The 56,865-nt window shown below is 64.7% G+C and carries 49 protein-coding genes and 1 pseudogene (1 of these 50 cut by a window edge); 18 read left to right on the top strand and 32 right to left on the bottom strand.

The window, feature by feature from the left end; genetic code table 11:
* Window positions 1-15 precede the first annotated feature (15 nt).
* The 9 genes from LDO54_RS14225 to LDO54_RS14185 all read right to left on the bottom strand — a co-directional run bounded on the left by LDO54_RS14225 (window position 16) and on the right by LDO54_RS14185 (window position 10,250).
* Window positions 16-1,044 carry a porin gene (locus tag LDO54_RS14225; RefSeq protein WP_224011310.1) on the bottom strand — a complete coding sequence of 343 codons (1,029 nt, stop codon included), beginning with the start codon at window positions 1,042-1,044 and terminating at the stop codon, window positions 16-18.
* A 197-nt stretch (window positions 1,045-1,241) separates the two neighbouring features.
* Window positions 1,242-2,399, bottom strand: a complete 1,158-nt coding sequence (locus tag LDO54_RS14220; RefSeq protein WP_224011308.1) for a lactonase family protein — start codon at window positions 2,397-2,399, stop codon at window positions 1,242-1,244.
* A gap of 289 nt (window positions 2,400-2,688) precedes the next feature.
* Entirely contained in the window at window positions 2,689-3,609 is a 921-nt protein-coding gene (locus LDO54_RS14215; protein WP_224011306.1) for a helix-turn-helix domain-containing protein, read from the bottom strand.
* A gap of 221 nt (window positions 3,610-3,830) precedes the next feature.
* Window positions 3,831-4,856 carry a porin gene (locus LDO54_RS14210; protein ID WP_224011304.1) on the bottom strand — a complete coding sequence of 342 codons (1,026 nt, stop codon included), beginning with the start codon at window positions 4,854-4,856 and terminating at the stop codon, window positions 3,831-3,833.
* 188 nt (window positions 4,857-5,044) lie between these two features.
* Window positions 5,045-5,902, bottom strand: a complete 858-nt coding sequence (locus tag LDO54_RS14205) for an HpcH/HpaI aldolase family protein (protein WP_224011302.1) — start codon at window positions 5,900-5,902, stop codon at window positions 5,045-5,047.
* Window positions 5,903-5,932: 30 nt separating this feature from the next.
* On the bottom strand, window positions 5,933-6,919 hold the full coding sequence (locus LDO54_RS14200; protein ID WP_224011300.1) for a protocatechuate 3,4-dioxygenase: 987 nt from the start codon (window positions 6,917-6,919) through the stop codon (window positions 5,933-5,935).
* A gap of 98 nt (window positions 6,920-7,017) precedes the next feature.
* Window positions 7,018-8,298, bottom strand: a complete 1,281-nt coding sequence (locus LDO54_RS14195) for an MFS transporter (RefSeq protein WP_224011298.1) — start codon at window positions 8,296-8,298, stop codon at window positions 7,018-7,020.
* 42 nt (window positions 8,299-8,340) lie between these two features.
* The gene (locus LDO54_RS14190) at window positions 8,341-9,219 is read right to left on the bottom strand and encodes an amidohydrolase family protein (RefSeq protein ID WP_224011297.1); all 879 of its coding nucleotides are present in this window, start codon (window positions 9,217-9,219) and stop codon (window positions 8,341-8,343) included.
* A 56-nt stretch (window positions 9,220-9,275) separates the two neighbouring features.
* The gene (locus tag LDO54_RS14185; RefSeq protein ID WP_224011294.1) at window positions 9,276-10,250 is read right to left on the bottom strand and encodes a PhnD/SsuA/transferrin family substrate-binding protein; all 975 of its coding nucleotides are present in this window, start codon (window positions 10,248-10,250) and stop codon (window positions 9,276-9,278) included.
* 229 nt (window positions 10,251-10,479) lie between these two features.
* Here LDO54_RS14185 and LDO54_RS14180 point away from each other — a divergent pair, with 229 nt between their 5' ends.
* Window positions 10,480-11,403 (top strand): LysR family transcriptional regulator, encoded by a 924-nt coding sequence (locus tag LDO54_RS14180; RefSeq protein WP_224011292.1) that lies wholly within the window; start codon window positions 10,480-10,482, stop codon window positions 11,401-11,403.
* A 26-nt stretch (window positions 11,404-11,429) separates the two neighbouring features.
* Here LDO54_RS14180 and LDO54_RS14175 read toward each other — a convergent pair whose 3' ends face one another.
* Window positions 11,430-12,848, bottom strand: a complete 1,419-nt coding sequence (locus LDO54_RS14175; RefSeq protein ID WP_224011290.1) for an aldehyde dehydrogenase family protein — start codon at window positions 12,846-12,848, stop codon at window positions 11,430-11,432.
* A gap of 99 nt (window positions 12,849-12,947) precedes the next feature.
* On the opposite strand from LDO54_RS14175, the gene LDO54_RS14170 reads away from it, so the two are divergent.
* Window positions 12,948-13,916: a LysR family transcriptional regulator gene (locus LDO54_RS14170; protein WP_224011288.1), complete on the top strand. Its 969-nt coding sequence runs from the start codon at window positions 12,948-12,950 to the stop codon at window positions 13,914-13,916.
* On the opposite strand, the gene LDO54_RS14165 is transcribed toward LDO54_RS14170, so the two are convergent.
* Window positions 13,913-15,220, bottom strand: a complete 1,308-nt coding sequence (locus tag LDO54_RS14165) for an MFS transporter (RefSeq protein ID WP_224011280.1) — start codon at window positions 15,218-15,220, stop codon at window positions 13,913-13,915. The genes LDO54_RS14170 and LDO54_RS14165 overlap by 4 nt on opposite strands.
* Window positions 15,217-16,407 (bottom strand): M20 aminoacylase family protein, encoded by a 1,191-nt coding sequence (locus tag LDO54_RS14160; RefSeq protein WP_224011278.1) that lies wholly within the window; start codon window positions 16,405-16,407, stop codon window positions 15,217-15,219. Before LDO54_RS14160 ends, LDO54_RS14165 begins: the two co-directional genes overlap by 4 nt.
* A gap of 263 nt (window positions 16,408-16,670) precedes the next feature.
* On the opposite strand from LDO54_RS14160, the gene LDO54_RS14155 reads away from it, so the two are divergent.
* On the top strand, window positions 16,671-17,627 hold the full coding sequence (locus LDO54_RS14155) for a LysR family transcriptional regulator (RefSeq protein WP_224011276.1): 957 nt from the start codon (window positions 16,671-16,673) through the stop codon (window positions 17,625-17,627).
* A 270-nt stretch (window positions 17,628-17,897) separates the two neighbouring features.
* Here the strand turns inward: LDO54_RS14155 and LDO54_RS14150 are convergent, their stop codons facing one another.
* The 3 genes from LDO54_RS14150 to LDO54_RS14140 all read right to left on the bottom strand — a co-directional run bounded on the left by LDO54_RS14150 (window position 17,898) and on the right by LDO54_RS14140 (window position 20,735).
* Window positions 17,898-18,509 carry a glycine zipper 2TM domain-containing protein gene (locus LDO54_RS14150; RefSeq protein WP_224011345.1) on the bottom strand — a complete coding sequence of 204 codons (612 nt, stop codon included), beginning with the start codon at window positions 18,507-18,509 and terminating at the stop codon, window positions 17,898-17,900.
* A 143-nt stretch (window positions 18,510-18,652) separates the two neighbouring features.
* Window positions 18,653-19,651, bottom strand: a complete 999-nt coding sequence (locus tag LDO54_RS14145; protein WP_224011274.1) for a fatty acid desaturase — start codon at window positions 19,649-19,651, stop codon at window positions 18,653-18,655.
* 31 nt (window positions 19,652-19,682) lie between these two features.
* Window positions 19,683-20,735 (bottom strand): sugar ABC transporter substrate-binding protein, encoded by a 1,053-nt coding sequence (locus LDO54_RS14140; protein ID WP_224011272.1) that lies wholly within the window; start codon window positions 20,733-20,735, stop codon window positions 19,683-19,685.
* A 240-nt stretch (window positions 20,736-20,975) separates the two neighbouring features.
* Between LDO54_RS14140 and LDO54_RS14135 the strand changes: the two genes are divergently transcribed.
* Window positions 20,976-22,007, top strand: a complete 1,032-nt coding sequence (locus LDO54_RS14135) for a LacI family DNA-binding transcriptional regulator (protein WP_224011270.1) — start codon at window positions 20,976-20,978, stop codon at window positions 22,005-22,007.
* A 54-nt stretch (window positions 22,008-22,061) separates the two neighbouring features.
* On the opposite strand, the gene fusA is transcribed toward LDO54_RS14135, so the two are convergent.
* From fusA to LDO54_RS14120, 3 genes are all read right to left on the bottom strand, one after another.
* Complete coding sequence (fusA, locus tag LDO54_RS14130) at window positions 22,062-24,113, bottom strand: elongation factor G (RefSeq protein WP_224011268.1); 2,052 nt, start codon at window positions 24,111-24,113, stop codon at window positions 22,062-22,064.
* A gap of 215 nt (window positions 24,114-24,328) precedes the next feature.
* Window positions 24,329-25,096, bottom strand: coding sequence for a slipin family protein (locus LDO54_RS14125; protein ID WP_224011266.1), 768 nt, complete (start codon window positions 25,094-25,096; stop codon window positions 24,329-24,331).
* On the bottom strand, window positions 25,093-26,667 hold the full coding sequence (locus LDO54_RS14120) for an NfeD family protein (RefSeq protein WP_224011264.1): 1,575 nt from the start codon (window positions 26,665-26,667) through the stop codon (window positions 25,093-25,095). The genes LDO54_RS14125 and LDO54_RS14120 overlap by 4 nt, the downstream gene beginning before the upstream one ends.
* Window positions 26,668-27,001: 334 nt before the next feature.
* On the opposite strand from LDO54_RS14120, the gene LDO54_RS14115 reads away from it, so the two are divergent.
* Complete coding sequence (locus LDO54_RS14115; RefSeq protein ID WP_224011262.1) at window positions 27,002-27,520, top strand: SRPBCC domain-containing protein; 519 nt, start codon at window positions 27,002-27,004, stop codon at window positions 27,518-27,520.
* Window positions 27,521-27,657: 137 nt separating this feature from the next.
* Window positions 27,658-28,779 carry an NADH:flavin oxidoreductase/NADH oxidase gene (locus LDO54_RS14110; protein WP_224011260.1) on the top strand — a complete coding sequence of 374 codons (1,122 nt, stop codon included), beginning with the start codon at window positions 27,658-27,660 and terminating at the stop codon, window positions 28,777-28,779.
* 40 nt (window positions 28,780-28,819) lie between these two features.
* Here LDO54_RS14110 and LDO54_RS14105 read toward each other — a convergent pair whose 3' ends face one another.
* Both LDO54_RS14105 and LDO54_RS14100 read right to left on the bottom strand, forming a co-directional pair.
* A complete protein-coding gene (locus LDO54_RS14105) occupies window positions 28,820-29,824 on the bottom strand; it encodes a zinc-binding dehydrogenase (RefSeq protein ID WP_224011259.1) in 1,005 nt (334 codons plus the stop codon).
* Window positions 29,821-30,357, bottom strand: a complete 537-nt coding sequence (locus LDO54_RS14100) for a lactoylglutathione lyase family protein (RefSeq protein ID WP_224011257.1) — start codon at window positions 30,355-30,357, stop codon at window positions 29,821-29,823. The genes LDO54_RS14105 and LDO54_RS14100 overlap by 4 nt, the downstream gene beginning before the upstream one ends.
* Window positions 30,358-30,462: 105 nt before the next feature.
* Between LDO54_RS14100 and LDO54_RS14095 the strand changes: the two genes are divergently transcribed.
* Window positions 30,463-31,344: a LysR family transcriptional regulator gene (locus LDO54_RS14095; RefSeq protein WP_224011255.1), complete on the top strand. Its 882-nt coding sequence runs from the start codon at window positions 30,463-30,465 to the stop codon at window positions 31,342-31,344.
* Between the two features lie 24 nt (window positions 31,345-31,368).
* On the opposite strand, the gene LDO54_RS14090 is transcribed toward LDO54_RS14095, so the two are convergent.
* The gene (locus LDO54_RS14090) at window positions 31,369-32,601 is read right to left on the bottom strand and encodes an acyl-CoA dehydrogenase family protein (protein WP_224011253.1); all 1,233 of its coding nucleotides are present in this window, start codon (window positions 32,599-32,601) and stop codon (window positions 31,369-31,371) included.
* Between the two features lie 254 nt (window positions 32,602-32,855).
* On the opposite strand from LDO54_RS14090, the gene LDO54_RS14085 reads away from it, so the two are divergent.
* Together LDO54_RS14085 and LDO54_RS14080 are read left to right on the top strand one after the other, a co-directional pair.
* On the top strand, window positions 32,856-34,094 hold the full coding sequence (locus tag LDO54_RS14085; RefSeq protein ID WP_224011251.1) for an acyl-CoA dehydrogenase family protein: 1,239 nt from the start codon (window positions 32,856-32,858) through the stop codon (window positions 34,092-34,094).
* 136 nt (window positions 34,095-34,230) lie between these two features.
* Entirely contained in the window at window positions 34,231-35,148 is a 918-nt protein-coding gene (locus LDO54_RS14080; protein ID WP_415774492.1) for a TauD/TfdA dioxygenase family protein, read from the top strand.
* A gap of 27 nt (window positions 35,149-35,175) precedes the next feature.
* On the opposite strand, the gene LDO54_RS14075 is transcribed toward LDO54_RS14080, so the two are convergent.
* On the bottom strand, window positions 35,176-35,988 hold the full coding sequence (locus LDO54_RS14075; protein ID WP_224011249.1) for an AraC family transcriptional regulator: 813 nt from the start codon (window positions 35,986-35,988) through the stop codon (window positions 35,176-35,178).
* A 155-nt stretch (window positions 35,989-36,143) separates the two neighbouring features.
* Between LDO54_RS14075 and LDO54_RS14070 the strand changes: the two genes are divergently transcribed.
* Window positions 36,144-37,103 carry a quinone oxidoreductase family protein gene (locus LDO54_RS14070; protein WP_224011247.1) on the top strand — a complete coding sequence of 320 codons (960 nt, stop codon included), beginning with the start codon at window positions 36,144-36,146 and terminating at the stop codon, window positions 37,101-37,103.
* A gap of 9 nt (window positions 37,104-37,112) precedes the next feature.
* Here the strand turns inward: LDO54_RS14070 and LDO54_RS14065 are convergent, their stop codons facing one another.
* Together LDO54_RS14065 and LDO54_RS14060 are read right to left on the bottom strand one after the other, a co-directional pair.
* A complete protein-coding gene (locus tag LDO54_RS14065) occupies window positions 37,113-38,132 on the bottom strand; it encodes a sulfate ABC transporter substrate-binding protein (protein ID WP_224011245.1) in 1,020 nt (339 codons plus the stop codon).
* A 183-nt stretch (window positions 38,133-38,315) separates the two neighbouring features.
* Window positions 38,316-39,155: a phosphate/phosphite/phosphonate ABC transporter substrate-binding protein gene (locus LDO54_RS14060; RefSeq protein ID WP_224011243.1), complete on the bottom strand. Its 840-nt coding sequence runs from the start codon at window positions 39,153-39,155 to the stop codon at window positions 38,316-38,318.
* Window positions 39,156-39,292: 137 nt separating this feature from the next.
* Here LDO54_RS14060 and LDO54_RS14055 point away from each other — a divergent pair, with 137 nt between their 5' ends.
* The 4 genes from LDO54_RS14055 to LDO54_RS14040 all read left to right on the top strand — a co-directional run bounded on the left by LDO54_RS14055 (window position 39,293) and on the right by LDO54_RS14040 (window position 42,147).
* The gene (locus LDO54_RS14055) at window positions 39,293-40,105 is read left to right on the top strand and encodes an ABC transporter substrate-binding protein (protein WP_224011242.1); all 813 of its coding nucleotides are present in this window, start codon (window positions 39,293-39,295) and stop codon (window positions 40,103-40,105) included.
* Complete coding sequence (locus LDO54_RS14050) at window positions 40,105-40,881, top strand: amino acid ABC transporter permease (protein ID WP_224011240.1); 777 nt, start codon at window positions 40,105-40,107, stop codon at window positions 40,879-40,881. Before LDO54_RS14055 ends, LDO54_RS14050 begins: the two co-directional genes overlap by 1 nt.
* Window positions 40,881-41,597, top strand: coding sequence for an amino acid ABC transporter permease (locus tag LDO54_RS14045; protein ID WP_436975583.1), 717 nt, complete (start codon window positions 40,881-40,883; stop codon window positions 41,595-41,597). The genes LDO54_RS14050 and LDO54_RS14045 overlap by 1 nt, the downstream gene beginning before the upstream one ends.
* Before the next feature lie 97 nt (window positions 41,598-41,694).
* On the top strand, window positions 41,695-42,147 hold the full coding sequence (locus tag LDO54_RS14040; RefSeq protein ID WP_224011236.1) for a phosphate-starvation-inducible protein PsiE: 453 nt from the start codon (window positions 41,695-41,697) through the stop codon (window positions 42,145-42,147).
* Between the two features lie 129 nt (window positions 42,148-42,276).
* Here LDO54_RS14040 and LDO54_RS14035 read toward each other — a convergent pair whose 3' ends face one another.
* The 4 genes from LDO54_RS14035 to LDO54_RS14020 are packed head-to-tail and all read right to left on the bottom strand — an operon-like array spanning window position 42,277 to window position 48,701.
* On the bottom strand, window positions 42,277-43,920 hold the full coding sequence (locus LDO54_RS14035) for a gamma-glutamyltransferase family protein (RefSeq protein ID WP_224011234.1): 1,644 nt from the start codon (window positions 43,918-43,920) through the stop codon (window positions 42,277-42,279).
* Window positions 43,921-43,922: 2 nt separating this feature from the next.
* A complete protein-coding gene (locus LDO54_RS14030; protein ID WP_224011232.1) occupies window positions 43,923-46,550 on the bottom strand; it encodes a branched-chain amino acid ABC transporter ATP-binding protein/permease in 2,628 nt (875 codons plus the stop codon).
* Entirely contained in the window at window positions 46,547-47,425 is an 879-nt protein-coding gene (locus LDO54_RS14025; RefSeq protein WP_224011231.1) for a branched-chain amino acid ABC transporter permease, read from the bottom strand. The genes LDO54_RS14030 and LDO54_RS14025 overlap by 4 nt, the downstream gene beginning before the upstream one ends.
* Before the next feature lie 25 nt (window positions 47,426-47,450).
* Entirely contained in the window at window positions 47,451-48,701 is a 1,251-nt protein-coding gene (locus LDO54_RS14020; protein WP_224011230.1) for an ABC transporter substrate-binding protein, read from the bottom strand.
* 323 nt (window positions 48,702-49,024) lie between these two features.
* Here LDO54_RS14020 and LDO54_RS14015 point away from each other — a divergent pair, with 323 nt between their 5' ends.
* The 3 genes from LDO54_RS14015 to LDO54_RS14005 all read left to right on the top strand — a co-directional run bounded on the left by LDO54_RS14015 (window position 49,025) and on the right by LDO54_RS14005 (window position 51,662).
* Window positions 49,025-50,029, top strand: a complete 1,005-nt coding sequence (locus tag LDO54_RS14015; RefSeq protein WP_224011343.1) for a polysaccharide deacetylase family protein — start codon at window positions 49,025-49,027, stop codon at window positions 50,027-50,029.
* Window positions 50,030-50,242: 213 nt separating this feature from the next.
* Window positions 50,243-50,956 (top strand): GntR family transcriptional regulator, encoded by a 714-nt coding sequence (locus tag LDO54_RS14010; RefSeq protein ID WP_224011342.1) that lies wholly within the window; start codon window positions 50,243-50,245, stop codon window positions 50,954-50,956.
* 70 nt (window positions 50,957-51,026) lie between these two features.
* Window positions 51,027-51,662 carry a flavin reductase family protein gene (locus LDO54_RS14005; protein WP_224011229.1) on the top strand — a complete coding sequence of 212 codons (636 nt, stop codon included), beginning with the start codon at window positions 51,027-51,029 and terminating at the stop codon, window positions 51,660-51,662.
* A 223-nt stretch (window positions 51,663-51,885) separates the two neighbouring features.
* On the opposite strand, the gene LDO54_RS14000 is transcribed toward LDO54_RS14005, so the two are convergent.
* From LDO54_RS14000 to LDO54_RS13990, 3 genes and pseudogenes are all read right to left on the bottom strand, one after another.
* Complete coding sequence (locus LDO54_RS14000) at window positions 51,886-54,726, bottom strand: autotransporter outer membrane beta-barrel domain-containing protein (protein WP_224011228.1); 2,841 nt, start codon at window positions 54,724-54,726, stop codon at window positions 51,886-51,888.
* A gap of 678 nt (window positions 54,727-55,404) precedes the next feature.
* A pseudogene (locus LDO54_RS13995) lies at window positions 55,405-55,647 on the bottom strand (D-cysteine desulfhydrase family protein); the annotation flags it as partial.
* Window positions 55,532-55,855, bottom strand: coding sequence for an ATP-grasp domain-containing protein (locus LDO54_RS13990; RefSeq protein WP_253074400.1), 324 nt, complete (start codon window positions 55,853-55,855; stop codon window positions 55,532-55,534). The gene LDO54_RS13990 and the pseudogene LDO54_RS13995, both read right to left, overlap by 116 nt.
* Window positions 55,856-55,916: 61 nt before the next feature.
* On the opposite strand from LDO54_RS13990, the gene LDO54_RS13985 reads away from it, so the two are divergent.
* The gene (locus tag LDO54_RS13985; RefSeq protein ID WP_224011226.1) at window positions 55,917-56,204 is read left to right on the top strand and encodes a LysR substrate-binding domain-containing protein; all 288 of its coding nucleotides are present in this window, start codon (window positions 55,917-55,919) and stop codon (window positions 56,202-56,204) included.
* Here LDO54_RS13985 and LDO54_RS13980 read toward each other — a convergent pair.
* Window positions 56,152-56,865 carry the 3' portion of an EamA family transporter gene (locus LDO54_RS13980; protein WP_224011225.1) on the bottom strand. 228 nt of this gene lie beyond the right edge of the window, so the window shows 714 of its 942 coding nt (coding positions 229-942); the start codon falls outside the window, past its right edge; it ends in the stop codon at window positions 56,152-56,154. The genes LDO54_RS13985 and LDO54_RS13980 overlap by 53 nt on opposite strands.

Here is a 56,865-nt window from a genome sequence, read left to right as displayed (position 1 = left end):
ATACGCGTCGCACATTTAGAACTTGTGCGTCAACCCAATGATGATGCCTTTGGCGGTTGCGCCAGGCGTGACGTCGATGCCCGAATACTCGGTGCCGTTGAGCGTATAAGCCGCTTCACCTCGATTGTCGATCAGACCCGCAGCCATATAGATCAGCGACGACTTCGAGAGGAAGTACTCGTAAGACAGGCCGAACTGCTGCGCATTGTTGCCATTGCCGGTCCGGTCATGCAAATAGCCGTACATCAGGGCAATTTCGTTGGCGGGATTGAACAGGTACGAGGCGGAGACAGAATACGTCGCTTCGTTCTGGCTGTGATCGGATTGCGTTTCCGTGTGATAGACGAAATAGAAACGCGCCGCGTCCACCTTGAGCGAAGTCGCCGCGGTAAAGACTTTCTGAACCGAGGTGCCGGCCGCGTTGTCCTGCTGATCGTAACCGGCCGCGATATGCCAAGGCCCGTTGATGTATTTGACCACGGCGTTATACGACTGAATGCCGTTCGAAGGCTTGGTGGTCGAATCGCGCAATGACACCAGTACTTGCGCGGTTAAGCCATGCCACTCCGGCGTGAAGTAGGAAATGGCATTGCTGGCGCGTACGGAGACGTCATCGAAATCATTGAGCGGCGAGGCAATGGATTTCGCGGCCAGTGGATCGAGTTCGCCGTCGAGATAAAGATATTGCGGTTTCTTTTGCCGTCCAAAACGGAATTCGCCGAAGCCGCCCGACATGCCGACCCATGCGAGACGGTTAAAGGCGTCGGCTGAATTCTGCGCTTCGCCATTCACGGCCGAAAAACCTTGCTCAAGCTGAAAATTGACATGAACGCCGCCGCCAATATCTTCATGTCCATAAAGGCCGTAGACGGTCGCGAACAGGCCGCCTGACGAGGCGCGAATCACGTGATTCGCGCCGCCGCCGCTTTGATACTCGATGCCGTTGTCGACAATGCCGTAGAGGGTGATGGAGGATTGGGCCTGCGCGGTGGAAAAAGCGCAAGACGAGACGACAGCAGACGCTGCGAGAAGGGTCCTTTTCATTTGTCTCCAGATTTTCTCTGTTTATTGATTCGACTATCGCAAATGGGAAATTGAAATCGCGATGTCGAATTTCTTGACTGCTATCTGGATAGTAGAAAAATAAAATGGACCAGTCCCTGTACTATATGATCATTCTCCGGCATTTTTCGGCGCGATTAATGCGCCGAGGAAAGGCAAAGTAAGTTTAAAGCGCGCGGTTATTTCACGAATGCAATGCTGGTGGGCGCGGGAATGGAAATTGATTGCTCGCTATCCGCAATCGTGCCGTCCTTCGGGTCGATACGAAACAGGCTCACGTTGCCGCTGCGCTGATTCGCGACGAACAGCCACTTGCCCGACGGATCAATGGCGAATCCCCACGGCTTGTCGCCGCCCGAGGGCGTGCGTTGCAATTCGGTGAGCTGCCCGCTGGCGCCGTCCACGCTATAGACAACGAGCGCATTTTCGCCGCGGTCTTCGACATAGATGAAGCGGCCGTCGCGGCTCATGGCCATTTCCGCGCCGCTCTTGACGCCCTCGAATCCCGGGCGGCTGATGGGCAGCGTTTGCACGGGTGTGAGTTGCGCGGCGGCGGCGTCCCAGCGCAACACCTGCAATTCCGCGCTCAATTCGGTCAGCACATAGGCGTACTGTCCCGTCGTTCCGAAAACGACGCGGCGCGGACCGCTGCCCGCCGGCATGACGAACGCGCGCGGCGCGCCTTCATCGAGTTGCGTCAGTGCGTGCGTGGCGCGATCGAAGCCGTAAATAAACACGCGGTCGGCGCCGAGATCGGGCACGAGCGCGTAGCGTCCCGAAGGGTCGATGGTGACGCCGTGCGCGTGCGCATCGGTCTGACGCGGGCTCGGGCCGGAGCCTTTTTCCGCAATCGTCGATTCGAGCGCGCCTACGCTGCCGTCGCGATTGACGGCGAGGCTCGATACGGAGCCGCTGTTGTAGTTCGCGCCGAGCAAGGTCGATGAGGGCGCATCGAAGTGCAGGAAGGTCGTGCCGCGGCCGCCGGTGAGCACGTCGTTGATGCGTTCGAGCGAGCCGGTGTCGCGATTCACGGCGTAAGCCGTCACGCTGCCTTCCTTGTCGCGGTCGTCGTTCACGGCATAGAGCACCGGCAGGTGCGGATGCGAGGCGACCCAGGTGGACTTCAATCCTTGTGCGACGGTGCCGACGTCGACGAACTTGCCGGTGGCCGCGTCGAAGCGCAGCGCATTAATCTGCTGATGCAGCGTGCCCACGTAGACGTATTCCGTATGGGAATCGGCCGCCGCAGTGGCGGCACAGGCGGAGAACACGCACGCGGTGAGGCCGACCAGGGCCGCGCGCTTTGCCAGGTTTGCTTGCGTTACGAATGGCGCCATATTCGAATGACCTGATTGAAAAGTGAGGGAATCGTTGAAACGCGAAAAGCGTATTCGCTGCACAAGTTTGGGTCCCTGCACAAATTCGGGATTCGCCAGCACTTTTCAATCGAACCAGGGAAGATACGGGGAAGGGCGATGGAAAATCGCGCGAGCACTGCCGGCAATGATTGCGTGCGTGCGCGCGCTGGCGATCGGTAATGGCAGGAAACGGCAGGAAACGGCGTCGATGCGCGATTGATACGCTTTCGACGCATTTTCAACGTGCTTTCGATGCGATGTCGATGTGCTATCGGCGTGCTTCGCTGCGGAACTGGCTGGGCGCCTGGCCCACTTCCCGGCGAAAGAAACGCGTGAAATAGGCGGCGTCGGCGAAACCTAGCATGAACGCAATCTGTTCCACCGACATATCACCGAAAATCAGCTCGCGCTTGGCCTCGGTGATAATGCGCGCGTGAATCATCTTCGTCGGGCTTTTTTCAGCGGCGGACGCGCAGGCGGCGCGCAATTGCACGAGCGATACCGCGAGCATCGACGCATATTGCTGGAGCGGCAGATTATCGCGGTAATGTTCGTCGATCAGTTTGCGAAAACGCTCCACCAGACGCACGTCGTTGCGCGCCACGGCGTCGTTGCCGGGTTGGTCGAGCTGGGCCTCGCGAACCAGCGTCAGCAGCAGCATCGTCAGCAACGCTTCGGTGCCGGTGACCTGCCCGACAGCATCGGATTCCACCTCTTGTTTCAGGCGCTGAATGAGGGCGTAGACCTCGTTGGCCGCCTCGGCGTGATAGGCAAACGGCACCATGCGCGGCGTGGACCACAGCGCGACGAACTCGCGCAGCCGCGCATTGACCTGAGTGAGATACGACACTTCCACCGTGACGACCCAGCGATCCACGTCGATCTCGTAGTCGAGCCCGTGTATGCATTCGGTCGGCACCAGCAGGGCGCACGGCCCTTCGAACGGCACGCTGCGTCCTTCGAGATTCATCACGCCGCGGCCGTTGCGCACGAAAATGAGTTGTCCATAGGCGGGATGCGCGTGCGGCGCGGTGCGCCAGCGGCCGCGTTCTGTCACGTGGCCGACATGCACGAACCAGTTTTCCTCCTCGGCAGGCTCGACGTACAGGCGAACCTTCGGGACCGTGCTCAAACGGTTTTCGCCGGCCGCTCTGTGCGTGGGCTTGCTGATCGTTGCGCCGTGGGCCATGAAGTCTCCTGGACGGCCGTGCGTGCGGCCGCCATTGCGATGGTTATTTCGCCGTAACGCTGTACCTTCTGGCCGGGTCCGCGTGCGACTTGCTCGATTTACCCCTTTAAAAAGGGACCGTGAAACTCGTCCTATTCTGTCATAGGCCGTCTTTCGTGGCGACCTGCGATATACCCCGATACCGGCGCGCGGAACTTTCCGGCGCCGGTTCGAGATGTGCGTCAGAACGTATGGACCATGCCGACAATGACGCCGCGCGTATTCGACCCCGGCGCCACCGTGACGCCCGCGTAGGACGTGCCGTTGAGCGTGAAGGCCGCCTTGTTGCGGTTTTCGATAAAGCCCGCCGATGCGTAGAGCGTCGTGCGCTTCGACAAATAGTGCTCGTAGGTCATGCCGATCTGCTGCGCATTGTTGCCGTTCCCGGTGCGGTCGTGCTCGTAGCCGTACATCAGCGCAAGCTGGTCGGCCGGACCGAAACTCCACGATCCCGAGGCCTCATACACGTCGCGCTTGATGCTGTTATCGGTCTGATGCTCGGTGTGATAGGCGAGATAGAAGCGCGCCGGTCCCGCGCCCACCGATGCGCCCGCGTTGAACACCTTCAGCGTGGAAGTGCCCGCGGCGTTGTCGGCTTCCTCATAGCCTGCCGCCACCCGGAACGGCCCGTTTTCGTAACGCACGGCGGCGTTGTAGAACTGCAGGCCGTTGCTCGGCTTGGTGGTGGAATCGCGCATCGCGACCATGAATTGCGCGGTCAGCCCATAGACCGTCGGCGTGAAGTAGGAGATCGCGTTGTTGACGCGGATGGTCAGCGAGTTGAAGTTGAGCATCGGCGAACCCATGCTCATGACGGCAACCGGGTCGAGTTCGCGATTCAGGAAAATATATTGCGGCGTGTTTTGCAGGCCGAAACGCACTTCGCCGAACGAACCCGACAGACCGACCCACGCCTGGCGATTGAAGGCGGCGGCCGAATTGGCGGCCGCGCCGGTCATGGCGGAAAAGCCTTGTTCGAGCTGGAAATTGACGTGTACACCGCCGCCGATATCCTCGGTGCCTTTGAAGCCATAGCGGCTCGCGAACAGACCGCCCGACGTGGCGCGCACGACCTTGCCCGCGCCGCCGTTCTGATATTCGATGCCATTGTCGATCACGCCATAAAGCGTGACGGACGATTGCGCCTGGGCAGTCTGGATGAGGCAGGCCGACGCCACGCCGGATGCCACGACTAGCATTCGCTTCATTGTTGTCTCCACGTTGATTTTATTTATTGCACGCTACCGGGCTGGATGGCCGGTGCTGAAACTGTTCGATCGACCTCGACTTGTTCGATTCGGATGACTAACCAACACGAAAAGAGAACCGCATTGAAAATGCGGTTCGCAGCGTCTGATTAGTGCGGAAGGCGGCTCAATAGCCGATCAAAAGCGGCTCAATACCCGGCCATTTCGCGCGCGGCACCGACGACGCCATAGGTGCGCGACGGCGCCGACATCAGGAAGCGATAACCTTCCTGAATGAGCCGTTGATGATTTTTCGCGGTGACGTGGGGATGGCCGACCACGACATTGTGCTTCTTGCAGGTCTCGACGATCTGCCGCATCGCGTCGAGCACTTCGGGATGTTCGTATTGACGCGGGAAACCGAGTTCCTGGCTCAGATCGCCTTCGCCGATCAGAATCAGCCCGATGCCGGGCACATTCGCCAGAATGTCGTCGAGGTTTTCGATGGCCTGCGTGCTTTCACACATCAGGCCCACGAGAATTTCGCCGTGCGGTGCGAGCGGCCAGACATCGGCCACCTCGTAATACTCCGGCATCGACAAACCCCAATAACGCGCCGCGTTGGCGGGGCCGTCGCCGCGCACGCCTTTCGGCTCATACAGCGGCGCGTGTTTGGGACGCGCATAGCGGCACGAAGCGACAGCGTTATAGGCCTGCTCGACCGTCGCGACGTGCGGCCAGATCACACCATAAGCGCCGCGATCCAGCACCTGTTTGGCGAAGCTCTGGTTCATCTCCGCGCCATTCGCCGGAATACGCGCGATGGGCGTCACGCGCGGCGCGACCGAGCCGCTTTCGGCAATCTGCTTGCGGCTGAGCATGTATTGCAGCGCATCGCCGAATGCGGCCACGTCGTACGGGTTGTGCTCCATTTCGAACACGACGCCGTCATAAGGCGCATCGCTCATTTCGATCGCGCTCTGCTTGTCGAGCTTCGAGAAAGCGGCGTACGCCGCCTTGCCCGATTCAAATGCGCGGATCATGCCGTTAATGCGGGTGTTGCTCATCGCTCTGCCTCTCTGCTTGCGAATGCTGCGTTATTCGTCCGCTTTCCAGTACATGAAGCCCATGCCTTCGCCGGTGCCCGCAGGCGTGCGCCAGCAGGGCACGTAATCGACCAGCGTCATTTCCGCGCCGGTTTCTTCGACCGCCTTCATCACGCTCACGTAGAGCTTGATTTCCGACGTGCCGGATTGATACGAGCGGTCGTCCACGGCGGCGAGGCCGTCGTAGTCGTACGTCGCCAGCATCTTCATGATGCGATGATCGAATTCTTCGTCGTTGACGAAATGCGAGAGGCCGCCCGAGGCGAAAATGCCCACGCGCACGTCGGCGGGCCAGGCCGTGATCGCATCGCGCAGCACGCGGCCGAATTCGATGCAGCGCGACATCGAAGGCTGCGTCGGCGGATAGAAGCAGTTCATGATGATCGGCACGTGCGGCGGCGGATTGTCGTCCATGATCTGGTGATAGACGAAGCTATACGCGTGCGGCGCGACCGGATATTCGGGCAGCGGCTTCATCCAGACGTTGTCGGGCCACGCGAACAGATCGGTGAGATCGAAGCCTTCCGTCTGGAAGTGGTTGATCAGGTACGCGGCCAGTTCGGGATGGCACGCGTGCGTGACATGGCGGTCGGGCGCGTAGACGGGGCGTTGCGGCGGGCCGTTGTGGACTTCCGCACCGCTATAGATCGCGATGGAAGGGGAGAAGTCGGTGAAAATTTCCTTCTGGTCCTTGCCGAGAATGATCGCCACATCGATCTTGGCTTCGCGGTAAGCGGCCGCCATCTTGTCGAGCGCGACGCGGCAACGCGCGGCGCGCGCCGTGCGCTCCTCCAGCGTGAGGAACGGCGCGAATGCCGCTTCGCGGTGCGCTTCCAGTTCGGGATAGGTCCACGTGCGGTTGCGGAACCACAGCTCAGGATTATTGCGGTCGCGCTCGCCGTTCTTGAGCCAGTCTTCCGGTGCCTGGCCGAGCATGCCGCTATGCGGTACTGCCATCCCGAATACGATTTTCGCCATATCAGTTGTTTCCAGTGTTCAAACGGTCGCCACGGTCAGGGCCGCGGCCACGAAAGTAGAGGCGGCGAGTGCCGCCGGATTGATTCGGAGTCCGTGCTTTATGCTTCGCGCAGTTCGCACTGCGGTTCGTTCGCCTTCGGCGCCCAGTCGGGACGATAGAGAATCGCCGTGGCGGCCGCGCCTACCAGCAGGAAGACGAAGATCACCATCATCGGCAGGTCGTAGCTCTTGCCGACATGCAGCAGCCAGCCCGACAGGCTCGCCGCCACACCGCCCGCGAGGCTCGTAGCGACCTGCTGCACGCCGGTCACGAGGCCCACGGTCTGCTTCGGAATCAGGGTGAGGCGCGAGAGCACGAGATTGTTTGCGGTCGTCAAGCCGAGCAGCGAAAGCGAGAGCACGTTCCAGAACAGCGCCACGCCGAGCGAGTGAGCAAACACACCGAGCAGCACCGTGCAGCCGCCCACGAAGCCCGCGATGATGAACGCCTTGCGCACCACGATCGCATTGGCGCCGCGCGCGATGATGCGGTCGGCGGCCCAGCCCGCGATGGCGGCGACGATGGCGATGCCCGCGAAGCTGAAGAACGTGAAAATGCCCGAGCGGCCAATCGACAAACCGCGTTGCTCGACGAGATACGCGGGCATCCACGTCATGCAGAAGAACGTGAAATAGCCGTAGCAGAAGTTGGTGATCATGCCGCCCCAGACCACGGGACTCGACAGAATGCTCGCGAGGCTCACGGTGCGGGCGCTGCGATCGGCCTTGCGCAGCGTGTCGCGCGTGGGCAGGTCGTTGCGCACCATCAGCAGCCAGGGCACGAGCCACAGCAGACCCACGAGACCCGTGGCGAGGAACATGGCCTTCCACGAGTAGTTGACGATGAACCACGCGGCGACCGGCGCGCCGATGGCGGGGCCGAATTTATTGCCCATCGCGAGAATGCCGACGGCGAGACCGCTCTGGCTTTCGTGGAAGTTATTGCGGATCCAGCGATAGCTCGCGGGAATCACAATCGCTTCCGCAATACCCACGAGCAGGCGCATGACAACGAGACCGGCCAGCGTGGTGACGGCGCCCATCAGCGCGGTCGCGAGGCACCAGAGCGCGAAGCAGATCGCGTAGGGCCATTTCACGCCGTAGCGGTCCGCGACCCAGCCCATCGGCACCTGAAAGAGCCCATACGACCAGAAGAATGCGGAATTGATCCAGCCACGGTCGACATTGCTGAGTGCGAAGTGGCGGATAAACGTGCTGTCCGCGAGCACGCTGGAAATGCTGGTGCGATCGACAAAGGACGTCAATACGCCGATCGCGAGCAGGGCGAGTACGGCCCAATTGCTCACGATGCCCGATCGTTCGGTTTTGCTCGTCTCCATGTGCTTTCTTCTTGCCTCGGTTATTTCTTCGTTGATTCCCGGTTAATGCCCGGTTGTTACATGGTTGATGCTATTCAGCGCCGGATACAGTTTGAGCGCCGTCTTGCCGAAAATCCACGCGCGGTCCGCGGCGTTCAGACATTGCAGCCCGGTTTGCGCGGTGGCGAGAATGTCCTGCAAGGTGCCGCTCGAAGTCGGAAAATTCGATCCCCACGCCATGCGTTGCGCGCCAAAGGCCTCGACCACGCGTGGGAAAAACGTTTCGGCGCTGGCGGGCGCTTTCTTGACGTCGCCGAAAATGCGCGGCGTGAGCTTCAGAAAGATGTTTTCGTATTCCGCGAGTTCGAACAGGCTTTGCGATTTCGCGTAGGGCTGGCCGTCGGTGACATCGGGGCGCGCCAGATGATCGAGCACGATCGGCACGCCCGGAAAGCGTTGTGCCAGCGCGCGGATCTGCGGAATGCCGACGGGCCCGGTCTGAATGCACATCGGCAGGCCGAGTTCGGCGCACATTTCCCATGCGGGAAAGGCGCGCGGATCGTCGAGTTCGCTCGGGTCGAATTCCTTGGTGCTGCCTCCGGTGAAAAGGCGCAGGCCTTCGAGACCCTGATCGATCCATTCCTGAATGCGTTGCGGCGCGTCCGGTTGCAGCACGTCGACGGAACCCACGGCGACAAGCCGTCCCGGATAACGCGCGCAACTCTCCGCCACATAGCGGTTGTCGAAACCGTAGGTGGTGGACGAATGCACCACGGCCGCCTTGCCGACGCCCGCCGCGTCCATCGCGGCGATCAGCGTTTCGACGGTCGTCGGGCGTTCCTTCGACCAGTCCGAGCGCTTGCCGAACAGCGGCGCGGGCGGATAACGACCTTCGTCATCGGAAATGATGTGCGGGTGAATATCAACGATTGAGCCGGGCATGAGCGTCCTGGAGTGTGTACGCGTTGTCGTGTCTGTCTGGCGGTCGGGCGAAGCGCTTAGCGTGCCTGCGGATCGACGAAGAGTTCGTTCAGCGCGAGCCGGCGCGGCGTAAGCCTCTGCTTGAACGCGGTGGCTTCGAGCGCTTCGATGGTCTTGCGGTTCGCTTCGATGCCGTAGGGCAGCGGGTCGGCGCCGACAATGCTACGGAGTTCCAGGTATTTTCTGTCGCCGGCGCTGCTTGCCTCGCCCGCGTTCAGACGCGCGAGCCATTCACGTTTGGCTTGCGTGAAGGCGTCGTCGAGCGAGCGCGCGATCCACGGATGCTCGGCGAGAATCGCGTCTTTCACGACGATGGTGCCGTGCATCGGATAGATGCCGGTACGCGCGTAATACTCCTTTTCGATCGCGGCCGCGTTCGGCAGCAGATCGGGATAATCGGCTTCGACTTCTTTCCAGCCGCCTGTGGGCGCGCCGGTTCGGCCGATGCCCGCCGCGCCCGCGAAGCCCGCCGCGAGTTCGCCGCTCGCCATCATGTCCGCGAGCGAACTGCCCTTGGGCGCGTGCTCGACGTTCGACGGCAGCTTCAATTGCGTCACGTGTTCTTCGTCGTCGACCACCCAGGTGACTTTCGACGCATCGAGACCGAATTCGTCGATCAGCACCTGACGCGTCCACACGCCGGTGGTCACCGAATAGGCGCGCACGCCGACCTTGCGGCCTTCGAGGTCTCTCGGATGCCGGATGCCGGCTTCGGGACGCACAAGCAGGCCGCCGTGATGAAAGCGCCGCGTGACGAAGATCGGCAGGCCGACGAACGGCGCGCCATGCGCGCGGGCGATGATATAGGTCGTGGGCGCGAGTTCGCAGACGTCGAATTCGACATCGCGCACCATGCGCCGGAATGCGCCAATCTGGGGCTGGACCGTGACGAATTCGGCGTCCACGCCTTCGATGGGAATGGCGCGATTGCGGATTGCCGCCGTATGCGGGTGTTCGCCAATTGCAATTTTGAGCCGCACCTTATTTGCCAACACTCGTCTCCTGGAATGGGACCGCTGCGCTTCGATGGAGAGAGAATATTTGAGCCGCCCGCGCGCGTCCCTATACAAAAGGGAGATTCGATGGCACTTTTTTCATACGGCGCGCGTTATGTGGCGCGCTTGCGGGCCCGGTCAGGTTCGCCATTATGTGTCCGTATTGCACATCTCACGTACCATCTCGGGTTGGCAGTCACCCTAACCCTTTGCGCGGCGCGCGATCATGGACAATCTCGGAGATATTCGCCTTTTCGTCGAAGCGGCGGGGCAAGGCAGCCTTTCGGCGGCGGGCCGCAAGCTGGGGCTGTCGCCCGCGGCGGCGAGCGCGCGGCTGGTGAAGCTGGAGGGCGCGCTGCATACGCAGTTGTTCGAGCGCTCGACGCGCAAGCTGCGCCTCACCGACGAAGGCCGCCTGTATCTCGCGCATTGCCAGCACGCGCTGCAAACGCTCGACGACGCGCGCGCGGCGCTGCAGGCCGGACGCGCTTCGGTGAGCGGCACGCTGCGCGTGTCGGCGACCTCGGATTTCGGGCGCACGGTGCTGCGCCGCTGGCTCGACGCGTTCAACGAGCAGCATCCGAACGTGACGCTCACGCTCGTGCTGTCCGATTCGCTTTCGCATCTGTTGCAGGACGATATCGATCTCGCGATCCGCTTCGGCGTGCCCACCGACAGTTCGATGGTCGCCAAGCGGCTCGCCGACAACCGGCGCGTGCTATGCGCCTCGCCCGCGTATCTGGAGGCGCGCCGCCCGCCTTCGCACCCGGACGAACTCGGCGAACTCGACTTCATCCTGCTCGCGTCGGCGGCGGGCGTGGCCAATAACTGGCGTTTCGCGCGCGGCGCCGAGACGGCGCTGTTCAGCGCGCCGCTCGACTGCTCGCGCCAGACCAACGACGGCTCGCTCGCGCGCGAATGGGCGGTGGAAGGGCGCGGCGTGGTGATGAAATCGATCTGGGATATCGGCGCCGATCTGGAGGCGGGGCGGCTGCGCGTGCTGCTGCCGGAGTGGCGCTGCCCCGACGTGCCGGTGCACGCGCTGTTTCAGCGCACGCCGTATATGGCGCCGCGCGTGCGCGCCTTGCTCGACTTTCTCGAAGCGCGGTTCGCGGAGGCGTCCGGGACGCTCGCGCCGTATTTGCGCTAGCGCCCGGCACGCCCACTAACTGGGACTCAAGCCGCGATCACGGCCTTCGCTTCGAGAAACGCCTCCAGTCCGGCCACGCCATATTCGCGCCCGATGCCCGACTGCTTGAAGCCGCCGAACGGCGCGGCCGGTTCGTGCGCGAGCGTGTTGACGAGCACGCGCCCCGCCTCGATGCGCGCAGCCACCGCGTTCGCGCGCGCCGTATCGGCGGAACAGACATAGGCTTGCAGACCGTACGGCGTGTCGTTGGCGATCTCGATCGCGTGATCGGTATCGCGGTACGCGATGATCGCGAGCACCGGCCCGAAGATTTCCTCGCGCGCGATCGTCATCGCATTCGTTACGCCGCTGAACACGGTCGGGCGCACGAACCAGCCCGTGGGCGCGCCGTCCGGCCGCCCCTCGCCGCCCGCGAGCAGGCGCGCGCCTTCGTCGATCCCCACGCGGATGTAGCGCTGCACGCGCTCCCATTGCTTGCGGCTGACCATCGGGCCGATGCTCGTGCGCGGGTCGCGCGGATCGCCCGATTGAATCCCGGCGACGGCCTCGACGATCTTCGCCTCGAATTCGGCGAGACGCGCTTGCGGCACCAGAATGCGCGTGCCCGCGATGCAGGCCTGGCCGCTGTTCATGAAGCCCGCTTGCAGCGCGAGCGGCACGGCGAGGTCGAAATCGGCGTCGTCGAGCACGATCGTCGGCGACTTGCCGCCGAGTTCGAGCGTCACGCGCTTGAGCGTCTCCGCACCGGTACGCAGGATCGATTTCCCGACGGCCGTCGACCCCGTGAACGAGAGCTTGGCGACGTCGGGATGCGCGCTGATCGCCGCGCCCACGGTGTCGCCACGGCCCGTGACGATGTTGAACACGCCCGGCGGCAGCCCGGCTTCGTGCAGCGCCTCGGTCACGATGCGCGTCTGTATCGCGCTCATCTCGCTGGGCTTGATCACGGCTGTGCAACCGGCCGCGAGCGCAGCGGCGAGCTTGCCGCAGATGAAGCCCGCGTTGCTGTTCCAGGGCGTGATGAGCCCGGCCACGCCGAGCGGCTGCATCGTCACCTGGGCGGTGCCCGCGCGGCGCGTGAACGTGTACTGTTCGAGCACGTCGGCGGCATCGCGCAGCACGTTCGAGGCGTGCTGCGCCATCCAGCGCCCGCGCGAAACCGGCGCGCCGTATTCCTCGACGATGGCGTCGAACAGCGCGTCCTCGCGCGCGGCCACGGCCGCGTGCAGGCGGCGCAGCATGGCGACGCGCTCGTGTTGCGGCGTGCGCGAGAAGGCCGGAAAGGCGCGCTTCGCGGCGGCGACGGCGGCGCGCGCGTCCTCGGCATCGGCGAGACGCACATGGCCGATCACCTGTTCGGTGGCCGGATTGAAGAGTTCAAACCGTTCGCTGCCGTGCGGCGTGACGAAGGCGCCGTCGATATAGATGGTGTCGATGACCTGCATGGTGGCTCCCGAAAACGTGGCGACCTGCACACGATAGTGCGGCGCGATTGATTCGACTAGCCGTACAATCGAGGACGAGTCATTGAGCGATTTGGGATAATGAAGACATCGGGACTGGGCGAACTCGAAGCCGTGCTCGCGGTGGCGCGCCACCGCAGCTTTCGCGCGGCGGCCAACGAGCTGGACGTATCCACGTCGGCGCTGAGCCACGCGGTGGCGGCGCTGGAGGCGCGTATCGGCGTGCGGCTGTTCAACCGCACCACGCGCAGCGTGGGACTGTCCGAAGCGGGCGCGCTGTTCGTGGACAGCGTCACGCCCGCGCTCTCGACCATCCGCGAGGCCATCGAGCAGGCGGGCAGCTTTCGCGACACGCCGTCGGGCACGCTGCGCATCAATACGTCACTGGGCGCGGCGAAGCAGGTGATGCCCGTGTTGGTCGAATTCCTGCGGCGCTATCCCGAGATGAAGCTCGACGTGGTGACCGAAGGGCGGCTCGTCGATATCGTCGTGGACGGTTTCGACGCGGGCATCCGCCTGGCCGAAACCGTGCCGCAAGACATGGTGGCGGTGCCGTTCGGCGACCAGCAGCGTTTTACTGTGGTTGGGAATCCGGAGTATTTTGCGCGCCACGGAAAACCGCGTGTGCCGATGGATCTGCGATCGCACCGCTGCGTTCGCGCGCGCATGCCGAGCGGCACGATTTATCAGTGGGAATTCGAGCGGCGCGGCGAGAGTGTGCGGATCGACAGCGAAGGCGCCATCACGCTCGACGACGCCGACCTGATCCTGCGCGCCGCGCGCGCCGGGCTGGGGCTCGCGTATCTGACCGAATGGAACGTGGCCGAGGATCTGGCCAAGGGCACGCTGGTGCGCGTGCTGGAGGGCTGGTTGCCGCCGCTCGACGGATTGTGTCTGTACTATCCGGGCAGGCGGCATGCGCCGGCGGGTTTGCGCGCGCTCGTGGAGACGATCCGCGAATACGCGCAAGTGGAGCGCGAGGCGGCGAAGGCCGACACGCGCAAGGGCAGCGGGGCGACGCCGCGCGCCGCCCGCAAACCTCGCGCTTAATCGAGCGCCTTGTTGCCGGTTTCTTCGAACATCGATACGGCGATCAGCGAAATCACCACGCAGCCGATCATGTACCACGCGGGCGCCATCTTGCTGCCCGTTTCGCGGATCAGCCAGCCCGCCACGAGCTGCGCCGTGCCACCGAACGCCGAGACCGCAATCGCGTACGCACTCGACATATAACCCGCGCGCAGATGCTTGGGGAAATTCTCCGGCATCAGCGCATAGGCGGGCGCGCTGCCCATCGTGTAGCAGAGCATCAGCACGATCAGCGCGGCGAGCACGACGGGCAGCGTGGGATAGTGCGTCATGATCCAGAACGCCGGATAGAGCAGCACGATCAGCGCCACGCGGCCGATGATCGTGAGCGGCTTGCGGCGGCCCATGCGGTCGGACCACGCGCCGTAGATCGGGCACATCACGAGCGAGATCGTGCTCGACGCCACGCCCGCGAGCATCGACATCTTGCTCGGTAGTCCCAGGTACTGGATGCAGTAGGTCGGCATGTAATACATCATCACGTACGTCGACACCGACATGCCCATGATCGAGAAGATCGTGAGGAACCAGTTGCGCACGTAGAGGCCGCGCTTCGGATCGTCGCGATCGGCCACGGCTTTCGGTGCGGGCGGCTCCTCGCGGATATGGCGGCGCAGATAGATGCCCACGGGCGCGATCAGCGTGCCGCAGAGGAACGGAATGCGCCAGCCCCAGCTATGCATCGTGTCGGCGGAGAGCAGAAAGCCGAGGCTCGCCGCGAGGCCCGAGCCGAGCAGCGCCGCCGCGCCCTGGCTCGCGAGCTGCCAGCTGGCGCGAAAACCGCGGCTGGCGGTGCCGCCCATTTCGAGCAGCGTCGCCGTGGCCGCGCCGAATTCGCCGCCTTGCGCGAAGCCCTGCAACAGACGCGCGGCCACGATCAGCACCGGCGCGGCGAGACCGATCTGCGCGTACGTGGGCGCGAGGCCGATCGACGCGGAGCCGATCGCCATCAGCAGGATCGTGAGCGTGAGTGCGGGTTTGCGGCCCGCGCGGTCGGCGTAGCGGCCGAGCACGATGCCGCCGAGCGGACGCATCACGAAACCCACGGCGAACACCGCGAACGCGAGCAGCGACGAAGTGATCGGATCGTCGGCGGGAAAGAACTGATGGCCGATCGTGAGCGCGAAATAGCTATAGACCGTGAAGTCGAAGAATTCGAGCAGATTGCCGATCACCGCCGCGAGCACGATCTTGCGCTGCTGGCCGGGCGTCATCGGCGGCGCATCGGCCTCGTGCGCGGAAAGGGTGGACGTGCTGACGCTCATGCGGGGGCCTTGGCGAGAAAACGTTCGACGAGACGCGTCCAGAACGCGGCGCCGATCGTGAGGTTGTCATCGTTGAAGTCGTAGCGCGGGTTGTGCAGCATCGGCTGGCCTTCGCCGTTGCCGAGGCGCACGAAACAGCCGGGCCGTTGTTGCAGGTAGTAGGCGAAATCCTCGCTGCCAGCGATGGGCGGAAACGGCGCGATCACGCGCTCGGGGCCGACCAGTTCTTCGGCGACTTCGCGCGCGAACGCGGTTTCGGCTTCGCTGTTCACGAGCACCGGATAGCCGCGGATAAAGTCGATTTCCGCGGTCGCGCCATACGATTCCGCTTGCGCATTCACCACCGCGCGAATGCGCGCTTCGAGCGTTTCGCGCACGGTCGGCGAGAACGAACGCACGCTCATTTCGAGCACGGCGCTTTCGGGAATCACGTTGGCCGCGTGGCCCGAATGGAACGAGCCGACCGTGATCACCGCCGCTTCATTCGGATCGACATTGCGCGCGACCACCGATTGCAGCGCCATCACGATGCTGCTGCCGACCACCACGGGATCGACGGCCAGATGCGGACGCGCCGCGTGGCCGCCGCGGCCGTTCACGCGCACCTTCACCGTATCGCAGGCGGCCATCAGCGCGCCCGAGCGAAAGCCGAACGTGCCCACCGCGACGCCCGGATGATTGTGCAGGCCGAAGATCGCATCGCAGGGGAAGCGCTCGAACAGGCCGTCGGCGAGCATGCGCACGGCGCCGCTGTCCGAACCGGCTTCCTCGGCGGGCTGGAAGATCAGATGCACGGTGCCGTCGAAATTGCGCGTCTTCGCGAGTTGCTGCGCCGCGCCGAGCAGGACCGTGGTGTGGCCGTCGTGACCGCACGCGTGCATCTTGCCGTCGTGGATGCTGGCGTAGTCGAGACCGGTCTGCTCGTGGATCGGCAGCGCGTCCATGTCGGCGCGCACGCCCACCGTGCGCGTGCTCGTGCCCACCTTGAGCGCGGCCACCACGCCGTGGCCGCCCACGTTGCGCGTCACCTCGTAGCCCCACGATTGCAGCTTGTCGGCGACGAAGCGCGCCGTATCGGCTTCTTCGTACGACAGCTCGGGATGCTGGTGAATGTGATGACGAATTTCGTCGAGTTGCGCGCGGGCATCGGCCAGGTCTTCGATCTGGCAATAACGGCTGTCGCTCATGACGTGGGGCTCCTCCTTGTTGTGCGGAATGCGGAATACGTAGTGCGGATCGCGTATTGCAAATTGCAGATTTCAAATTGCAATGTTCAAGCCCGAGTATTGCATCGACGAAAAACTCGACCGATGACTGAAACGCGTCGAAAATGTTGCCTTGAAGTCAACGATTCGCGCGGTGTTCCCGGGGCAGTGCAGGCTCATGGGGTGCGAATTGTTGTCGAAATATTCGCGAAAGATTCAAGAAAGATTAGCGAAAGGAATAAAAAATGAATCCAACGGAAGGCGGAGCGGAGCCGCTGGCAGAACGCTGGATCGACGAAATCGGCGAGCGCACGCTGCGTTATCTGGCCGAAATCGCCGCGAGCGGCGGCGTGCGCATGGCCGCCGAAACGCTCGGTGTGAATCCCTCGGTGATCAGCCGTCAGGTGGCGGCGCTGGAGCGGCGGCTGCGGTTTCCGCTGATCGAGCGGCGCGGACGCAACGTGGTCGTGACCGAGATCGGCCAGGTGCTGATCGATCATTACCGCGACAGTCAGCGGCGTCAGCGCGATCTCGCCGCGCGCCTGGAGGAATACCGGCAATTGCGGCGCGGACGCGTGGCGCTTGGTGTGGGCGAGGGCTTCATCGGCAATCTGATCGCGCGCGCGTTGCAGCGATTTTCGATGACGTACCCGGACATTCTCGTCGAGATCCGTTCGGGGCCGACGCCCGTGGTGCTCTCGCTGGTGCGCGACGACGTGGTCGATATCGGCTTGTGCACGCGCACCGCGGACGATCCCGCGCTGCGCATTCATACCTTCGCGTCGAAACCGTTGTGCGCCGTGGTCGCGCCCACGCACCGTTTCGCGCGCATGGCGAAGGTGCCGCCCGAAGCGCTGGCGCAGGAGCGCCTGATTTTCATGCGCGAGGCGTTTGGCGTGCAGCAGATCGTGCAGTCGCTATTCGAGGACGTGCGCCTGAACGTGATTCCCGCCTATCGCGTGGATCTGTTCAACACGGCGCAGACGCTCGCGGCGGGCGGGCTGGGCGTGGCGTTCATGTCGTCGATTACGGCGCGGCGCGGCATCGAGCTTGGCGAACTGGTGGCGGTGCCGATCGATCATCCGATCGCGGCGGGTTTCGGCAGCCAGATGATGACGCGCGTGGGGCGGCGGCTGTCGCCTGCTGCGGATCACCTGTGGAAGCAGTTGGCGCGGAGTTTCGTGCAGACGACGGGAAAGTAGGGCAATCGCGTTTTTACTCTGAAATGCTACTAACGGTCAGCCCCGCAACCCACCCAAAAACCGGAATATCGCCCGCCGCACGGTAATCGACTCACGCACCCGACATGGTCGAGCAGGCGAGCGGCGCGCACGATATCACGGTCGTTCGATATTCAACGTCGTGCGTTGAGTGTGTCGCCCGAATTAATTCGGCATCCAGATTAATGAAATGAAAAAAGACGACGCGATTCACGCGCCGCCTTTTATCGGCCCATTCACATCCCGCCGCGATCAATACCGCGAAAGCTGGCTGCCGTTGATCTGCACGCGGTCGCCCGGACGCAGATCGCCGGGCGTCGGCACATTGAACGCGCGCATCGAACCGTCGCTTACCTGCACGTCGATCTGATACGAGGTGTTTTGCGCGCCCATCTGCTGGCCGATCTGATTGCCCGCGACCGCGCCGCCGAGCGCGCCGATCACGGTCGCCGCGTCGCGGCCGTGACCGCGTCCGAACTGATTGCCGATCACGCCGCCGAGTACCGCGCCCACCACCGTGCCCGCCACGCCCGACACCGGCGACGCGCTGCTGACCGGACGCACATTCGTGATCGTGCCGTACTGTGCGCCATATTGCGCGGCGGACGGGGTGTTGTATTGATTGCCATATTGCCCGCCGTTCTGCGTGTCGTAGACAGGCGCGGGCGGCGGCGGCGGTGCATAGACGGGCTGCTGCACGGTCGCCGGTTGCGCATAGGCCGGTTGCGCGTAGGCGGGCTGGGCATATTGCCCCGAATAACCGGAGCCGTAGCCCGGCCCATAACCCGGCGCCACGCAGGCAGTCAGGGAGAGCGTCGTGACGGCGGCAATCGTCGCAAGAAAGGCGGACTTCGTGGTGAGCATCGGCATGGTGTGATTCCCGCATCGGCGTCGCGCGAGGCGGCCGATGTCAATGTGGAGAGCGAATGCGCGGGAGTATAAGGAATGCGCGTTCGCTCGTCCGATGCCACCGGGTAACAACGTGTAAAGTCTGTTAGCACCAATCCTCACGCCACCGCATCGCCCCGCTTGCCGCTCGGCAGATCGCGCACCACCACATACTCGGGATCGCGCTGCTGCTTCGCGAAGATCGTGAGTATTTCGCGCCAGGCGGGCCACAGTCCCGCATACGGCGTCGGCATCTGCGCGGCCACCGCTTCGTGAAAACGCGGAAGCGCATGAAACGGCACGGTCGGGAACATGTGATGTTCGATGTGGTAATTCATGTTCCAGTAGAGAAAGCGCACGAGCGGATTGAGCCTGACCGTGCGGCTCGATACGCGGTGATCGAGCACGTTCTCCTTGAGTCCCGTGTGCTGCGTGAGCGCGCACAGTTCGTGCAGCCACGTGCCATACGCGCGCGCGACAAACAGAAACAGAATCGGCAGCCAGCTATGCGCCGCGATCGCCCAGACGAACACCGCCACATAACAGCCCAGCAACACACGCGAATTCGCGCACATCTTCCTGTATTCGGATTCCGGCACGACCTCTTTTGCGCCTTGCGTGACGATGCCGAAGCTATGCAGCGCGATCGCGCCGAGAAACTGAATGCCGTGCGAAATGCGCACAAAATCCGTGACCAGTTTCAGATAGCTGAGCGGGCGCTTGAACGCGAGTTCGGGGTCCTTGTAGGGCGCGGCGGTCAAATGCGTATAGGTGTGATGCTTCGCGTGCAGCCAGCGGCTATACACCTGCTCGCGCCAGGACATGAAGCAGATCACCCAGTACACCGCTTCGTTGAGCGAGCGCGTCTTGAAGGCGGTGCCGTGCCCGAGTTCGTGCGCGGCGGCCTCGCTGAACGCGAACACGGTGCCGTAGAGCAGGAAGGCGGGCACGGCCCAGACCGTGCCGAGCGAGTACCACGCGAGCACGCCGGTGCCGATCACGAGCGCGAAGAAGCCGCCCGCCTGCACGATTCCGCGCGCATCGGAGCGCGTGGAGAGTTCCTTGAGCGCCTTGCGGTCGATGTCCACGCGATACCAGGACTGCATGTCGATATTCATGAATGGGCTCCCTTGATCGAGCGTGCGCGCATCAGCGGTACGAACCGGCGTATTGCTGGACCACGGCGAGGTTGTCGCGCGTGACGAAGCTCGGGCCGGAACTCACGGTCGAGCCGGTATACACAGGCTTCAGTCCGTATTTGTCGAGCCGCGCGGCGACCTTCTTGTCGCTTTTGAGCGCCGCGACGATACGCGTGGGATCGCTGGTCTTGTCGCGCACGGCGATGGCCATGGCGGCGACCGAAAGATAACCCTGCAAATACGGCTGCTGATCGATCGCGAAGGCCACCTGGCCCGACTGGATCGCCTTGAGAATGTCGGGCGAGAGATCGAAGGTCGCCACATAGATCTTGCCGCTCCTGCCCGCGTCCTTCACGCCGCGCAGCACGCCCATCGCCTGATCGGGGCCGAGCGCGAGAATGGCTTGCGTGTCGGGATGCGCGCGCAGCCACGCGGCCACCTTGCTCGCGATGAGCGTGGGGTCTTCGCCGCTATCGAGCGTCGACTTCTTGTAATCGACGCCGAGCGCATCCGCGAATCCTTTGCAGCGATCCCAGAGCGCCTGAATATCGGCGCCGTGATTCACGCACAGAAAATTGCGGATGCCCGCGGCCTTCGCGCGTTCGCCGGCCGCCTTGCCCGCTTCGTATTCGGGCTGCCCCACGTGCAGCATCGCGCCCACTTTCATGCCGTCCTGCGGGCCGCCATTAATCGTGATGAGCGGAATATGCTTGGCTTTCACGCCCGCGAGACCTTTATTGATCATCTCGACATTCGGCACCGTGGTAATCACGCCCGCGTAATTGCGCGCGGACGCCTGTTCGAGAATGCGCACCATGTCGCCGGTATCGCCGCCGGGCGGATTGCGATAATCGACCGGCACATTGAAATCCTCGCTCGCGTCGCGCATGCCGTTTTTCACGGTGTTCCACCACGCGTTCGAATCCGAGCCGTGGCTCACCATCACGAAGCGTTCCTCGGCGGCGGCGCTGCGCGCGCCGAATGCGCCGAACGCGCTCACCAGCGCCACGGCCGTGAGCGCGGCGAACGCGCGCCGGGCCAGACGGAATCCGGTCGTCTCCATGTTGACTGTCTCCTGAATGAGTTGTCGTGGTCCGCTTGCGTACGTCCATGCCTGTACGCGCGGCGGCGGTCTTCGCGGCGCTTGTTCCGGTGCATCGGCGCGCCTTCTATTCGCGAATGACGAATAAAATGTAGTTGAAGCAATCTCAGCGCTCAAACGGAATCTTGAGGACTTTTCCTCAATTCACGGCGCATGCGATTGCGATTCGCGCATTTCACTTTCCGCAGTTGCGAGGCGTGCATGAACGTCAGACGAAAGCCGACGATGGACGATGTGGCGAAAGCCGCGGGCGTGAGCTACGCGACCGTCGAGCGTGTCTTGAACGGACGGGGCGGCGTGTCGCGCGAGAAGGAAGCGGGCGTGCTCGACGCCGCGCGCAAGCTCAAGCTCGACCGCGCGCTGCATGAAGTGTCGGTGCGTTGGCTGCGCATCGCCATCCTCACGCAGAAGCCCGATTCGCCGTATTACGCGGCGCTTCGGCAAGGATTCGAACTCGCGCAGAAGTCGTTCGAGACTTATCGCGTGCTGTGTAGCGTGACGTTCTTCGACGACCTCGAACCGCGCTCGCTCGCAAACGTCATCGCACGCGCCTCGCAAAAGGCTGACGCGATGATCGTCGTGGCCTACGAGCATCCGCTCGTGGTGGATGCGGTATCGGCGGTCGCGAAGAAGATTCCGGTGGTGACGGTCGCGAGCGATCTGCCCGACAGCGGCCGGCTCGCTTATGTGGGCATCGACAATCGTGTGGCAGGGCGCATCGCGGGCGAGTTGATGGGGCGCTTCGTCGGTCGCGATGGCGGGCAGGTGATGGTGATCGCGGGACTGCGCACCTATCTCGGCCACGAGCAGCGCGAGGGCGCGTTTCGCGCCGTGCTGCGGCGGCGCTTTCCCGCGTGCGAGGTGGTGGCGACGGTCGAGAGCCGCGAGGACGAACGCTCGACGGAACGGCTCACGCGCGAGGCGTTCCGCAAATATCCCGAGTTGAGCGGCATCTACAATATTTCGGTCGGCGACGACGGCATCGCGCGCGCGTTGAAGGCGCTCAGGCGCGAACAGCAGACGGTATTGATCGGCCACGAACTCACGCCGGTGAGCCGCGCCTTGTTGATCGAAGGCGTGATGGATGCTGTGCTCGATCAGAGCCCGTTCGTGGAAGCGGTGCGCGCGGTCGAGGCGATTCTCGGCCATTACAATCGCGGCGCGCCATCGGGCCTGCCCTTGCAGACGCCCATTTCCATTTATCTTCAGGAGAATCTGCCCGCCGAATTTTAAGCGCGCCGTTGCCTTATTTCATTCCGCGCTTTATGTCTCGCTTGATGCCTCGCGTTATTCCTCATTACCGCCACGGCTCTTGTGTTGCGCCGCGAGTTTGTCCTGTTGCGCGGGCGGCACCGGATCGTAATGGCTCAATTGAATGCTGTAATTGCCGTTGCCGCCGGTGAGCGAATTCAGGCGCGATTGATATTCGTTGAGTTCGGCGAGCGGCACCTTGCCCGCAATCACCATCGCATTGCCGCCCACGGTGCGCGTGCCGTGCAGTTGCCCGCGCCGCGAAGAAAGATCGCCGATGATGTCGCCCATCGACGCCTCGGGCGTCATCACCTCGATATCGACGATCGGTTCGAGCACGATGGGCTGCGCCTTCAAAACGGCATCGATAAACGCCTTGCGTCCCGCCGTCACGAACGCCACTTCCTTCGAATCGACCGGATGGCTCTTGCCGTCGAATACCGTCACGCGCACGTCCTGCATCGGAAAGCCCGCGAGCGGTCCATTGTCGATTACCTGCTGAATGCCTTTTTCCACGGCGGGAATGTATTGCGTGGGAATCGCGCCGCCTTTCACGGCATCGACGAACTCGAAACCCGCGCCGCGCGGCAGCGGCTCCACGCGCAGCATCACTTCGCCGAACTGGCCCGCGCCGCCCGTTTGTTTCTTGTGACGGCAATGGCCTTCCGCCTTGCCGCCGATGGTCTCGCGCCACGCGATGGTGGGCGGCCGCGTAATGACTTCGAGTTTGTGCTGCTCGGTGAGCCGTTCGAGCATATAGCGCAGATGCAGTTCGCCGAGCCCGCGCACGACGGTTTCGTTGGTGCCCGTGGGATGGCTGATCGAGAGGCACGGATCTTCGGCGGCGAGCTTTTGCAGCACTTCCCAGAGGCGCTGTTCGTTGCCGCGCCGCGCCGGTTCGATGGCGAGGCCGTAAATCGGATTGGGGAATTCGAGCGGCACGAGATGCACGTTGCCGTCTTCGGGCGCGTCGTGCAGCACGGTGTCGAAGTCGATGCCGTCGGCTTTCGCCACCGCGCAGATATCGCCGGGTCCGGCGCGCGGCACGTCGGTATGGTCCTTGCCTTGCAAGCGCCACAAATGCGCGACCTTGAACGGCTGGCGGCCATCGCCGATATAAAGCTGGCTGTCGCGCGCGACCGTGCCCTGATGAATGCGGAACACGGCCATCTTGCCGATATACGGATCCATCACGATCTTGAACACATGCGCGAGCACGTGCTTGTCGGCATCGGGCTCGGGCTGGACGGTTTCCGTCTTGCCGTTCGACGTCTCGCGATAGTAAAGCGGCGGATTGCCTTCGGTCACATTGGGCAGCAGGCGCACGAAGACGTCGAGCAATTGCTCGATGCCCGCGCCCGTGGCCGCCGAGGTGAAACACACCGGCACCAGATGGCCTTCGCGCAGCGCGCGTTCGAATGGCGCGTGCAACTGCGCGGGCGTGATGGCCTCGCCCTGTTCGAGATACAGCTCCATCAGTTCGGGATCGAGTTCGATCACCTGATCGACGAGCGCGTTGTGCGCCGCGTCCACGGCATAAAAATCGGCCTCGCCGGCCGGATTGAAAAAGCAGTCCACCACTTCGCTGCCGCCTTTTGCGGGCAGATTGATCGGCAGACAGTTTTTGCCGAAGCGCTCCTGAATCTCCGCGAGCAGACCGGGTAAATCGACTTTCTCACCGTCGATGCCATTCACGACGATCATGCGGCAGAGCTTGCGCCGCTGCGCGTAATCCATCATGCGGGCCGTGGTCATTTCAATGCCGTTGCGCGCATTGATGACGATGGCCGCTGTTTCGACGGCTGGCAGCGCGCCGATCGAAAGCCCCGCGAAGTCGGGATAGCCCGGCGTATCGACGAGATAGACGCGCGTGTCCTGATGATGAAAATGCGCGACCGTGGAATTGAGCGAGTGATGATATTTGCGCTCGAGCGCGTCGTAATCGCAGAGCGCGGTGCCGCGACTCACGCTGCCTGGTGTGTGCACGGCGCCGCCGCGATGCAGGAGCGCTTCGGCAAGCGAGGTCTTGCCGCATCCGGCGTGGCCGACCAGTGCGATCGTGCGGATGGCTTCGGGACTGTAATCCATGATCGCCATCGTCCTGTAAAGGCGTGTTGGGGCATTATTGGCGAAATTTCTCGCGCATGCCAGCGTTAGCGAACGCGCCGCGCGCGTGAATTCATTTCGTTGCGGTGCAGTATTTCAGCCCCTGTTTTCAGGGGCTTTCTGCGTGAAATGCTTGCGCACGCGCGCGCGGATAAAACCTGTGCGATGCAATAAAGCGCGCTCCGCTGCGTTCAACATTAACGCGGCGGACCCATGCGGTCGATCACCGCATTCAGAATATCGACCGGCAACGGAAACACGATGGTCGAATTCTTGTCGGCGGCAATCGTCGTGAGCGTCTGCAAATAGCGCAATTGCATGGCCTGCGGTTGTTGCGCGAGCCGTTGCGCGGCCAGCAAGAGTTTCTCCGAAGCCTGCAATTCGCCTTCGGCGTGAATGACTTTCGCGCGGCGTTCGCGTTCGGCTTCGGCCTGGCGCGCAATCGCGCGGATCATCGTTTCGTTGAGATCGACATGCTTGATTTCGACGGTCGATACCTTGATGCCCCACGCGTCGGTTTGCGCGTCGAGCGTCTTCTGGATATCGGCGTTCAATTGCTCGCGTTCGGCCAGCAGCGCGTCGAGATCGTGTTTGCCGAGGACCGCGCGCAAGGTCGTCTGCGCGAGCTGACTCGTGGCTTCGAAAAAGCGCGCGACCTGAATCACGGCTTTTTCCGGGTCCACGACGCGGAAATACACCACGGCGTTCACTTTCACCGACACGTTGTCGCGCGTGATCACGTCCTGCGCGGGCACGTCGAACACGACCGTGCGCAGATCGATGCGCACGACTTGCTGCACCACGGGAATGATCAGCACGAGGCCCGGTCCCTTGACCTTCCAGAAGCGGCCGAGCATGAACACCACGCCGCGTTCGTACTCGCGAAAGATGCGGATCGACGAAATGACGAGCAGCACCACCAGCACGGCCAGCAGGCTCGAAAACCCAAACGTGTAACCGATCATGTCGATTCTCCTTGTATCGGCGTTTGCGATGGCGCGCCCGCGTCGCGCAGCGGTTCGACGCTCAATGTGAGGCCGCTGCGCGCGGTCACGCGCACGGGCGTGCCGGCCGCCAGCGACATGGCGCACGTCACGCGCCAGCGCTCGCCGCGCACGCGCGCCCAGCCGCTCGCCGCCGCGGGCGGGGCGCCTGGCGCTGCGCCTGGGCCGTCGGCGTGCAGGCCGTCGTCGAGGACTTCGCCGCGGCTGCCGACCATCGCTTCCGCGCCTGTCACCACGGGCCGCCGCCGCGCGCGCAGTGCGACGCCCGACATCAGCGCCACCAGCGCCGCGCCGCCGAGCGCGAGGCCCGCGATCAGCGGCAGGGGCACGCCGTAGCCGGGCACGTCCGTGTCGATCAGCATCAGCGCGCCGATGGCGAACGCCACAATGCCGCCGAAGCCCAACACGCCGAAGGTCGGCAAGAACGCTTCGGCGACGAGACACGCGAGCCCGAACAGCACGAGGCCGAGCCCCGCGTAATTCACGGGCAGCATCTGCATGGCGAACAGCCCGACCAGCAGGCAGATCGCGCCCGCCACGCCCGGCAGCACGAAGCCGGGATTCGCGAACTCGAAGAACAGGCCGTAGACGCCGATGGTCAGCAGAATCAGCGCGACGTTCGGGTCGGCGATGATCGAGAGGAAGCGATTGCGCCAGTCGGGCGCATAGCTCACGAGCGGCGCGTGCGCGCTCGCGATTCGCACCATGCCGCCCGCCGTTGCGACGACGCGGCCGTCGGCGACGCGCGCGAGATCGGCGGCGCTCGGCGCGATCAGGTCGATCACGTGCTGCGCGAGCGCTTCACTCGCCGAGAGGCTCACGGCTTCGCGCACGGCGCGTTCGCCCCATTCGGCGTTGCGTCCGCGCAGTTGGGCGAGGCCGCGAATATAGGCGGCGGCGTCCTGGGTCGCCTTGCGGGTTTCGGTCGAGGCCGTGTCGGTGGGCAAGGCGCCCGAGGCCGCGCTGGCCGCGCCGGGCAAGGCGGGCGCGCCCGTCGGACCCGGCGCGCCGCCGACGCCGATCTGCACCGGCGACGCCGCGCCGAGATTCGTGCCCGGCGCCATCGCCGCGATATGGCTCGCATAGACGATATAGGTGCCCGCGCTCGCCGCGCGCGCGCCGCCGGGCGCGACGTAAGCGGCGACCGGCACGGGCGAGGCGAGGATCGCCTTGATGATCTGGCGCATCGAGGTGTCGAGGCCGCCGGGCGTGTCGAGCTGGAGAATCGCGAGCGGGGCGCGCTGCTGTGCGGCGCGTTCGAGCGTGCGCACGATGAAATCGGCGCTGGCGGGACCGATCGCGCCGTTCACCGTGATCACGACGACAGCGGGTTGCGTGCGCGCGGGCGTTTGCGCGAAGACGGCGGCGCACAGCGTCGCCAACGCTAACAGCAGCGCAAAAAACGAGGGTACGAGCCGAAATTCGGGCAATGCGCGGCGCACGCTCCGCCATGCAAGCGGACGACGTGGTTGAGACGCACGTGATCGCCGCGCGCAAGGCGCGGCGATCTGCGCTGGGCGATGAACGCGCATCGGCTCGGCCGCGCGGCGCGGATCGCACGCCGCCGGCTCGCAGGAAAGGGCTAGGCCCGATGATTCAAGTTTAGGCTTTTGGCGCAAAGCGTGGGGGCGGATCGAATTGTTTCGACATCCTGATTGAATTTCGCGCCCGCCGTTTCATCCGATGAATTCCCTCTGCTCAGCCTGCCGCGTCGGCAAAGCGTGCTCTAAATATCATATTCACTGATGACTGAAATACGAATTCATAATTGGAGTTATTTCATCGTAACGCCGATCATGACATCCATGCAGCGCGAACGGAAGAACGTCCGCGCGTTTTCATCCCGCATCGAATGGAGCACACACCATGGCCGAACGTATGAACGCCATCATCTGGCCCGAAGGTTATCTGCCGGGCACCACGGAAAACTTCGCCTCGAATGAAATGATCGTCGCCGGCATTTCGGCAGCCGACGTCTGGCCGCTGCTCGCCATCGCGCCGCGCTGGCCCGAGTATTACGCGAACTCGTCGGATATCCGTTTCTATGACGGCAAAGGTCCGCAACTCGAAACCGGCGTGCGCTTCTTCTTCCGCACGTTTGGCTTTCCGGTCGAAGGCGAGGTAACGGAATATGTGCCGCCCGCGAACGGCGAACCAGGCCGCGTCGCGTGGCACGGCTGGGCGGGCGAGGGCGATACGCGTCTCGATGTGCATCACGCGTGGCTCGTCGAAGATTTGTCGGGCGGCCGCGTGCGCATCCTCACGCAGGAAACGCAGAAGGGCAAGCCCGCCGCCGAACTCGCGAACACGCGTCCCAATCCGATGATCAACGGTCATCAGGAATGGCTCGACGGTCTCGTGAGCGCCGCGCGCAAAGCGAAATAACGCTGGACGACGCAGCATGAACGCGTCCGCGCCGCCGCGCGAAATTTTCGCCTACTGTTGAACGCAATCCCGTTGAACGCGATGCCGCGCCGCGCACACCCATGGCGCGGCGCGGTTTTCCTTTCTGGAGGCGCGGTATGTCTGCACTGTTCAGCCCGTTCAAACTGAAGGACGTGACCCTTCGCAACCGCATTGCGGTGCCGCCGATGTGCCAGTACAGCGCGGTCGACGGCGTCACCAACGACTGGCACTGGGCGCACTATCCGGCGCTCGCGCGCGGCGGCGCGGGACTCGTGATCGTCGAGGCCACGGCGGTGTCGCCCGAAGGGCGCATCACGCCGGCCTGCACCGGCCTGTGGAACGACGCGCAAGCCGAAGGCATGGCGCGCATCGCCGCATCGATCAAGGCGGCGGGCGCGGTGCCCGGCATCCAGATCGCGCACGCGGGCCGCAAGGCGAGCGCGAATCGTCCGTGGGAAGGCGACGATCACATTCCCGCCGACGACCCGCGCGCGTGGCAGCCCATCGCGCCCTCGGCGATTGCGTTCGGCGCGAATCTGCCGCGCGTGCCGCGCGCCATGACGCTCGACGATATCGCGCGCGTGAAGCAGGCGTTCGTCGATGCTGCGCGCCGCGCGCGGGCCGCCGGTTTCGAATGGCTCGAACTGCATTTCGCGCACGGTTATCTCGCGCAGAGTTTCTTTTCGATTCACTCGAACACGCGCACCGATGCGTATGGCGGCAATCTCGAAGGACGCGGCCGCTTTCTCGTCGAAACGCTCGCGGCCGTGCGCGAAGTCTGGCCCGGGAACCTGCCGCTGACCGCGCGCTTCGGCGTGATCGAATACGACGGACGCGACGAGGAAACGCTCGCCGAATCGATCGAACTCACGCGCGCGCTGCGCAACGAAGGGCTCGATCTGCTCAACGTGAGCGTGGGTTTTTCGATTCCGGGCGCGAAGATTCCGTGGGGTCCGGCGTTTCTCGCGCCGATCTCCGCGCGCGTGCGCAGGGAGGCGGGCGTGCCGGTGGCGTCGTCGTGGGGCGTGGATATTCCGCGCGTGGCGGAACGCGTGATCGCCGAGGAACAGATGGATCTCGCGATGATCGGCCGTGCGCATCTCGCCGATCCGCACTATCCGTACCGCGCGGCGCAGCACCTGAAGGTCGAGCGGCCTTCGTGGGTGCTGCCCGCGCAATACGCGTACTGGCTCGAACGCTATCAGCCAGATCCGCAGGCGCGCGATTGCGGCGATTGAGCGGCGTCGCGCGGATCAGCACGCGTTTGCGTTGATCGACTCATTCGACCGCAACGAGCGCCTTGCCGGAAAACGCGCGATGGCGCAGCGCGTCGAGATGCTCCGCGAGCGCGTCGAATGGCGCGATGTGCTGCGTTTCGGCTTGCAGCGTGCCGCCCGCGATGGCCGCGAGCATCGACTCGCCCGCTTGCGTGAGACGTTGCCAGGCGGTGTCGTCGCCGTAGACGTGCAGCGCGCCGAGCGCGACTTCGTGCACGGAGAGCGTGCGCCCGAACGGCGGGCACGGCGCGGTGTCGAGCCGCCCCTGAATGCAGACGAGATGGCCGTTCGCTTCGAGCACGGGTGAGAGGCGCGCGGCGTGCGGCGCGTCGATGCTGTCGATCGCGGCGTAGAAGCGACCTGCGTTGTCACCGGCCCACGTGCTCGAATCGTCGAGCGGTCCCGGCACGCAGGCATGCGCGCCCATTCCCGCCAGTCGTTCAGCGTGACGCGGATGGCACATCGCCGTCACCTCGAAGCCGCGCTTCGCGGCCAACTGCACGAGATACTGGCCGACCGCGCCGCCCGCACCCGCGATCAGCACGCGTGCGCCCACGCGCAGCGGCAGCTTTTCGATCGCCAGCCACGCGGTGAGCGCCGGACACGGAAAGCTCGCGGCCGTGGCGAAGTCGAGCGCATCGGGCACGCGCAGCAGCGCGCGCGCCGCGAGCGGCGTGTAGTGCGCGAAGCTGCCCGGCGCATGCAGGCTCTGGTGATACGCCACGCGACGCCCGAGCCATTCGGGCGCGACGCCTTCGCCGAGCGCGACCACCGTGCCCGCGCCATCGACGCCCGGCACCTTGCCGCGCTGCCAGTTCACGAGATCGCCGCCGAGCACTTTCCAGTCGACCGGATTCAGCCCGATCACCGCATTGCGCACGAGCACGTCGCCCGGCGCGAGCGGTTCACGCGGCACGCTGCCCAGCGCGAGGCCGAGCGCGTCCGGCGATCCGCGCCACGTCCAGGCGGGCCAGGTCGCGGGCATGGACGTTTTCACGTGGCTCATGCCTTGTTGCCTTGCGTATTGCCTTGCGTATTGCCTTGATACGCGCCCGCCGAATACGTCAGCTCATAGCTATGGCTGTAGATTTCGAGGATGTTGCCGAACGGGTCTTCCATATAGACCATGCGATACGGCTTCTCGCCCGGGAAATACTCGCGCACCGGCATGCGTTGCTTGCCGCCCGCCGCGACGATCTTCGCGGCCAGGCCTTCCACGTCCGGGTCCTGCACGCAGAAGTGGAACACGCCGGTCTTCCAGTATTCGAAATTGTTCTCGGGCTTCTGCGCGTTGCGGAATTCGAAGATTTCCACGCCGATGCGGTCGCCGGTCGAGAGATGCGCGATGCGGAACGAACCCCAGCCCGCGCCGAACACATCCGTGCACATCACGCCGATGGCGCTCTCATCCTCTTCGATGGTGGTGGGCGGCATGATCAAATACCAGCCCATGACCTCGGTGTAGAACTTCACGGCGGCGTCGAGATCGGTCACCGAAAGACCGATGTGGGAAAAACTGCGCGGATAAACGATGCTCATGCTGATTCCTCGAAAAACGCCCGGCTGGCGGGCACCCTTCGAATCTTAGGCAGCGTGGCTATAATCACAACGACGCTATTCTTATCGTTTCGATAAATCTTCCTTATGCTGAATCCGCAATGGCTGCGCACCTTCGAGATGCTGGCCGAGGTCGGCAACTTCACGCGCGCCGCCGAGCGGCTGGGCATCACGCAGGCCGCCGTGAGCCAGCATTTGCGGCACCTCGAAGACCGGCTCGGGCTGCTGGTGTTCCGCCGTCCGCGCGGCATCGAGGTCACGCCCGCCGGGCGCGCGCTGCTCGACTATTGCGCGGAACTCGAAGTGTCCGACCGCAAGCTGCGCGAGCGCCTCGCGGCCACCGACGCCGACGCGGGCGAGATCGCACTGATCAGTCCGGGCAGCATTGGCCTGGCGCTGTATCCGCTGCTGCTCGACTTGCAGGCGGCGCATCCGGGGCTGTCGATCCGTCACCGTTTCGCGCCCGATTCCGAGGTGCTGGCGGCCGTGCTCGCCAATCAGTACGAATTGGGCCTGCTCACGCTCAAGCCCGACGACGAGCGCCTGAAAGCCACGCGCTTCGCCGAGGAACCACTCGAAATGGTGATTCCCGCCGGAGAGACGGTTCAGACGTGGGAGGACCTGGAGCGCATCGGTTTCGTCGATCACCCCGACGGCCTCGCGATGGCCAATCGCCTGCTGAGCCGCCGCTTTCCCGGCAATGCGGGCGCGCGAAGTCTGCCGCGGCGCGGCTTCAGCAACCAGATCGGCCTGATCCTCGAACCGGTTGCGCGCGGCTTCGGCTTCACGGTGCTGCCGCGCTATGCGCGGCGCGCGTTCGCGCGGCAGGACGCGATCGAAGTCGTGGAATGCGATGTGGCCGTGGTCGATACGCTCTGGCTGATTCATCGCGCCGAATGGCCGCTGCCGCGCCGCGCGCAGCGCGTCGTCGAATTTCTCTGCGCGCAGATGGACGGCGCGGGCGCTTGAGCCGCGCGCCGCTTTCCGGGCCGCCTATTTCACCGCCGCATTGAGCGCCGCGCGTCCCGCATTCGTGCGCAGCAGGCTGTTCGACGGCGCGTGAATGCGCGCGCACAGCACGTTGCGATGATGGCGCTCCAGCGGATTGCGCCGCGTGATGCCGTGATTGCCCGCGAGTTCGAGCGCGGTCTGCACGGACTCGATCGCGTTGTCGACCACGTTGTGCTTCACGAGCGCCGAGAGCGTGGCGGGCGCGTTGTCCGCGTCGATGGCGTCGGCGTGCGAGCGCAGCAGCCAGTCGCTGGTGGCGAGCCGCATTTCGATGCGGCCCACGCTTTCCTGTACCGTCGCGAGGCTCGCGAGCGGCGCGCCGCCGAGCGCGCCGGGCGTGCGCGTGTTGATGAAGCCGAGCAGCCAGTCACGCGCGGCGCGCGCCGCCGCGTCGTAAATCGTGGCGACGAGGCTGAAATACCACGCCGTCGCATGCGGATCGCGCTGCACGCCGAGGCTCGCGGGTTTCAGGCCCACGGCGTCGTCGAGCGGGATCGCCACGTCCTTGAACAGCACGTCGTGGCTCACGGTCGCGCGCATGCCGACCGGGTCCCAGTTTTCGTCGATCCGCACGCCGGGCGCGTCGCGCGGCACCAGAAAATGGCCGAGGCGCGGCTCGGTCTCGTCGGTGCGCGCGAGCACGCTGATCCAGCCGAGCAGCGGCGCGCCCGTCACATAGCGCTTGTGGCCCGTGATGCGCCAGTGCGCGCCGTCGCGCCGCGCGACCGTATCGGGCAGGCCGCCGTGCGAGGGCGAACCGAGCGCGGGCTCGACCTGCGCCGCGTTGATGAGCGCGCGGCCTTCGAGCGAGGCGCGCGTGAGCCGCTGCGCGAGCGCGGTCGGCCAGTCGCGCGCGCCGCCTCGTGCGGCCGTGCGCGCGTCGTGCACGATCATCGCGTGATGGCTGTAATGCATCGCGAGTATCAGCGCGACCGAAGGATCGCCGTAAGCAATTTCGCCGACGATGGCGCGCGTGACCGCGAGGCCCGCGCCGTATCCGCCGTCGGCGCGCGCGATGTTCGCGCGCAGCAGGCCCGCTTCGCGCAGCGCCTGGAATTGCTCCAGGGGCGCCGCGCCGCTGCGGTCGTAGTCGTCGGCGAGATTGGCGAACACGCGGCCTAGCAGCGCCGCGCGCTCGATCAGCGTGGCGTGGGCGGCGCGGCTGGCGTCGTCGTCGGTGGAATCGAGCGCGGCGGGCGGAGTGGGGGCGTTCATATGCTTAGCCATCCTTGATGATGCTGGGGCGAACGATTATCGGCAGCGGCGGCGCGCACGGTCAAAGAACGATTCGTGCGAACGGTGCGGCGCGCGTGCTGATTTGCTTTTCTGCTTTTGCCGCTGTCGCCGCAGCACGCAAATCGACGCACAAAGCAGCGATGCGCATAACAAAAGTCGAATTACGTGGTTAGGCGCGCGCGCCGCGCTTCTTATACTGATTCGTCCGATACCGCGTATCACAAGGATGGCCGATGTCCGCACTTCAATCGCTTTCGCCGGAGTTTTCCGAACCTCATGGCGCGCCCACGCTCGATGAAGCGCTGGCCGCGTTGCCTGAACTCGCCACCGCCATCGGCGCCGACGCCGCCGCACGCGAGGCGCGCCGCGAATTGCCGTTCGCGGGTTTCGAGCAGTTCCGGCGTTCGGCGCTCGGACGGCTGCGCCTGCCCGTCGAATGGGGCGGCCTTGGCGGCACGCTGATCGACGAATTCGACGTGATCGCCACGCTCGCGGCGGCGGACAGCCATCTCGCGCACGCTTTGCGTTTGCATTACGACCAGACGGAAGTGCTGCTGCTGTCGCGGCGCACGCCGTTCAACGACGTGCAGATTCGCCGCGTGATCGACGGCGCGATTTTCGGCGGCGCATCGACAGAAGCCACGACGTCGCGGCCCGGCGAAATCCAGACCGCGCTGCGCCGCGAAGGCGAGCATTACCGGCTCGACGGCCGCAAATATTATTCGACGGGCACGGCCTTCGCCGACTACGCGCGCCTGAACGTGCAGGACGACGAGGGGCGCGGCGTGATCGCCATCGTGCCCGTGAAGCGCGAGGGCTTCAGCGTGCTCGACGACTGGGACGGCATGGGCCAGCGTATGACCGCGAGCGGCAGCCTCGTATTCGACGACCTGCTCGTCTATGCCGACGAAGTGACCGGGCGCGATCTCACCACGCTGGTCGGGCGTCATACGGGCGCGCTGCGCCAGCTGCATCTGGTGGCGGTGGCGGCGGGCATCGTGCGCAATATCGTGAGCGATGCGCGCCGCTACGTGCTCGATCATGGCCGCCCGGCGCTGCACAGCCCCGCGCCCAGCGCGCGCGAGGACGCGTTCATTCAGCAGATCGTCGGCACCTTGTCGGCGCATAGTCATGCGATCGACGCGCTCGTGCGCGAGAACGCGCGCGTGCTGGAGCGCTCGTCGCAGGCGCTGCTTCGTGGCGATGCCGACGCCGAATCGCTCGTGCTCGAAGGCGCGCTCGCGACCGCGCGCACGCAGCTCGTGGTGAGCAAGCTCGCGCTCGAAGCGGGCGAGCGGATGTTCGAAGCGGGCGGCGCGTCGGCGACCTCGCGCGCGCATAATCTCGACCGCCACTGGCGCAATCTGCGCACGATCTTCAGCCACAATCCGCTGCTGCACAAAGCGCGCGTGGTCGGTGACTACGTGCTCAACGACGTCACCACGCATCTGACCGAAGGCCGCGTGTTTTAAGTCCGCACGCGTCTTCATGTATCTGCACGAGCGACGCCTTAATGACTCGAACGGATATGCGTATGGAAATTGCTTGGTTGTCGCGCGGCGCGTACGGACGTAGATTGTTCTTCTCGATTCCAGAAAGGCATTTCGCGTGACTACGACCGCCGCTTCGCTTTCCGCCCAACCGCCCATCGTGCGCACGGCGCACGCCGCGCCGCAACGCTTCGAGATTCGCGCCTTCGATGCACCGCTCGGCGCGGAAGTGGTCGGCCTCGATCTGGCCGCGCCGCTCGCCGACGACGATTTCGCGCGCATTCATCGCGCGCATCTCGATCATCATGTGCTGGTGTTTCGCGATCAGCGCATCACGCCCGAGCAGCATGTGAACTTCAGCCGCCGCTTCGGGCCGTTGCAGCAGCACGTGCTGCATCAGTTCGCGCTGCCGGGGCATCCCGATGTGCTGATCGTGTCGAATGTCGTCGAGAATGGCAAGCCGATCGGACTCGGCGACGCCGGCCATTTCTGGCATTCCGATCTCTCGTACAAGGAGAAGCCGAGCCTCGGCTCGCTGCTGCACGCGCAGGAATTGCCGTCCGAAGGCGGCGACACGCTGTTCGCGAACATGCATCTCGCGTGGGACAGTTTGCCCGCGCAGTTGCGCAAGGCCGTCGAAGGCTTGCGCGCCGAACATACCTATCTCGCGCGTTATGCGGAGTTGCAGGCGCGCAGCCCGTGGCGGCCGAATCTTTCGGCGGAACAGATCGCGCAGGTGAAACCGGTCGTGCATCCGGTCGTGCGCACGCACCCGGAAACGGGGCGCAAGGCGCTGTTCGTGAGCGAGCATTTCACCACGCGTATCGTCGATCTGCCCGACGACGAAAGCCGCGCGCTGCTCGACGAACTGTTCGCGCACAGCGTGCGTGCGGAGCATGTGTATCGCCATGTGTGGCGCGAACACGATCTCGTGTTCTGGGACAACCGCTCGCTCATGCATCTCGCGGCGGGCACGCCCGATCATCTGCGCCGCAAGCTGTATCGCACGACGATTGAAGGCGATGCGCCGTTTTAAGGGCGCTGTCGTGAGCAGACCCTAGCCTTACGTGCCTTCGCGCGTTTCCAGATAGCGCCCCGGCGTCACGCCCGTGGCGCGCTGGAACATCTCGATGAAGGCGCTCACGTTGCCGTAACCGAGTTCGAGCGCGGTGGCCGTCACGCTGCGGCCTTCCGCAATGCATTCGAGCGCGCGCAGCAGACGCGCCTGGCGACGCCATTGCGCGAAGGTCCAGCCGGTTTCCGCCAGGAAGCGGCGGCTCAGCGTGCGCGGCGCGAGCGCGCCCCAGGCGGCCCATTCTTCGAGGCTGCGTTCGTTGCCGGGTTCGGCGGCGAGCGCGTCGGCAATGCGCGCGAGCCGCGCATCCACGGGGCGCGGCAGGCCGAGCGGTTCGGCGGGCGCGGCGGCGATTTCATCGAGAATCATCTCGGCGATCCGCGTGCGCGCGGTGTCGAACGGCGCGTCGTCCCAGGTCGCGGCGCGGCGCACGGCTTCGCGCAGCAAGGGCGTGACGCGGATCGCGCGCGGTGCGTCGGGCAGCGCGGCGCACCGCGCTTGCGCCACGAACACGCTCCAGCCCGAAAACGGCCCGTGCGAACGCACCGAATGCAGATGATGCGGCGGAATCCAGATCGCATGCACGGCCGGCACGACCCATTGCGCCCCATCTATTCCCACGGAAACGAGCCCGCTCAGCGCGCCCATCAACTGGCCGCGCGCGTGGTGATGTGCCGCGCGCGTGCGCGCCGTGCGCTGCGTGAGTTCGCCCGCGGCGAGAAACGGGCCGTGCGTCGCCAGCACGCGGTCGGGCCGGACGATGGGCTGCTGGCTGGATGGCGGGTCGGCGGGTTGACGCACGCTGTGGTTCCTCTGGGTGGCCGGAATTCCGTATCGAATGGCTGTTATACCGGAGACGCGCCGGTTTTGCACGTCTAGACTGCCTGCATGGCCGATGACGCGTGCGACGTGTCTCGCGCCGAGCGTTCTTCTCCGGTCATTTGAAAGGAATCCTGATGAAAGCTGCCATCATTCACGGCATGGGCGAGACGCCTGTTTATGCCGATTTCGACGCGCCCGCCGCGCTGGCGGGCCATCGTCTCGTCGACGTGCGCGCCAGCGCGTTGAGCCGCGTTGCCTATGCGAAGGCTTCCGGCAAGCATTATTCGTCCACGCATCGCTTTCCGTTCGTGGCGGGACTCGACGGCGCGGGCCGTCTCGAAGACGGACAGCGCGTGTACTTCTGCCTGCCGCGCGCGCCCTACGGCGCGTTGGCGCAACAGTGTCTCGTAGCGGAATCGCTGTGCACGCCGATCCCCGACACGCTCGACGACGTGAGCGCCGCCGCGCTCGCGATTCCCGGCATGTCGTCGTGGGCCGCGCTGGTCGAGCGCGCGGGTTTCGTCGCGGGCGAGACCGTGCTCGTGAACGGCGCGACCGGCGTGTCCGGGCGGCTCGCGGTGCGTATCGCGAAGCATCTGGGCGCGGGCAAGATCATCGTGACGGGCCGCAATCGCGCCGTGCTCGACGCGCTGCGCGAAGCGGGCGCCGATGTCGCGATCGAATTGAATGCCGAAGCGGATGCACTCGCCGCGAAGTTCGCGCCGCATCTCGAAGCGGGCGTGGACGTGGTGCTCGATTATCTCTGGGGCGCGAGCGCGCAGGCGCTGCTGACGACCGCCGCGCGCGCGTTGCCGGATGACCGCGCGCTGCGCTTCGTGCAGATCGGTTCGGCGAGCGGCGGCGAAATTGCGCTGCCTGGCGCGGCGTTGCGCGCGGCGCCGATCACGCTGCTGGGAAGCGGCATCGGCAGTGTGGCGATGCCGCGTTTGCTCGAAAGCATGCGCGCCGTGTTCGGCGCGGCGCAAGCGGCGGGGCTGGCGGTCGAGACGCAGGCCGTGCCGCTCGCGCAGATTGCGCAACATTGGCGCGAGCCATCGAGCGGCCCGCGCACGGTCTTTACGATCGAGGCCTGAAAAACAGGCTTATTTACGATCCGCGAACAGCTGGTCGAAGGTGCCGCCATCGGCGAAATGCGTGGCCTGCGCCTTCTGCCAGCTACCGAACACCTGCTCGACCGTGAAGGTCTTGATCGGCTTGAACTCGTCGGCGTGCTTGGCGAGCACGGCCTTGTCGCGCGGACGCAGATGATGCTGCGCGATAATTTCCTGTGCGGCGGGCGAGTACAGATACTCCAGATACGCCGTCGCTTCCTTGCGCGTGCCGCGCTTGTCCACGACCTTGTCGACCACCGTCACGGGCGGTTCGGCCAGCAGGCTCACCGACGGATAGACCGCCTCGAAATCCTTCGCGCCCACGCCCGTATCGATCAGCGCCACTTCGTTTTCGAACGTCACGAGCACGTCGCCAATGCCGCGTTGCGTGAACGTGGTGGTCGCGCCGCGACCGCCCGCATCGAGCACCGGCACGTTCTTGAGCAGCGCGCGTTCGAAGTCGAGCGCCTGCGCGTCGCTCGCGCCTTGCAGCTTGCGATAGCCCCACGCGGCCAGATACGCATAGCGGCCATTGCCCGAGGTCTTCGGATTCGCGATCACGACCTGGACGCCGGGCTTCACGAGATCGTCCCAGTCCTTGATGTGCTTCGGATTGCCCTTGCGCACGAGAAACACCATCGTGGTGGTGTAGGGCGCGCTGGCGTCGGGCAGACGCGTGCGCCAGTCCTTCGGCACGATCTGGCCGCGTTCGGCGAGCAGGTCGATATCGTTGGGCTGGTTCATCGTCACGACGTCGGCCTGCAAGCCTTGCAGCACGGAAAGCGCCTGCGCGCTCGACGCGCCGTGCGACTGCTTGATCGTGATGGTCTCGCCGGTCTTCTGCTTGTAGTCGGCGATAAAGCTCGCGTTGATGTCTTTATAGAGTTCGCGCGTGACGTCGTACGAGACGTTGAGCAGCGACGTGTCCGCGTAAGCGAGCGTGGCGGCGAATGCCGAACTGGCGACGATGCCCGCGCCGATCCAGCGCGCGGCGCGTGTGAGTGATGCCATGCGAATCCCCGAATGATTGTGATGGGGCGCTGCGCCGTGTGCGAATTGTTCGCGAATCTGTCGAGAATGCTTCGCGTAGGCAAGGCGAGCGCCGGAAGGCCAGCGTTCCATTCTATCGGCAGCTTGCAATGGGCTTATATCGATCCGTGCTTTGCTTTGTGGGGAAAATGCTAAAGGGAGGGATTATGCGAGTTCCGCGTAACCGGCGGCGCGTGCTTCGCCGGCGAACTGCTCGATGATCGCGTAATCGGCGGGTGCGAGACGCGAAAAGCCCTGTAAACGCAGTGTTTTCGCGCGCAGCGGATCGAGCGTGCAGGCATGATCGAGCGCGTCGCGCAGCATGGCGGCGTGCGCGTCGGGCACGGTGCGCGAGGCGATGAGCGGCAAACCCGGCGCCGCCGCCGTCATGCCGATTTCGCGCACGGATTCGAGCATGTCGGGCAGCGCGTCGCGCACATAGGCGAGCGTCACGCAGTCGATGGCGGCCACATCCGCTTCGTTCGCCGCGAGCGCGCGCAACGCATTCAGATGCGAGCCGACGAATGAGACCGAGGCAAAGAAGCGCGCGCCGCGCGCGGATTGCGCCACGGTGGTCGCCACTGAATGACGTAAGGCGTTCATGCCGCTGTGCGAGTCGGCGCTATTGCAGGCCGCGCGCAAGCCGCCGCACGCGGCGAGCGTCGTCGCGCCATTCGCATAGGCTTGCGCGGACACGACGAGCACGCTGCGATAGAACGCGCCCTCGCAACCGGGCGCATTGAACCTCGGCGTCGCGAGCAGATGCACCTGCTTGTCGAGCCCGAGCAGGCGATACGGAAAGCCGCAGGTTTGCGACATCAGCAGGTCGGGGCTGCGCCAGAGCGCGAACAGATCGCCGAGCGCTTCGTCGAGCAGCGTCATACGCTCGCGCACGCCGGCACGGCGCGCGAATTCGCCGAGCGTATCGCGCAGCAGCGCACGCCATAGCGTGCCGTGCTGCGGCGTGACGTTGTACATCGGCAGGGCGGCGATCCAGTGCGTCATCGTGTCAATCCTGCGTCAATTCTGCAAATGCCACGAGCATATAACGATTCGCGAATCCGTTATTGGAACGCGGCGCGCGCGCTTTTTATACTCGCCTTTCATTCAGGATTCGCACCACACCACACGGGAAAAAAACAATGAAGAAGCAATGGCTCGCCGCTGGACTCGTCGCATTCACGGCGCTGACTTCCGGTCTCGCACACGCGGATCGTCTCGACGATATCAAGAAGGCCGGCGTGCTGCGCGTGGCCACCTTCGACAGTAATCCGCCGTTCGGTTTCGTCGATCCGGCCACGAATCATATCGTCGGGCTCGACGTGGATTATGCGCGCGCGATCGCCGACAAGCTGGGCGTGAAGCTCGAATTGCAGCCGACCAATCCCGCCAACCGCATTCCTTTCCTCGCGTCGCGCAAGGTCGATCTCGTGCTCGCGAATTTCACCATTACCGACGAGCGCGCGAAGCAGGTCGATTTCAGCATTCCGTATTTCTCGTCGGGTCAGCAGTTTCTCGCGAAGAAGGGCGTGCTGAAATCGCCGGATCAGATTTCGAGCCTGCGCATTGGCGTGGACAAAGGCACGACGAATGAAATCACGGTGCGCGATAAATATCCGCAAGCCACGCTCGTCGCTTATGACGACACGCCGTTTGCTTTCGCGGCGCTGCGCGCGGGCAATGTGCAGGCGATCACGCAGGATGGTCCGAAACTCGTCGGCCTGCTCGCCAACGTGCCGGATAAGCAGAATTACGAAATCCCGCCGTTCACGATTTCGAACGACTATATGGGCGTGGGCATTCCGAAGGGCGAGCCGCGTCTCACGTCGTTCGTGAACGACACGCTGCGTGGTCTCGAAGCGAACGGCACGGCGCTGACAATCTATAACCGCTGGTTCGGCCCGACGACGAAGACGCCGCTCGCGCGTACCTTCAAGATCGGCGACAAGGTCTGATGCAATCGCTCTTTGCGGCGCTCGTGCCGCCGCATTTGCCTGCTTTGCCTGATTTACCGCTCGCGCCGAAGTATCTGCTGTGGCTCTGGCAGGGCTTCGGCGTAACGGTGGGCGTGACGCTGTGCGCCGCGTTTGCGTCGACGGTCTGGGGCGTGCTGATCGCGCTCGCGCGGCAGTCGCGCCTTGCCGTGTTTCGGCGCGCGGGCAACGGCTATGTGACGGCGTTCCGCAATTCGCCCTTGCTCGTGCAATTGCTGTTCTGGTATTTCGGCGCGGCCACGCTGCTGCCCGATGCGTGGATGCAATGGCTCAATACGCCGCACGTGCTGAGCACGCCGCTCGGTGCGCTGCGCTGGCCGTCGTTCGAATTCGTGTCGGCGTGGCTGGGGCTCACGTGCTACACGGCGGCGTTTATCGCGGGCGAAGTGGAAGCGGGCATCGCGGGCGTGGCGCTCGCGCAGCGCCATGCGGCCGCCGCGCTCGGCTTGACGCCGTGGCAGTCGTTTCGCTATGTCGTGCTGCCGCAGGCGATTCGTATCGCGCTGCCGCCGCTGTTCGGGCAATACATGAATCTGGTGAAGAATTCCTCGCTGGCGATGGCGATCGGCCTCGCCGAACTGTCGTATGCGTCGCGCCAGGTGGAAACGGAAACGTTTCAGACCTTCGCGGCCTTCGGTATCGCGACGCTGCTGTATATCGGCGCGATCGCGCTGCTCGAAGCGGTGCTGCATTGGCGCCAATATGCGCGGACGGCCGCGCGCGGAGCACGCCGATGATGCCGTGGCATGTATTCGCGGCCAATGTGCCGTATCTGCTTGTGGGCGCGTTTCCCGACGGGCCGCTCGGCGGCGCGGCGCTCACGCTCGTGCTGGCGGTGTCGTCCGCGCTGGCGTCTGCGCTGTTGGGCCTCGCGCTCGGCATTGCGCTGGCGCTCGCGTCGGGTCCGCTGCGCGCGCTGCTGCTGCTCGTGATCGGCTTCTTTCGCGCGATCCCCGTGCTGATGCTGATTTTCTGGACGTATTTCCTGCTGCCCGTGGTGTTGCATATCGACGTGCCGGGTCTCGCGGCCGTGGTGTGCGCGCTTTCGCTGATCGGCGGCGCGTATCTCGCGCATTCGGTGCACGCGGGCATCGTGGCGGTGGGCGAGGCGCAATGGCAAGCCGGTTTGTCGCTCGGCTTTTCGCGTTTCGCGGCGCTGCGCTACGTGGTGCTGCCGCAGGCTTTGCGCATCATGGCGCCGTCGTTCGTGAATCAGTGGGTGTCGCTCGTGAAGGACACGTCGCTTGCGTATATTGTCGGCGTGGGCGAATTGTCGTTTGTCGCCACGCAGATAAATAATCGACTGATGATTTATCCGATTCCGATTTTTCTCTTTGTCGCCGCACTCTATCTCGTGATGTGCACCGCGCTCGATCGCGTGGCGATGTCCTTGCTCGTGCGCACACGGCGCATTAAGGCACGGACGTTCGAAACGGCGTCCGCCGCGCATTGATCGCCGTGGTTTAAAAAAAGCGTCGCCGCAATTTTTAAATTCCCGACATATCGCGCTACTATCCTTCAACCGTGTTTATTTTGGAGGATCGGTAAAAGTGAAGTACGAAAACGCCTTGCAGAGTGCGATCAAAGGGCGGCTCGAGCGCGCAATGGAGCTGGCCGAGCTGTTCGGCCTCTTCATTATCGGCATTGGCACCGTGGCGGCCATGGTGCATCTGATCTGGCGGATGATCAATTCCGATGGCGTCACGCTGACCGATCTGCTGCTGATGTTCCTGTATCTCGAGGTGTTCGCGATGGTCGGGCAATATCTGAAGGCGGGGCAATTGCCGGTGCGGTTCCCGCTTTATATTGCCATGGTGTCGATTGCGCGAGATCTGATTCTGCGCGCGGGCGCGAATACGGAAATCCATTTGCTGGCGTCGGCGGGCGCGATCGTGCTGATCGCGGTGGGGGTGTTGCTGATTCGCTTTGGTCAGGCGAAATACCCGAGCAGCACCGACGACAACAGCAAGAAGCACGAACCGAAGAAAGTCGAAGGCGCGTAAAGCGCGGATTGAATGTTGTAAAGCGGACGTGTTGTAAAGCGCCGGGCGGCCATCGCCCGGCGCGTCGGCAGGGCAATACATTTCCACCGCCAACTTCCCTACTAGAAATCGAATTACCGTATTGCGCCATTAGACGGCTAAAGCCAGTCCGTCGCTGCGCGGATCGTGCGCGCCGCATGCCACGGATGCCAGGCCGTCGGCATCGAGACGGATGACGCCCGCCTGTCCGGCGAGCGGACTCAGCGGTGGCAATTCGGCGATTTCGTGACCGCGCGCGGCCAGTATGTCGAACACCGCGCGTCCCGCGTGCGATTCCAGCTTGAGGTTGTCGCGGCTGTCCGAGAACGTGCGCCCGAGCAGGAAGCGCGGCTGCGCCAGCGCCGTAAGCGGATCCATCTCATAGTCGATCAGCCGCGTGAGCAGCGCGGCGAGCGTCTGCGGCTGGCCGTCCGCGCCCTGCGTGCCGTAGAGCAGGCGCGCGCGGCCATCGACGAGATACATGCCCGGATTGAGCGTATGGAACGGCCGCTTGCCCGGCGCGATCACATTCGGATGCGCGTCCTGCTGCGCTTCGCCGCCGGGCGCGCGAAACGCCGCGCCACGGTTGTGCCAGAGGATGCCGGTGTCGCCCGCCATCACGCCGCTGCCCCAGTCGTGGAAGATCGTCTGCAAGACGCTCACGGCGCGGCCCTGGGCGTCGGTGGCGGCGAGATAGACGGTGTCGCCTTCGCGGAATCGATGCGGCCAGGCCAACGCGCGCTCGGGTGCGATGCGCGCCGCGCAGGCGGCGAGATGAGCGTCGCCGAGCAGCGTGTCGACGGGCACGTCGTGCGTATCGGGATCGGCGAGATGGCGGTCGCGGTCGATGAAAGCCTGCTTCACCGCTTCAACGAGCCGATGATAATAATCGGCGCTGCCGTGCGCGCAATCGCGCAGGCCCAGCTTCGCGAGGATGCCCATGATCTGCAGCGTCGTCACGCCTTGGGTGGGCGGCGGCAGGGTCGCGAGCACGCCTTGGCCGTAACGCAGCGTGAGCGGCGGCGCGCTGCGCACGCGCGTGGCCGCGAGGTCGTCGGCGCTGAGCGGCGAGCCCGCTTCGCGCAGGCCGCGCGCAATGCGCTGCGCCAGTGCGCCTTCGTAGAAGTCACGTGGGCCGTTCGCCGCGAGCGTGCGCAGCGTGGCCGCGAGCGCGGGCTGGCGGAACGTCGAGCCGATGGCGGGAAGGGTGCCGCCCGGCAGGAAGGTTTCAGCGAAGCCGCGCCAGAGTTTGGCGTTGCCGTATTCGTCGGCGCGATACGCGGACCAGAAGTGCTGCGAGCGCGTCAGCGCGAAGCCGTCTTGCGCAAGCGCGATGGCGGGCGCGAGCAGCGCATCCCACGCGAGCGTGCCACCCCAGTGTTCGCGGCTCGTGCGATACGCGGCCTCCCACGCGGCGACGGTGGCGGCGCTCGTGAGCGCGGACGCGGGGCCGCGCACAGGAATCGCACCGTCGAAGACCGGCAATTCGCGCGCCGCCTGGCCGATGCCCGAAATCGTTTCGACGGGCTCGCCGGGCGCGGCGATCAGCCAGAAGCCGTCGCCGCCCAGACCGGTGAAATGCGGCATGGTCACGCACAGCGCCGCCGCCATCGCGATAGCGGCTTCGATCGCGTTGCCGCCGCGCGCGAGCACATCGCGGCCCGCTTCGCTGGCGAGCGTGTGCGGGCTCGTGACGAGGCCGGCGCGGCCACGCGCGTTGGCGTTCGCGCTTTGCTGCCGGGTGTTCGTCGTCATCGTCATGCGGTGACTTCGGCGTCGGCGTGGCCGCCCAGGTAGGCGGCGGACAGCTTCGGATCGGCGGCCAGTTCGGCAGCCGTGCCGCTCGCGCTCACGCGGCCTTCTTCGAGCACATAGCCGCGGTCGGCGATTGCCAGCGCCATCGCCGCCATCTGGTCGACGAGGAGCATCGACAGCGACTCGCCGCGCAGATCGTCGAGCGAGGCGAACAGGTCGGCGATCACCTTGGGCGCGAGGCCGAGCGACGGTTCGTCGAGCAGCAGCACGCGCGGCTTCGACATCAACGCGCGCGCGATCGCCAGCATCTGCTGTTCGCCGCCGGAAAGCAGTCCGGCGCGGCGATGCTGGCGCTCGCGCAGACGCGGATAGCGCGCGAACATCGACTCGATGCGCGCCTCCAGTTCGCCGCGCGGCAAGCGGCCCGAGGGAAACGCGCCGAGCTTGAGGTTGTCGAGCACCGAGAGTTCGGGGAAGACCTGGCGGCCTTCGGGCACGAGCACGACGCCGAGCGCCGCAATCTGCGCCGCGTCGAGGCGCGCGAGATCGCGGCCTTCGAAGGTCACGCCGCCGGCCACCGGGCGATGCAGGCCGGCGAGGGCGCGCATGAGCGTCGATTTGCCCGCGCCGTTCGCGCCGAGCAGCGCAACCAGTTCGCCTTCGCGCACCTGCACGCTCACGTCGTGCAGAACGGGCGCGGCGCCATAGCCCGCCGTCACGTTGCCCACGCCGAGCACTTCGCGCGCCGTGGCGTCGTCTTGCCGCGCGGCGCGCGCGGGGCGCAGCGCATGCAGCGCGGCGTCGTTCGATGCGCCCAGATAGGCTTCGCGCACGGCGGCGTCGGCGCGGATCGCGGCCGGTTCGCCTTGCGCGAGAAAGCGTCCCGCGTCGATCACGACGATGCGATCCGATACGCCCATCACGAGCGACATGTCGTGCTCGACGAGGCCGACGGTCACGCCCGAATCGGCGATGCGTCGCAGCAGTGCGCCGAGGCGCGCCTTGTCCTCGCTGGACAGTCCCGCTGCGGGTTCGTCGAGCAGCAGCACGGCGGGGCGCGTGGCGAGCGCGCGCGCGATTTCGACAAGACGCCGGTCGACGTGCGCGAGGTTGGCCGCGTCGATGTTCGCGTCGCCGTGATAGCCGCAGGCGCGCAGCAGCGCGAGCGCCTGGGCGCGCGGCGCCTCGCCCTGCATGCGTGCGGTGCCAAAGAGCGCGCCGAGACGGCCGCGCGTGAGCGCGAGCGTGACGTTGTCGAGCACCGACAGGCTGCCGAACAACTGCGAAGTCTGATACGTGCGCGCGACACCGGCGCGCGCGCTTTCGAACGCGCTGCCCGCCGCCAGTTGCGCCGCGCCCAGCTTGCGCGTGCCGGTTTGCGGGCGATAGAAGCCCGAGAGCATGTTGAGGACCGTCGATTTACCCGCGCCGTTCGGACCGATCAGACTGGTCACGCGCGCGGCGGGCAGTTCGAACGAAAGATCGCTGACGGCCTTCACGCCGTCGAACGTCATCGACAGTCCTTGCGCGGCGAGCGAGCGGCGCGCATCGGCGCCGAGCGGTTCAAGCGCGGCCTGAGCGGAAGCGTCCTGATCGTGCGCCGACTCGCCAGCCTGCGCACGCGGCTGCGAAACCAGCCGACGCATCAGCGCAGCCGCCACCCCGGCGACGCCATTGGGCGCGCTCCACAGCACCACGAGCAGCAGCACGCCAAAGCACAACAGACGCAGGTTTTCGAGCCCGGCCAGCAATTCGGGCAGCAGGCCGACCACGGCCGCGCCCACGAGCGGCCCGGCCAGCGACCCCGCGCCGCCGATCATGACGACGAGCACGAAGAGAATCGATTGCGAAAACGAGAACATGCCGGGTGTCACCATGCCTTGCAGCGGCGCGAACAGCCCGCCCGCGAAACCGGCCAGCGCCGCCGAGAACGCGAACGCCACGGCTTTCACCACGAGCGCGTTCACGCCGATCGAGGCCGACGCCGTTTCGCTGTCGCGCACGGCGCGCATGGCCGCGCCCCACGCGCCGCGCGCGACGAGCGCATACAGCGCGAGCACGACGGCGAGCAGCGCGAGCGCGATGAGGGCGACGGCGCGCTCGCCATCGGCGAAACCGCCGAGCGCCGGGCCGAACACGTTCATGATGCCGTTCTGCCCGCCGGTGAGATCGCCGCCTTCCACGGCGCTCTGCTCGATCACGAAGGCGAACGCGATCGTCACCATCGCGAGGCCCGGGCCGCGCACGCGCAGCGCGGTGAGCGCGAGCAGCGCACCGGCGATGGCGGCGACGCCCGCGCCGAGCGCCCACGCGCTCCAGAAGCTCCAGCCGAACTGCGTGGTGAGGATGGCGACGGCATACGCGCCGATCGCGAAGAACGCCGCGTGGCCGAACGACACCTGACCGGTGAGCCCGAGCAGCAGATTGAGGCCGACGCCGCAAATGGCGAGCAACACCACGCCTGCCAGCACGACGACGAAATAGCCGTTGACGTTGCAAGCCGCAAACGCGGCGGCGAGCAGCACGGCGGCGAGCGCCGCGCCTTGCCAGAGTCCGCGTGAACGCGCCTCGCCCGCACGCGGCGCAACTACTGCGAGGCGTGTGGCGAGAGAAAGTCGGGAATCGGTCATACCTTGCGCACCTCCGCGCGCCCGAAGAGGCCGTTGGGCCGGATCGCCAGCACGATAATCAGGAGCCCGAATGTGATGATCTGCGTGTAGCTGGAGCCGAGCGTGGCCGTGATCATCGCTTCGGCGGCGCCGAACAGCAGACCCGCGATCATCACGCCCCACGCGCTCGACAGCCCGCCCAGGATCGCCACGGCGAAGGCCTTGAGCCCGAACACGGTGCCCATGTCCGACTGCACGTTGAATAGCGGCGCGATCAGCACGCCGGCAATGCCCGCGAGCAGCGCGGAAACCGCGAACGCAGCCGCGATGGTGCGCTGGATCGGAATGCCCATCAGGCGCGCGGCGTCGCGGTTCTGCACCACGGCGAGCATCGCCACGCCCCAGCGCGAGCGGCGCAGCACGTAGTGCAGCACGGCGGCCAGCAGCAGGCCGACCGCCGGAATCACGAGCTGCAACGGATACACGCCGAGCCCCGCGCCGCCGATATGCAGCGACGACTGCGCGAGCGGCGAAGGCAGGCTGCGCGGCTCGGTGCCGAAGGTCAGCATGACGACGTTGTCGAGCACGATGCCGAGCGCCACGGTCGCCATGAGCCAGGCGTTCGAGCCGCGCCGCGCGAAAGGCCGCACCGCGAGGCGCTCGACGACGAGCCCGTAGAGCGCGCACGCGGCCAGCGCCAGCGCGATGGCGATCGGCATGGGCCAGCCGAGCGTCTGCGCGAAGGTGTAGGCGAGCACCGCGCCGAGCATCATCGAACTGCCCTGCGCGAAGTTGACCGTCGCGCTGACCGCGAACGTCAGATGAAAGCCGAGCGCCATGAGCCCGTACATGCTGCCGAGGCCAAGGCCCGCGACCAGCGCCGATATCCATTGCATGAGCGAATCTCCGGGGGCCTGTGCCTTACTTCGACGCCATCTGGCCGCCCGCGGCGCTCACCGGCACGATGCGATTGTCGATGAACTGCGCCCACACGTAGTCGCTGGCATTGAGCGCGTCGGGCTGCTGCGCGCTGAACGGATGCACGTAGGTCTTGATCAGCCCGTCGTAATGGTCGATTGCATAGTATCCCTTACGAATTGCATCGCCGTCGGTGGACCCGGCCTTGTCGATGGCAAGCGCGCTCAGATGCATCGCGTCGTAGGCATTGGCGACGCCCACGGCGGGCGTGATGTCGTCAGCGCTCTTGATGTCCGGGTACTTCGCCTTCAGTTCGGCGACCACGCGGGCGCTGACGGGCGAGGTGGCGCCGAAGAAGCTATACGTCTGCACGAAATGCACGTTCTTCGCGTTCGGTCCCGCGAGTTCCGTGAAGCGGCCGCCCGCCGGGCCCCAGTGCGAGACGATCGGCACCTTCCAGCCCATGCGGTCGAGCGACTTCACGACCTGCGCCGACGGTCCGACGTTGCCGACCATCAGCAAGGTATCGGCGCCCGCGGCCTTCAGGCGGCCGAGTTGCGGCGTGACGTCCACGTCGGTGGCCTCGATCTTTTCGATGCCGGCCGGCTTCATGCCCTTGGCGGCGAGCGCCGCGACGATGCCTTTCTCGTTCGACTGGCCCCACGGATTGTTGACGAGCACGAGGCCCAGCTTCTTCGCGCCGAACGCCTGCTGCGCGTGCGCGACCATCGCCACGTCCACCAGTTCGTCGACGGCGGACACGCGGAACGCGAAGTTCGGATTCGCGCCGTTGTGCGTGATCTGCGTGCCCGCGGCCCACGGGTCCATGAACGGCACTTTCTCGTGATTGGCGAGCGGCACGATCGCCATCGAAACCGGCGTATCGAGGCCGCCGAACAGCACCGCCACCTTGTCCTTGTAGATCAGCTCGCGCGCGGCCAGCACGCCCTTGGCGGGATTGCCTTCGTCGTCGCGGCGCACGAGTTCGAGCTTGCGCCCGCCGAGCACGCCGCCGCTTGCATTGATCTCGTCGATGGCGATGGTCATACCGCGCGTGAGCGCTTCGCCCGCGCGCGCCGACTGGCCCGAGAGCGCGGTGACGAGGCCGATCTTGATGGTGTCGGCGGCGTAAGCGACGCCGCACGACAGCGCCGCCGCCGTGAGCGCGAGGGCGACCGCACTGGTCTTGAACCACTGGCGGCGCGGCGAGGAAGCAGGGCGGACGGCCTTGAGGGCGGCGTGGCGTAGCGGCATGAGACGGTTCTCCAGTGAGTTTGACGGACGCGGGCGAGACCGCGGACGCGTCGCTTCACGCAAGAGCCATGCCATTTCGTTCGCGATTCGTGGAGATTGCTCGCGACATCAATAAGCGCAATGTGCGAACGATATGGAACGCCAATTGCATACGATTTGAATGGCAGATGGTTAACCATTTGCGGTGCGCCAAATCGGTTCGCGTTCGCACAACCGCGGTGCGGAATGCGTAACGACAGGCAGCACGTGATGGCCACAAAGCGGTGCACGCCGCCGCCGACTGCAATCGCACACTACGCAAGGACACAATGAGCACTACCTTTATGGACGCTGCGCCGATCGATGCGAGCGCCACCCAGCGCGACGACCCGCGCTTCGGCGCGCTGCGCACGCATGGACGCTTCGACTATCGGCCGATCGTCGCGCGCGATACATATTGCTGGCCCAATGGCGCGCGCCTCGCTGTCTATCTCGGCTTCAATCTGGAGCACTTCGCGTTCGGCGAAGGGCTGGGCGCGAATCTCGGTCCGCTTTCGCCGCAGCCGGACGTGCTCAACTACAGCTGGCGCGAATACGGCAATCGCGTGGGCGCGTGGCGCTGCCTCGATCTGTTCGACGATCTCGCGTTGCCGGCGGGCATCGTCATGAATACGGCGCTGCTCGATCATTGCCCGGAGTTGATCGAAGCCTGCGTGAAGCGCGGCGACGAACTGATCGCGCACGGGCACACCAATGCGCATCGGCAAAGCGACTTCGAGCGCGCACACGAACGCGATCTGATCGTGCATTGCCGTGAGCGGCTCGCGGCGCTCACGGGTGAAGCGCCCACGGGCTGGCTGTCGCCGTGGATCTCGGAGACGCTCGACACGCCCGATCTGCTCGCGCAGGCGGGCTATCGCTATACGCTCAACTGGTGTCACGACGACCGTCCCGTGCGCATGCGCACCGAACATGGGCCGCTGTGGTCGATTCCGTATCCGCAGGAAGTGAACGACATTCCGATGATCGTCGGGCGGCATCTCGACAGCGCCGCGTTCGCCGACATGATCGTCGATCAGTTCGACGAGATGCTCGCGCAGGCCACGCACCCCACGCGCGGGCAGCCGCTGGTGATGGGGATCGCGCTGCATCCGTATCTGGTGGGGCAGCCGTATCGCCTGCGCCATCTCCGACGCGCGCTCACCCACATCGCCCAAGCGGCGCGCGCGGGCACGATCTGGATGACGACGCCAGGCGCGCTCAGCGCGCACATGGACGCGCTGGAGGCCGGGGGCGAAGCCGCAATCGGCAGCCAATCCGGTAACGATAGAGCGGCGACGATCCGCTAAACTGGCTCACGATTCCCGTTACCCACGCCTGCGCCGCACGCCTTGCACATCATGTCCACTAGCCGACCGACCCGACCTGACCGATCGATTGCCGCGAAAAAAACCGCCGTCAAGAAACCTGCCGCGAAGCAAGCCGCCGCGAAGCAACCCGCCGCGAAGCAGTCCAGCGTGCGCGAAACGAGCCGCGAGGCGGTCGCGAACGAGCCTGACGCGATGCAGACCGAAACGGGCATCGAAATGCAGATGTACCGCTCCATCGTCGATGGCGTGCTCGCGCACCGGCTCACGCCGGGCACGAAACTGCCGGAGCCGGAGTTGTGCCAACTGTTCGACGTGGGCCGCGCGAGCGTGCGGCGCGTGCTCGAAAAGCTCGCGCACGACGGCATCGTCACGCTGCGGCCCAACAAGGGCGCGGTGATCGCGGAGCCCACGCCCGAAGAAACGCGCACGATTTTCGAGGCGCGCCGCGCGCTCGAACGCGCGCTGGTCGAACTGGCCGTTGCGCGCGTGACCGATGCCGACCTCGCGCAACTGCGCAAGCAACTCGACGACGAACACGCGGCCATGCACCGCTTCGATCAGCCTTCATGGGCGCGTCTGGCGAGCGATTTTCATCTGCGCGTGGCGGCGCTGGCGGGCAATGCGGTACTGCAACGCTATCTGGTCGAGCTGGTGTCGCGCTGCTCGCTGATCGTCGGGCTGTATGAGCCGCCGGGCTATGCGCCCTGCGAGCACGACGAACACGCGGCCATCGTCGAGTGCATTGCACGGCGTGATGCCGAAGGTGCGATTGCGCGCATGCAGGCACACCTCGTCGATCTCGAACAGCGCATCGAAACCACCCGCATGCGCGGCGAAAAGAGCCTTGCCTCGCTGCTCGGGCTGGCTGAACCGAAAGAACCGAAGGCGGCCAGCGTGCGCAGCTGATGCGCGCGGCGCGCGGCCGCGAACCGAACGAACGAACGCCAACGAACGCACATGAAGGTGCGGGAACGCTATGGAAATCGACTTCAACGAACTCACGGCCTACGAGCGCTACAAGCTGATGGCGGGCCTCATCGTGCCGCGTCCGATCGCACTCGTGACGACGCTGAGCCCCGGCGGCGTGATCAACGCTGCGCCGTTCTCGATGTTCAACATGCTCGGCGAGGAGCCGCCGATCGTGATGCTGTCCGTGAATCGTCACGACGACGATTCGCTCAAGGACACCGCCGCCAATATCCTGCGCGAGCGCGAGTTCGTGGTGCATCTGACCGACGAAGCGATCGCCGCAAAAATGCATGCCTGCGGGGAGCGTCTGCCTGCTTCGGAGAGCGAGCTTGCGCATGCGGGATTCACGTCGGTGCCATCGACGCGCGGCGGGCCTCCGCGTATCGCCGAAGCGCCGGTGGCGTTTGAATGCACGCTATGGGAGACGCTCGAAACACCGAGCCGCCATATCTTCATCGGACGCGTGGAGCGGCTGCATGCGCGCGACGATCTGATCGACCGTGAGCGCTGCCGCGTGCGTTTGCAGCATTACTTTCCGGTCGGGCGTTTTGGTGCGAGTTTTTATGTCGATACGCGCAATCGATTTTCTATGGAAGGGCAGGGTGGTGCGGGGGCTGCGAGTACGTCGGTGGATGAGATGTGAAGCGGTGCGGGTGGGATAGGTGTTTTGGCCGTAACTACGTGGCATTGCTAATCGAATGCTGTCGACTATCCGCCTCGGATAGCGAAGGAGCCGGCATCGGAGTAGTGCTGCAACGCCGTCGCCCTCTGCCATCCACGCGAACGTCTGCTGCCAGCGCTGAAGCCGTCGTCACGCTGGGCAACGACGGCTCAATTTCCGCACAAAGCGGCAATGACTGGTCGAATTACCAGCTAAACCGGTAGCCAGCCTGACCGAACACATTGCGGCGGTATTCACCACCCAGACTGTGTTCGTATTTCACGCTCGCATAGACTTCGGAATGCTTGCCGAAGCTGCCCGTGATCCCAAAGCCCACGTCATACCAGGTCTTCTGCATCGCGTTATCGAACGGCGTATCGCCGACCGTCGTTTGCCCCGGCGAGAAGAAGTCGTGCAGCACGTCGGCCGTGAAATACGGCGTGACGCTCGACGTCTTCGAATCGTTGCTCAGGTTCGCGCTGAACACACGGAAGCCGATCCGGCCGCGCAATCCATTCGTCGTGTTCGAGCTTACCTGTGCGATGCCGTCATCAAAACCATTCAGATGCAGGTATTGATAAAGCAGTTGCGCTTGCGGTTCGATCGCCACGCCGGTCGCGCCGATCGCGAACGGCTTGCCCACCTCGCCCGAGACACCCGCGCCCATGCCGTTCTGGCTCGCGCTGCCGCCGTAGATATCGCCGTAACGGTTGTGGTAGTGCGTCAACTGGCCCACGCCGTCGAAATAGGTGCCGTCGGGCAGATATTTCGTCCAGTAGCCGCCGATCGATTGCGCCTGCGTCTCGACGCTGCCGGTTGCATCGGACAGGCCCGCGATGCTGCGCGCGCTATCGGCGAAGTTCGCCGATGTCGAGCCGATTGTGATCGTCGCGCCCGTGTGCGTGCTGCCGCCGTTGGCGTCGCGCGACAGCGTCCAGTCCTTGCCGAACTGCGCGAAGAACGTGTGCTCGTCGGTGGAGAAGCGGTCGCCCGCGTCGGCTTCGAGATTCTGCCCGCCAATGCGGCCCCACACGCCGTTCACACTATTCGCGTGCGCCGGTTGCGCGGCATCGAGATTCGCCACATCGCCGACGCGTTCGTGCAGGCGTCCGAGAATATCGAAGCCGTAGTCCGCATCGAGCAGCGGCGTGACGGAATAGCCAACGGTTGCGGGACGATAGGCCACCACGCCGCCGCTGCCGACAGCGGACGAGTCCGAGGGCGACGTCGTTTGCGCGGCTTCGAGTTCCGAGCGCAGATACCAGCTGTTCGCATCGGCCGCACCGCCGCGATACAGCAGGTACTGATAGGCGCCCGCCTGAACCGGCGTCGCGAGATGGAAGCTGTTTGCGCTCGACGTACCGTTGACCTGAACCAGCTCGATGCCATCGCCAACGGTCAGCGCGCCCGTGCCGGACGCGTTCGGCTTGATCGCAGTGGTGCCGCTCGTGTTGCCGCCGACCACGAGCCGGTCGCTCTGCGAATCGGCGCCGCCCGCGTTGAGCACCGTGTTGAGCACGAGCAGGCCGTTCGTGGCCGAGTAGTTGCCCGCGACATCGAGCACGTTGCCGATGCTGCCCGACGCGGCCGCCAGATTGATGACGCCCGCGTTGTTCAGATCGCCGCCGATGGCGAGCGTGCCGGTGGTCGACGACGCAAATGCGGCCAGCGCGTTGGCAGCCGCGATCGTGCCGTTGTTGTCCACCGAACCGGACACGGTGCCGTAGCCGCCGAGCATCGCGCCCGCCGCGACCGTCGTGAGACCCGAGGCGATGGAGGCGTTGGTGTGCGCCGCGTCGCCGATCGCGAGCGCGCCGGAGAGCACGTTCGTGTCGCCCGTGTAAGTGTTCGCTGCGGTGAGAATCGTGGTGCCCGTGCCGACCTGATTCACGACGCCGGTGCCGCTCACCAGATTGTCGAAGGTGAACACGTCGCTGCGGTCGAAGGCGAGCGTGGCGTTATCGGTGATGTCGCCGATGACGCTGCCGCTCGTGCCGCCATTGCCGATCTGCAACGTGCCTTGCTGGATCGACCAGGGCGTGGAGGTGGTGCCCGTGCCGATCAACGCCCACGTGCTCGTGCCGGTTTTCTGGAAGGCGGTGAAGTTCTGGTATTGCGCCGTTGAACCGATCGACGAAACGTCGAACACGTCGTTCGCCGCGCCGCCAAGTTTCAGCGTGTTCGTCGCCAGAGCACTGGCGACGACTTCGCCAACAATGTTCGATCCCGCCTGGAGTTCGAGCGTTAATGGCGAAGCCGCTGCGCCCGTCATTCGGATCGCGATGTCCTGACCGGTCCCTGCCTCGATTGTGCCGCTGTTGACCAGGCTCAGCCCAGTCGAGGCTGCAATGGCGATTGCGCTGTTGCCTCCGACGATCGTCCCCGTGTTCGTGATGGACGAGGTCTTCCCTGCAACCCGAACGCTGATAGCAACAGCACCGACCGCGGTCCCCGACAGGTCATTCCCGCCCTTGATCGTGCCGTTATTGATGATCGTTCCGCCGTTGACGCCATAGGTGATGCCTGTTCCGGCCGATCCTGTTCCATCGACGTCATCGCCCCCGGCGATCGTTCCATTGTTGGTCAGTATCGTGCCACGGCCAATGGTGACGCCCACCCCGGACGTACCTGTTGCAGAGGCACTTCCGCCTTTGAGCGTGCCGTTGTTGACGAAGGTGACGGCAGTCAGCAATGCGCCCGCGCCGCCGACTTGACCCGCTCCGGCCGCGCCGCCCGTCATCGTCCCGTTGTTCACAGCGGTCGTGGTCGTGGCCACCCCTGTCAGCTGTATCGGTGTCGCCGATGTGGTCGTGGTTGCCGGCGTGCCGACAAATGTGCCGTCAAATGTCAGCGGCGTCCCCGACCAGACGACGTTGCTGCTGCTTGTCAACGTGTAACCGTTCGTATCGAGCGTGATCGCCTTCGTTGCCTGCGGCAGAGTTCCACCGGCCACTGAAAAACTGCTGGTCAGCAGGATCGTCGAACTGGCGTCGCTCGACGCATTGGCATCACTGATGGCCTGAGACAATTCGGTCGAGTTGGACACCAGGTAGGTTGCGGCGTGACCCGATTCGGGCAGTGTTCCCGCAACGGCGAGCGTGAGGCACGAAAGAGAAAAAAGGTCACGTCGCTTGCTGCGCGCTGATTCCTTCTTCGAAAAGCCGCTTTTACTGCGTCCCCCTGCTGAAGCGCTGAAACCACCACCCATGCCTTGCACTTTCAATTCCGACCTCCGTTCTGATTATTTAATCAACCGCCGCAATTCTTATCGGCGCGAAAGATATCAGAACGATTGGTAAGAATTTGGTGGTGAAAATGGCCATGCAGCGGCAGAGCAACAGTCGATGCGCAATGAATCCCAAAGGAAAAGGAGTGACGGATTTCCTTCGAAATCCTTTAACTACAAGGGGATAGGGGATACTTCGGCTTGGCTCGTGGTTCGCCTATGGAACAAAATGTGGCGCGCCTGATTCAACGCAGGCGACGCAGCCAATGTGGGTTAAGTTGAAAATAAATAGCTTTTAGCGTCTTTTAGAACTTCGATAACAATTGATATGCGAAGTATTTATTTCGTATGAGTAATGCTGTGTGGTCTTTTCCGATTCCGTTGTGGACGCATCGAAATAATGTGAACGATTGTCAAGTTGATGCATGTGTAGACAAGCATCACCGTTTATGCGCAGGCATTTCAATATCGCGAAAGCTGCCGCCCGGCGAAATGATTTCAGGCAGCCTGAAATTCTTTCCGGTAGGCGAATAAGCCAGGCAATCCGCCGGTCATGACAAAGAGAATATTTTCACCTGATGCATAACGACCTGACGTGACACCTTCAATCAGCCCCGTGAACGCTTTACCGCTGTAGACGGGATCGAGCAGCAGTCCCTCTTGCGAGGCCAGCAACCGGACGGCGCTGCGCATGGAGTCCGTGGGTGATCCGTAGGCTTGCCCGAGTTGCGAGGCGTCGACGCGCGGCACCGATCGTAAGCTCTCGGCCCTCGATGAACTGCTCCACCATCACCTGGGTATCGAACCGGCGAGCGAGCTTCACCGCTTCGTCAAGTGCATCGGGAGCGTGGACCAGCGACAGTCCGACCGTCGAGCCTTGCCGATTCGGCTTAACGATGAGCGGATAGCCGACGCGCCGGACTAGGTCATCGGCGTCGCCCGGCAGCATCGACCAGCGTGGCGTACGGATGCCGCCCGCGGAGAACAGGCGCTTCGCAACGTTCTTGTTCATGGTCGGAGAACTTGAGTTATGCCGCCGCGCCGGCTTCGAGCCTCGTATCAACGCGAAATGCCGCGGCTCCGAAATGGTCGAAGCGATGGTGGCCTCCGGCTGCTCCGTATCGGTTGCCCCTGGCCTGCGCGTGCTGCGGGCGCAGGCCGGTGTCGCGTGGATCAAGTTGAAGCCGGAGGTGCGCCGCAAGATTTATGTCGCTTATCGTCGCGGAGAACGTAATCATCCAAGGATCAAGGTGTTCGTCGAGGAAATCGTTCGGGCGGTATCGAGCATTCCGGGCTAGTTGAGTCGAGTCCTTCGCTTCCCGAGCCTGGACCGGGGCGTCTTTTGCCCAGACTGATAAGTAATGCTGACAAAATTAGCGCGATGGAAATCCAGCTTGCGGTATTCGGAACCTGATGAACGATGAAAATCGAACTGAGGGTGCCGAACACCGGTATCAGCAGAGAAAGCGGCGCAACGGTCGAGGCTGGATATTCGCGCAATAGCAGGTTCCAGCCCCAGTAGCAGAAGTGCGTCGCGGCATACACCTGGAAGGCCAATGAGAACAGCGCGACGGCGCTCACGTGCGATGCGAGCGCAGCGAAGGGCTGTGAGCCATACAAGCACCAGGTAAGCAGGAACAGCGGGATCGGCGGAATCAGGCTGGCCCACACCACGAATGCGAATATTTCCCGCACCTTCGAAATCTTGATCACGACGTTGCCGATGCTCCACGCCAGCGCGCTGACCATGACCAGCGCGAAGCCGATGGTGGTTGCCTTGCCGGGGCTGCCGTGAAGGATGCCGATCAGTCCGCCCGCTGCCATGACGATGCCGGTCATCTGAGACGCCATCAGCTTTTCCCGAAAGAGCATGACGCCCCAACCGAGCGTGAAAAAGGCGCTGAACTGAATCAATAGCGACGCGTCTCCAGGCGGCACGCCCATCGAGATGCCCAGATT

Origin of the sequence: Paraburkholderia tropica (assembly GCF_914484835.1) — a bacterium.
Classification (GTDB): Bacteria; Pseudomonadota; Gammaproteobacteria; order Burkholderiales; family Burkholderiaceae; genus Paraburkholderia; species Paraburkholderia tropica_A.
The sequence above is the reverse complement of the archived record's forward strand: the minus strand, read 5'-3'. Positions and strand labels throughout refer to the sequence as shown.

Coding starts and splice junctions, on each gene's coding strand:
- LDO54_RS14155 (WP_224011276.1), top strand. CDS start 16,671: ATGAATCCAACGGAAGGCGGAGCGGAGCCGCTGGCAGAACGCTGGATC.
- LDO54_RS14055 (WP_224011242.1), top strand. CDS start 39,293: ATGAAGAAGCAATGGCTCGCCGCTGGACTCGTCGCATTCACGGCGCTG.
- LDO54_RS14010 (WP_224011342.1), top strand. CDS start 50,243: ATGCAGACCGAAACGGGCATCGAAATGCAGATGTACCGCTCCATCGTC.
- LDO54_RS14215 (WP_224011306.1), bottom strand. CDS start 3,609: ATGGCCCACGGCGCAACGATCAGCAAGCCCACGCACAGAGCGGCCGGC.
- LDO54_RS14095 (WP_224011255.1), top strand. CDS start 30,463: ATGCTGAATCCGCAATGGCTGCGCACCTTCGAGATGCTGGCCGAGGTC.
- LDO54_RS14145 (WP_224011274.1), bottom strand. CDS start 19,651: ATGAATATCGACATGCAGTCCTGGTATCGCGTGGACATCGACCGCAAG.
- LDO54_RS14090 (WP_224011253.1), bottom strand. CDS start 32,601: ATGAACGCCCCCACTCCGCCCGCCGCGCTCGATTCCACCGACGACGAC.
- LDO54_RS14015 (WP_224011343.1), top strand. CDS start 49,025: ATGGACGCTGCGCCGATCGATGCGAGCGCCACCCAGCGCGACGACCCG.
- LDO54_RS14050 (WP_224011240.1), top strand. CDS start 40,105: ATGCAATCGCTCTTTGCGGCGCTCGTGCCGCCGCATTTGCCTGCTTTG.
- LDO54_RS14225 (WP_224011310.1), bottom strand. CDS start 1,044: ATGAAAAGGACCCTTCTCGCAGCGTCTGCTGTCGTCTCGTCTTGCGCT.
- LDO54_RS14175 (WP_224011290.1), bottom strand. CDS start 12,848: ATGCAGGTCATCGACACCATCTATATCGACGGCGCCTTCGTCACGCCG.
- LDO54_RS14120 (WP_224011264.1), bottom strand. CDS start 26,667: ATGCGCGTTCATCGCCCAGCGCAGATCGCCGCGCCTTGCGCGCGGCGA.
- LDO54_RS14060 (WP_224011243.1), bottom strand. CDS start 39,155: ATGACGCACTGGATCGCCGCCCTGCCGATGTACAACGTCACGCCGCAG.
- LDO54_RS14220 (WP_224011308.1), bottom strand. CDS start 2,399: ATGGCGCCATTCGTAACGCAAGCAAACCTGGCAAAGCGCGCGGCCCTG.
- LDO54_RS14045 (WP_436975583.1), top strand. CDS start 40,881: ATGCCGTGGCATGTATTCGCGGCCAATGTGCCGTATCTGCTTGTGGGC.
- LDO54_RS14180 (WP_224011292.1), top strand. CDS start 10,480: ATGGACAATCTCGGAGATATTCGCCTTTTCGTCGAAGCGGCGGGGCAA.
- LDO54_RS14065 (WP_224011245.1), bottom strand. CDS start 38,132: ATGGCATCACTCACACGCGCCGCGCGCTGGATCGGCGCGGGCATCGTC.
- LDO54_RS14030 (WP_224011232.1), bottom strand. CDS start 46,550: ATGACCGATTCCCGACTTTCTCTCGCCACACGCCTCGCAGTAGTTGCG.
- LDO54_RS14195 (WP_224011298.1), bottom strand. CDS start 8,298: ATGGAGACGAGCAAAACCGAACGATCGGGCATCGTGAGCAATTGGGCC.
- LDO54_RS14085 (WP_224011251.1), top strand. CDS start 32,856: ATGTCCGCACTTCAATCGCTTTCGCCGGAGTTTTCCGAACCTCATGGC.
- LDO54_RS14115 (WP_224011262.1), top strand. CDS start 27,002: ATGGCCGAACGTATGAACGCCATCATCTGGCCCGAAGGTTATCTGCCG.
- LDO54_RS13990 (WP_253074400.1), bottom strand. CDS start 55,855: ATGCTGCCGGGCGACGCCGATGACCTAGTCCGGCGCGTCGGCTATCCG.
- LDO54_RS14135 (WP_224011270.1), top strand. CDS start 20,976: ATGAACGTCAGACGAAAGCCGACGATGGACGATGTGGCGAAAGCCGCG.
- LDO54_RS14070 (WP_224011247.1), top strand. CDS start 36,144: ATGAAAGCTGCCATCATTCACGGCATGGGCGAGACGCCTGTTTATGCC.
- LDO54_RS14205 (WP_224011302.1), bottom strand. CDS start 5,902: ATGAGCAACACCCGCATTAACGGCATGATCCGCGCATTTGAATCGGGC.
- LDO54_RS14125 (WP_224011266.1), bottom strand. CDS start 25,096: ATGATCGGTTACACGTTTGGGTTTTCGAGCCTGCTGGCCGTGCTGGTG.
- LDO54_RS14210 (WP_224011304.1), bottom strand. CDS start 4,856: ATGAAGCGAATGCTAGTCGTGGCATCCGGCGTGGCGTCGGCCTGCCTC.
- LDO54_RS14190 (WP_224011297.1), bottom strand. CDS start 9,219: ATGCCCGGCTCAATCGTTGATATTCACCCGCACATCATTTCCGATGAC.
- LDO54_RS13985 (WP_224011226.1), top strand. CDS start 55,917: ATGGTCGGAGAACTTGAGTTATGCCGCCGCGCCGGCTTCGAGCCTCGT.
- fusA (WP_224011268.1), bottom strand. CDS start 24,113: ATGGATTACAGTCCCGAAGCCATCCGCACGATCGCACTGGTCGGCCAC.
- LDO54_RS14035 (WP_224011234.1), bottom strand. CDS start 43,920: ATGACGACGAACACCCGGCAGCAAAGCGCGAACGCCAACGCGCGTGGC.
- LDO54_RS14100 (WP_224011257.1), bottom strand. CDS start 30,357: ATGAGCATCGTTTATCCGCGCAGTTTTTCCCACATCGGTCTTTCGGTG.
- LDO54_RS14110 (WP_224011260.1), top strand. CDS start 27,658: ATGTCTGCACTGTTCAGCCCGTTCAAACTGAAGGACGTGACCCTTCGC.
- LDO54_RS14165 (WP_224011280.1), bottom strand. CDS start 15,220: ATGAGCGTCAGCACGTCCACCCTTTCCGCGCACGAGGCCGATGCGCCG.
- LDO54_RS14025 (WP_224011231.1), bottom strand. CDS start 47,425: ATGCAATGGATATCGGCGCTGGTCGCGGGCCTTGGCCTCGGCAGCATG.
- LDO54_RS14200 (WP_224011300.1), bottom strand. CDS start 6,919: ATGGCGAAAATCGTATTCGGGATGGCAGTACCGCATAGCGGCATGCTC.
- LDO54_RS14170 (WP_224011288.1), top strand. CDS start 12,948: ATGAAGACATCGGGACTGGGCGAACTCGAAGCCGTGCTCGCGGTGGCG.
- LDO54_RS14150 (WP_224011345.1), bottom strand. CDS start 18,509: ATGCTCACCACGAAGTCCGCCTTTCTTGCGACGATTGCCGCCGTCACG.
- LDO54_RS14020 (WP_224011230.1), bottom strand. CDS start 48,701: ATGCCGCTACGCCACGCCGCCCTCAAGGCCGTCCGCCCTGCTTCCTCG.
- LDO54_RS14105 (WP_224011259.1), bottom strand. CDS start 29,824: ATGAGCCACGTGAAAACGTCCATGCCCGCGACCTGGCCCGCCTGGACG.
- LDO54_RS14140 (WP_224011272.1), bottom strand. CDS start 20,735: ATGGAGACGACCGGATTCCGTCTGGCCCGGCGCGCGTTCGCCGCGCTC.
- LDO54_RS14160 (WP_224011278.1), bottom strand. CDS start 16,407: ATGAGCGACAGCCGTTATTGCCAGATCGAAGACCTGGCCGATGCCCGC.
- LDO54_RS14005 (WP_224011229.1), top strand. CDS start 51,027: ATGGAAATCGACTTCAACGAACTCACGGCCTACGAGCGCTACAAGCTG.